This window comes from Vibrio sp. 10N.261.46.E11 (assembly GCF_041472735.1).
Lineage (GTDB): Bacteria > Pseudomonadota > Gammaproteobacteria > Enterobacterales > Vibrionaceae > Vibrio.
On the sequence record NZ_JBFRQW010000009.1, the window covers coordinates 1 to 57,671 of the forward strand.

The window sequence follows — 57,671 nt, forward strand, 5'->3', positions numbered from 1 at the left end:
CCGCGATGAACCTTTTTTTTGTATTCAATAGACTTAAACCTTGCTGCCTGATCGTTGCTGTTTTTGACAGAGGTAAGAATAAAGATAAAGAGAATTCAAGTTAAAGGCTGCACATCTCGCCACTGTGTGATCCCGCAATGATCACTCCGCTTTGGTCTACAATCCAGTTAATGGTGCAGTCACGATAGGGATTTTTGAAAGAATATTGTATTTCACCATTCTCGAGTGAGGTTTGAGTTTCTACCCAAGCAAATGTGCGTGACTGCCAAAATGTGACGGCGTGAGAGTGGGGCGTTAAATACAACGTTTGAGCATCGGCAATATTGGAACCGATGTAACTCTCGATATGTTCGTCAGTACTAACAATCTGGCTAGTACAAGCGGTGATAAAGATCATAGCAATAGGAATATAAATACGCATTAAAAATCCTTTTTACTGAGTATGAGTTGTTCATATATGTAAACATACAATAGCATTATTTAGATTGGTAAATATGTCATTGTGGTTTCTCTATCTTAGCCATGCTTCATGGTAACCTTTTTCTGAAAACGTGACTTACCGACGAACAGGAGTTGACATACTTGAGTTATCTCAGTGAAGAGTATTTTATTGCGTCCTTTTCAAATTGAGCGACTTTAGAGCCTACTGATTTTAGTGCTCGTTGATATGCATCAACATCATGCCCGACAACAGATAACGCCGCGTCATAAGGAGATATTGCTTTTTCCAATTGTTCTATTTTATAACCAAGTTTGTCTAATAGATAAATTACCGATGCGCCGGTATTATAAAAGACGTTAAACCCAAAGTGCCACTTTACCTCTTTTTGACTCTTGAGATTCAAGACGGTTTGTCTTCCCTTGTTAAAGCTCAAGCTATCATTCTTATATACCTCTCTAGCGCGCAGCACCGTTATGTATTCTGCCGAGCCTTCGATACGCTCTTGTAACAGGGCCATGTTCTGAACCAGCGAAGTATTGTCATTGAGCATTTGTCTATGTCGAATGGCGACATACTGCTTTAATAGCTCATGTGCTTCTACTTGAGTTAACTTCTTAGGAAGTCCATCGAACAATGCGGTGAGAATTAGTTCATCTTTAATAATGCTTTTAGTGGTTGGGTAATTGTCTACATCTTGTCGCCAGTTGCTTTTATTTACCCAAGAGTTTTGGTAGATATGAAACACTTCATGAGGCGCAAATAAAAGATCATTGGTAAATGGGTGTTGATTCTTAGCAACTGCATCGGTGTATTTTTGTGCGTAGTACTTGTGACCATCAATCAGTAAGTCGAAGGTATATAGGTTATTTGAACCGTTGTTTATCTTAGTTACGGCACCATACATTTCCTTTTTGTACTCATAGATGTTCATACCACCAGATTCTACTGAACTAATCTTGGTCGCACCTTTTAGGATTGACTGAGGATTAATGATGAATGCAGTTATAGGCTCATCCTTAGCATTGACTCGAATGAGGTAGTGGGGTCTCTTTGCGTAATTATATCCATCCCAGTAAGCCAATTTCATGTACTCTCCGACCTGCTTGACCATCGCTTTGTCAGCCACATTATCAACGCTAGCAACGGTCGTCGATGTCGTGGTTTTAGGTGAACTCGAGCTCGAACTTGAATTACAAGCAGACAGTAGAAGAATGCTTACCACTAACAATAAACTTTTCATGATGACCCTTTCTCTAAGTAGATATTGATTAATACATTAACGCTATTCTCAGGTTCGTTCTGTAATAACTTGTAACTCGGTTACTTACATTGGGAGAACGTAAATAATGTAAATTGAATGCCAATACGAATGATTATCAACTAAATTGTCGCGATAAAATCTATAGGTACTGGTTTGTATGTCGTTAAAAAGTAGGGCGGTTCAATCATGGGCTCGTCGACTTCATGTTTATATTTCTATGGCGCTGCTGTTTGTTGTTCTTTTCTTTTCAGTGACAGGCATTACCCTTAATCGCCCTGAGCTATTTGAATCAAGCCAACCCAATATCCAACACTCTACGCTAACGCTTCCCACTAGTTTGTTTACGATTCAAGACGGTCGACTGAAAGCCGACGAGTCTGCTTTTGAGACATTTTTGTTTGAAGAAGCGAACCTATCAGGTGTTCCTTCGGGATTAGACATCTACGCAGAGATTGAAGACGGTGAGTTGCTCATCGGTGAAGTGTCTATGGACTTCAAAGGACCTGGCTACAACGCTTCTGTGTTTGTCGATGTGACTTCTGAAATGGTGGAAGTCGAAACCACTAATTACGGCGTTATTGCATTGTTGAACGACCTGCATAAAGGGCGTAATAGCGGTGAAGTATGGAAATGGTTTATCGATATTACAGCGCTGTTGATGGTCTTTTTTGTACTGACTGGCGTGTGCTTACTGCTACCTAAGAAAAAGACACTCAATACTTCCATCAAATGGACGGTGTTTGGGTCTGCAATCTCACTTGTTATCTATTTTGTCGCCGTGCCTTAAACGCTTATTTCGATTGATGGATCGGATTGAAGAGCGAACTTAAGGTTAAACGGATTTAAAAGGTTGTTAAACATGAAAAAAATGAATTGGAGTAAGGCGCTTTTGGCTTTGTCTCTTTTGCCTAGCCTCGGAATGGCACAAGCGATTCCTGATACGGCGAAATTGGACGTGAATTTAGAGCTGCCCAAGATTGATACCTCTATGTATGCGCGTCCTTACGTGGCGGTGTGGGTAGAAAACAGTGAACGAAAGTCAGTGAAAACCATTGAGCTTTGGGTCGGTAAAGACGAATGGCTAAAAGACTTACGCAGTTGGTGGAGAAAAGTTGGCCGTTACGATCGTGAGCTGGTTGATGCTGTGACTTCTGCAACACGCCCGGCTGGTCAATATCGTTTCGTTTGGGATGGCAAGAGCGACAGCGGTGAAACCCTTGAACAAGGTGAGTACACGGTGCATGTCGAAGTCGTTCGTGAACATGGTGGCCGTAACTACCTTCGCCAAAAAGTATCACTGACAGATTCAAACGCCTCTTATGAATTAAAAGCAACGGAAGAGACGGGTGTAATCACCTTGAACTACATTGCTAAATAGTTAGCACATCAGGCAACACAAGCTGTGGCGTATAAGCGACAAAATAATCAAAGATTGGAATCGTAGGCGCCATCGAGTGACACGGTTAAAGATTACAAATAATGGAATTGAACATGATGAAACAGACAAAAATAAAGGCTCTTGCTCTTGCTGGTGTAATGGCATTCGGCCTAGCTGCAACGACGACTGCACAAGCTCACCCTCGTTGGGTTTTGCCTTCTCATTTCACCGTTTCTAAAGAAGGTGGTGACTGGTTAACATTTGATGTAACGGCATCTCACGGTACGTTTGTTTTTGATAAGCCAGCAGGCAGTGATAAAGCATTCGTTATCATGCCCGATGGCCGTAACGAACGTCCTAACTTCGTTGTAAAAGGCAAGCGTCGCTCAATGTTTGATTTCTATTTTGAGGAAGAAGGTACACACAAAGTAGCAATCAACAACGAACCAACGTACTGGACACAGTACAAAGCGGGTCGTCGTGACACAGTAAAATGGATTAAAGCGACTAAAGCTGAGCGTGATGCATTACTACCTGAAAAATCACGTGACGTGGTAACTCAAGTTGGTTTCACTCGCGCAGAAAGTTACATCACAGTAGGCAAGCCAACGGATTCAGTTTTCAAAATTGAAGGCAAGCTTCTTGAAATGAAGCCTGTTACACACCCTTCAGACATCGTTGAAGGCGAACCGGTGACATTCCAATTCTTCTACAACGGTGAAATCCAGAAAGGCGTGAAAGCGGAAATCACTCGTGAAGGTACACTTTACCGCAATCACCAAGAGCAGATTGATGTAGTGAGCGATGAAAACGGTGAAATCACGTTTACTCCAGACGTAGCGGGTCGTTACGTAATGAAAGCGAACTACAAAGGTGAGTTGGTTGACAACCCACTGGCAGACAAAGCAAGTACGAATGTGCATCTGACGTTCGAAGCATTGCTTCAATAGTCGGTTTTATCGGGAGAAAGCTCCTGATTATTAGATAAAAAAGACAAGGGCTCATTAGAGCCCTTTAACGGTCAGTATACCACTGAAAATTTGTAACGTGGCGAGGGTACGAACGATGAAAATAACAATAAAAGCAAACACCATAATTGCCCCGTGCTTGGCTCTGGGGCTTGGTTTAGCGGCATTACCTGCGCAAGCACACTTTCCATTGATGAGCTGTTGGTTTGAGGGCGAAACGGTTGCCTGTGAGGCGGGTTACTCTGATGGTAGTAAAGCGATAGATTACGCAGTCGCGATGTACGACTACGAAGATAACTTGATAGCGAAAGAGATGACGGATAAACGCTCTATTGTCGAATTTCCAAACCCCAATTCTGAGTTTTACCTCGTGTTTGATTCAGGTCACGAGTTTCCTGTGGAAGTCGATGTCGTAGAGATCAAAGAAAAATGATGATTCAAAGTGTACGTGCTGACACAGGCGGGAGAGAGGGCAAGTGGGTGGGCCTAATCATTGTGTTCATCCTTTGTTTTGCGACGGTTGCTATCCCATTTAATCAAGCAGAATCACATATCGAAGTGACGCTAGGGCACCAAATCTTAGTGACTGATGTTGAGCAAGAAAACTTGGCGATGTTGTCAGAGCTTCGTTTAGCCCATGAAGAGATTCGCGACCTGCGTATGGACTTAGATGGCGAATGGCCAAGTGTTGTGTCGTTGAAAGAGGAATGGGTCGCACCATTTGTTGAAGACCAAAGTTGGAAGCGCAAAGGTTATCATGCTTGGTTATTAGACGAGCGTGGTTACTACTTTTCGACTCCGAGTGAATATGCGACACCAAGCGAACAAGCTACGCCAACCGATCATGGCTTCGCGGATTCCTTTATTTTGAATGCGAATAGTGTCTCTCCGGAAATCTGGATTTTCTTTGGTGGCGTTGCAAGCCAACCGACTACTTTCGATGAAAAGACACTGGAATCTGCAGGCTGGAAATTGGTGGTGAATGAGTCAGAAGTTGCTGATCAGCATGAAGCTTCTTCACATTAACCCCGGACTCTCGAAAAACAAAATGCTCACTAATAATAAGAGATTTACTATGCGATTCATGACTCTATTGATGTCGTTAATGGCGGTGCTATCGACACCCAATGCATTGGCAAAAGAATACACAGTCGACAGCGATAAGTTGACGATAGGTATTACCCTACAGCCTTACTATAGCTACGTAAAAGCAGTGGTAGGTAACAAAGTGAACATCCTTCCTTTGGTTGATGCTGGCTTTAACCCGCATAACTACTTGCCGCAACCGAATGACTTGAAGCGATTGAGCCAGATGGATGCAATCGTCGTAAACGGTATTGGCCACGATGACTTCGCATTAAAAGTCATTTCAGCTGCGCAACGTGATGATTTAATGGTTATTGAGGCGAACAAAGAAGTACCTCTACTTCCTGCATTAGGTCAGTCTGTTGGCCAAGGCGCGGTGAACCCACATACGTTTGTTGGACTTTCTACAACAATCCAAAAGGTGTACACCATCGCCAGTGAAGTGTCTAAACTCGATCCAGACAACGCAGCTTTTTATCGCAAGAATGCACGTAAATACGCCAAGCAATTTCGCTTTATGAAGCGTGATGCAATGTTGTCATTAGGTGAACTCGATACATCAGGTATGAAAGTGGCGACCACGCACAATGCGTATGGTTATATCCTTCAAGAGTTTGGTGTGGATGTCGCGGCGGTGATTGAGCCGGCACACGGTGTTGAACCAAGTGCGAGCCAACTGCAAGATACTATCGAGAAGATCCGCGCATCAGGCATTGATGTTCTGTTCTACGAGCTAAACATGCCAAACCGCTTTGTTGACACGATTGAAGCAGAAACAGGCGTTCAGCTTTACCGTTTCTCTCACATGACTCACGGTGAATATGAAGACGATAAAGTAGAAGTTGAGATGAAGAAGAACCTAGAAACGTTAATCGAAGCTATGAAATTTGCCGCGTCGAACCAAGCTAAAAGCGAGAAGGCATGATGCAAGGTCCATTGATTTCAATCAACCAACTCAGTCTGCAATACGACAACAACGTCATTCTTGACGATATCTCATTAGAACTTAAAGCAGGTGAGTGCCATGTGATCATGGGGCCAAACGGTGGCGGCAAAACCTCTTTGCTGCGTTCAACTCTTGGTTTGACGCCTTTCTCTGGCCAAATCAATATTCAGTGGCCAGAAAAGCCAAGTATTGGTTATGTTCCTCAAAAGGCGACTTTTGAGTCGAGTTTACCTCTGACGGTAATGGACTTCGTACTTCTTAATCAAACGCGAATCCCATTGTTTTGGCGTCGTAAATCTAAGCAATTGGATCTTGCACTCGCACAATTAGATCGCGTTGGTATGGCGACACGTAGCGACCGCCGTATGGGGCAGCTATCGGGTGGTGAGCAGCAGCGCGTGTTGTTTGCTCAAGCGTTGCTGGATGACCCAAGCTTACTCGTGTTGGATGAACCAACGACAGGGATGGATGAACAAGGCGTTCGCTATCTAGAATCATTAGTTCGTGAGTGCGTTGCAGAAGGCCGCACCATTGTCGCGGTCCATCACGATGTGACAGCGGTGCGTAGACTAGAAGCTAACGTACATGTAGTGAATCGATTCTTAGTCGATAGTGGCCCGCACGAAGAGGTATTACACCCAAGCAAAATCGAGAGCTTGTTTCAGCATTACAGTAGTGGTTCTGCCATGACCAAATCGAAGGAGGTTGCGTAATGGATTGGTTACGACAACTTGCCATTAGTGGTGTTGAAGCGGGCTGGTTATCAGACAGCTTCATGTATGCCTTCATGGTAAACGCTTTGGTTGCAGCGTTACTACTTGGTCCTCTATTAGGTGGTCTTGGCACTTTGGTGATTGCCAAGCGTCTGGCTTTCTTCTCTGAGGCAGTAGGCCACGCAGCATTAACCGGTATCGCTATTGGTGTTTTACTTGGCGAACCACCAGAAAACCCAATCATTGGCCTGTTTAGCTTCTGCATGATCTTCGCGTTGCTTCTTCACTTTGTAAGAAATAGAACTAACGTACCATACGATACCTTAGTAGGTGTGTTTCTAGCGCTAGCACTAGCGGTCGGCGCGGCATTGCTGATGTACGTGGCACGTAAGATCAACATCCACATGCTTGAAAACGTACTGTTTGGGTCGATTCTGACGGTAACAGACCAAGATTTAGCGATTCTCGCAGGCAGTTGCGCGATCATCATTTTGCTCTTGATACCGACGTTCAACCGCATTCTTTTGACTTGTATTAGCCCGGATATTGCTAAGGTTCGTGGCTATAACACCAGCTTCTACGACTACCTGTTTGTCATGATGATCACTCTAGTGACGATTGCAGCCGTGAAAATAGTGGGTGCCGTTTTGGTTGGCGCGTTATTACTGATTCCGGGTGCTACGGCGCGATTGTTGACTAAACGCATGGGGAGCTTTGTTTTGCTTTCTGCGTTGCTGGCAACCATTGCATGTTTAGTCGGAACGGTATTACCGATGGAACTTAAACTGCCTGTGCCGTCAGGCGCTTCAATCATCATCGTTTCTGCAACGTTTTTCCTAGCGGCAACGCTATACCGAATTATAAGAAAGGCATAACCATGACTCCTTTAATGAATCGTATTTCAAGCTCAGTAAAAACAGCGGCTCAAGTGGGTGTACTTGGTAGTGTGTTAATGGCTGGATCTGTAGTGTCACTGAACGCTAACGCAGAAGATATCTTAACGAGCACACCTGTGACTTATGCATTGGCAACAGAGCTAACCAAAGGCACTGACATTACGACTGAATACCTACCACCAAAACGTTACGGTATTGATCGCTTACCTAACTGGTTTGGCACTAAGGGTGAAAGCAAGGTGCTTAAGTCAGGTGAAAAGGCGACCGTTGCATTAACGCTGTCGTCCATCTGGCAAGCTGATCCTACATTTGTATACGCAAGGCAGGGAAACATCCGTTTGGTAGAGGTGGATGCGGCTCAAGCGATTACACCACGCGCGCAAGGTGTCGCTGCGCTGACGTTATCGAGTGGTGATGTGTCTAAATACGCGTGGTTAAACCCAACCAATTTAACGCGCATGGCGGCAATTGTGGCTGACGACTTTAAGCAGTTGTGGCCAGCGCAAGCAGAGACGATTGATCGTAATTTGCAGCGTGTGATGTTGGATGTGCGTGAACTGATTAACAAGCAGCAAGCGGTATTATTGGATAACGACGTAGATTCAGTATTGTTGCTTTCAGAAAGCTTGGAAGATTTTGTTTCTGGTAGTCAGCTGTTTGTTGAAGAACGTATGTTTAAAGCAGAACTGGAATGGACAGAGCAAGATAAAGCGAAGCTCAAAGCGATGTTTTCAGAAGACGACGCGCTATGGTTAGTCACATCGAAAAAGCCAACGACTTTGATTAAGTCGCTGGTGCTTAATGAGCGAATTCTTGTAGTTGATTCGGTAGACCGTTGGGGAAGAGCAGGGATTAATGCAAAAGCGCCGTTCGCACGCTGGGAAATTGAACCTTTTAGAGGTTAATTAAATAGCCGAGTCGCTAGGTTAATACGGTAGGATCAAAAAAGCAGCCCAAATAGAGGCTGCTTTTTTTGTTCTTGTCCATTGGCTCTGGTTAGAGTTTTGGCCAAGAGTGCTGAGCAAGAGTATCGTGAGTGAAAACTTATTCTGCAGCTTTTGTCTCTTCAGTTTGGATACCAGCTTCTTCGGCTTCAAGCGTTGTCTCTACTGAACCCTCAGCTTGCTCTAGAGCGGCTTTCGCTTGTTCTTCAGCTTCCATTTTTGCGCGATCAGCTTTAGAAATATAGCGAGGCTTGTTGCTACCATGCAGTTTAGAATTCGCCTGTTTCTGTCTTTTCTTTAGAATTTGATTGATTTTTTTCTTACGGTTCATTGCTGCATAGCCTTGTATTTAGTTTATGCGGTGGAGGATAATCATTTTAGATCTAGAACTCAACCTGTACGGTCTCTCATGAGGTAATTAATCATGTTCCAACATAACAACATTCTACAAGGCGAACTCGCAACCGAGTACAAAACCGTTATTGCGATGGTACACATCTACTGCAAAGATCACCACGGTGCGGTTCGTCAGAATAACGCGTTATGTGAAGAGTGTGAGCAACTGTTGCGTTATGCAGAGACACGACTTGATAGATGCCCTTATGGCGAAGCAAAGCCGACCTGTAACAAGTGTCCGATTCATTGTTATAAGCCTGACCCTAAAGAGCAGATGCGTTTAGTGATGCGCTATGCAGGACCAAGAATGCTACTTAAGCATCCGATTTTAGCAATACGACATTTGATTCATGAGAAACGTAGAGTGCCAGAGAAGCCACTGCCGAATTTGTCGAATCGCCATATTCGAATGAATAAGAAGTAACTGGCGCTTTAAATCAATTACTGACGAAACGAAAAAAGGTCTGATTTCTCAGACCTTTTTGTGTTTCTAATCTTCTTGTTCAGAAGGCAGCTAGCTTGATGAGGTTAAGCCGCTTGTGGTTCTTCGTAGGTCACCGTTAGGTTATTGATCCAGCGTCGACTCAAGTATCGGTGTGAACAAATTGCCAGTTTCACCACTTCTTCTACCAACATCAGACCATAGATGTATTTGAAATCCCATCCAGCGACAAACGCGCCGTAAACACACACAGGAATACCCACCATCCACATCGCGATGAAATCCATTCGCAAGCAAAAAGCGTTATCACCACCAGCACGAATAATACCGTTAATGATCACCATGTTGAGCATACGAATCACCACTGCAAAACACATGATCATCATTGCTGGCGAAGCAAGCGGGTACAATGCATCTGTAGAAAGGTTTAACCATGATAGAACATGCTCTTTGCCCATAAACAGTAGCATGCCAACGACAGCGCCAAAGCCAACGACGGCTTTAATGAATGTCAGACCCATGCTCATAGCATCATCAAATTCATCACGCCCCAGCGAATGGCCAAGTAATACTGAACACGCTACGGAGATACCAAAGAAGATCGAGTAACACAGCGATTCGAACGGCGCGAGCATCGAGAACACCGCAAGCTCTGTCGTGCCCATGTGACCAAAGATCATTTGATATGCCATTGTGCCCATTGCCCACAACACGGCATTCATCGTTAGCGGCAACGCAATACGACGGTAAGAAAGCCACAGTGATGGACGGTGTGGTGAGCTTGGGGTGGTTAGCAGCCAGTGTTTACGCACACGCATGTAGCTATACATCAAACCCACTTGAATCAATCGCGCTAAGGTTGTCGCCAATGCCGCACCCGCAACGCCCATTGCTGGAATGCCGAAAGCCCCTTTAATTAGAATGAAGTTAAGTGCAATGTTGAGTGCAATGGTAACACCACCTAGCAATAGTGGGGTTACGGTGTCACCTGATGAGCGCATGCTTGCTTCCACCACGACAACAATGTGAGTTAGAAGTAGAACAGGGAACCCATACCATAGGTAAGTCGCTCCAAGCTCAATCACGGTTTGATCGCTAGTTTGCAACATCATTAAAAACTGAGAACCAAGAGTGATGATTGCTGTAACAGGCAGCAGAACTTTTAAACCAAACACCATCGCGATGGATGATACTGTTCGTGCGCTTTTTCGGTCATTCTTTCCCCAGTATTGAGCGACTAATGTACCGTTTGCTGAGGCCAACCCTGCCATAATCATAATAGCAACGAAGTGCCATTTTGATGCAATTCCCACAGCGGCTGCTGCTTCCATACCAAAATCACTGACCATCAAGACGTCAGCAAGGGCAAGAATAGCAACCAGCGCACTTTGCAAAGCAACAGGCAAACCAAGTTTAACGATACGAGGTAATATGCTCTCTGGCTTGTTATTCATAGATGAGTTAGGGTTGATGTTAGTTGTCATAAGCTCTCCGATTTATGGCAGAACTATAGTGATTTGAGCGAAGTAACAACATGTTTAAAAAACAACAAAACCTGTGCAAATCCGTCATTGATACCATGGAGCCTAAATCAACGTGGCAAGATGATGTTTTTCTCGCGGAACAATGCAAAGAACGTTTTTTGACCGTTGAAGATATCCCAGAGATGAAAAGCTTTGGTGTCTACATGGGCGGTATGGCAAAACTATACGATGGTTATTGGGTTGAGCGAGAATCCGTTAATGTTCATACGTTGATTTTCACTATGGAAGGTGGCGGTATTCTAACAACCGCAACATTCGTACAAGCGATTACACCTTATACGCTGGTGGTTCTTCCTGCTGAAACCCCATTTCGTTTTGAACTTGATCCTCAATATAACTATTGGAAAATGGCGTGGATGTTGACCCCCGATACTAAGCAGTGGCAGCACATAGCAAGTTTAGGTCAGGGGATTGTGCCTTTTGGAGAGTGTGAGCAGGTTTGGTCACTAATGAACTTGGTTTACTTTGAGATAGGGGGCCGAGCCAGTTACCGTAAGTTACTCTTGAGTGAAATAGTCCGAACGTTGACGGGGTTTGAACCCAAATCAACAAGCACCACTGCTCGTGTTCAAGCGCTCTATAATGAGATTGAAAGTAGTCTGCATCAACCATGGACAGTATCTGGTATGGCTCAAAGGGTGTTTATCAGCGAAGAGCAGCTTAATCGAGTTACCAAAACGCTCTTCGACTTATCACCACGTAGCAAGTTGATTCAACTAAGAATGGATAAAGCGACCAGCTTGTTAAAATACCAAGATTGGTCGGTATCGATGATTGCCAACCGTTTGGGTTACAAAGATCCTTATAACTTCTCACATCGCTTTAAAAAGCATTTTGGTTTATCTCCAAGTCAATATCGTAAAAGTCACCGCCTGACAGGCTAACTTTAAAACTCGTGAATAAAAAAGGGCGCTTCCTTCTGACTTATCGTCTTTGGTGAAGAGCCCTCAATGTATCGGTTCAATCTTAAGTAAATAGAACCGATTATTACTCGCCTGCAATCTGTAGTGGAGAGCGTTTTAGACTTGCGATCAGCATGTAGATCGTTGTCGCTAGCAGAGACGCGAACAGGTAAGTGAATAATCCTGCTTGTGAATCCATAAAGCTATCCGCGACCAATGGTCCAGCGACTGAACCTATGCTGTAACACAACAACATAACTTGAGTCACTGACACTAGATAGCTTGGGTCTAAGTTACGACAACCTAAGTTAATCGCAATTGGGTAAAGTGCGAATGTTGCCATGCCCAGTACGAATAGGCTCATGCCTAGTACGTAGAAATCATGGTTTATCGTTAGTACACCAATGCTTGCAACCCCTAGTAAGCTGAACAGAGCCATTAATAACACTTGTCCTATGTGGTGAGATAACCATGTCACCATCGGCTGAACAGCCATACCACCCATAATTACTAACGCCATCAAACCACCAATATCTTGGTGTGCGATGTTGCGCTGAGCCAGTTCTACAGGCATCAAGCCATAAATAGAACCAAGTGTTAGCCCCGATACAATACAACCAATTAGTGCGCTGTGGCTCAGTTTGCTGATTTGCTTCAGTGATAAAGACTTAGCATCGTGAATTTGTGGTGCTGTCGCTTGTCCGTACATCAACACAATGATTGCACCAAACAACAAGGTGAACATTGCAATGAAAGGCACGCCGCCTGTAATACCAAGGTATCCAATGCCAAGTTGACCAACGGCAGATCCGCCGTATAGCGAACACATGTAAACCCCTAAACGTTTCGCACGCTGAGATTCATCACCGCTCATTAACCAAGACTCTACAATCACGAAGATACCTGCAACCGCTACACCAGCAACAAAACGAGCCAATAGCCATACCGCTTGATGTGGGATGAGTGGTAACACAAGGATCGTTGCGATAAAAATAGCCAGAGCGATAACAAACGCATCTCTGTGACCAACACGTGCAATCGCACGTTCAATCAATAACGTACCTGCCAAAAGTCCCGCATAGAATGCACTCGCCAACCAACTCGATAGATTACTGTCTAAGCCATACTCAGACAGCATTAATGGTAATGAACTCATTAAGTAGCCTGAAGCGATCGCGTAAAAAGACAATGCAATAACAGGAACAGTTATGCGAGTTGTTGGTTGGATGTTGTCCAATGCAGGAGCCTCTGATAGTGAAAGAAACGATGAATTTTCCGCGACTATGGGGGAGAAACTGAATTGGGTAAAACGAATAAAAATGGTCGTTAAGATAAAAGAAATTTATCGAGATTCTACGGCAAAAGTTATGTTGAAACTTATGATTTGATGAGGTTTAAATCTAGTAGTCAAGCGAAAGGCGAGGTTGTGATTTGATCGACTGTATTGAGTAGTAACCATCATAAATACAGTAGATTAGGGATTCTTATGTTGGTAAGAATCTCTAACCTATAATAGTGTGCTTACTTAGAACAAAGCAAAGCGAAATCAAAGGTCTAATCAATGTTGCTATTTGGTCAGAGCTTGATTAAGCCACTGATCAAATTGACCTTTTGGTAATGCACCGTTAATCGTATCGACACGTTTACCATCTTTAAACACCATCACGGTCGGAATGCTTCTAATTTGGTACATCGCGGCAAGCTGTTGCTGAGCTTCAGTATCAATCTTAACGAATCGAATATCTCCTGAACGCTCTTTAGCAACGTCACTGAACACTGGCGCAAAGCCAACACATGGGTTGCACCATGTTGCCCAGAAATCGACAACCACTGGCTGTGAACTATTCAAAATAGATTGGAAATTCAATGACGTGCCTTCGATTGGCGCGCCATCGAGCAATGCTGTTTTGCATTTACCGCAGGTTGGGCTTTCTGAAATTCTTTCTGAAGGAACTCGGTTTACGCCATTACAAGAAGGGCAACGTGTGTTGAATGTAGACATAACTTTCTCTTTTTATTGTAACCCCGTGTCTAACGCGATTTACGAATCACGCACGGAGCGCTTATACTGTTTAAAACTAGAATACGATACTTAAATAAAAACAAACAATAAACAGGTAAATGATGACAAAATTTTACGCCGAGATTACTGGCTGGGGAAAGTGTCTGCCACCAGCCGTGTTGTCCAATGATGATCTAAGCACTTTCATTGATACGTCTGACGAGTGGATTAGAACTCGAACTGGTATCGAAAACCGTCGTATCAGTCATGTAAATACCTCTGAGTTAGCGACTGTTGCTGCTCAACACGCAATGGCGTGTGCTGGTCTTACTGCCGAAGATATCGACCTCGTGATCATCGCGACGTGCAGCCCAGATTCTCTTATTCCAAATACTGCGTCTAAGGTTCAACAGAACCTAGGCATTAAAAGTGCAGCGGCTTTCGACCTTAACGCAGCGTGTACTGGCTTCATCTATGGCGTTGAAACCGCGACTCGACTGATTCAAGCGGGTAACTACCGCAATGCTATCGTTGTGGGTGCTGAACGTCTTTCATTCTTCATCGACTGGACCAAGCGTGATACTGCGGTTCTTTTCGGTGATGGCGCTGGCGCTGTGGTTTTATCTCGCACTGAAGAGCAAGTTGGTTTACAAGAAGCTCAGATCGGTTGTGATGCCGAAGGCCGTGATATTCTAGCGGTACCAAAATTCGGTACTTCTATGGATCGCTTTGCGGCTGATAACGGTTACTGGGACTTTGATTTCGTTGGTAAAGAGATCTTCAAGCGTGCTGTGAAAGGCATGGGCGCTGCGGCACACACAGTATTAAGCCGTACTGGCATCTCAACCGACAATATCGATGTTGTGATTCCGCACCAAGCTAACATTCGAATCATCCAAACTTTGTGTGATATGGCGGGTATCGATCGCGAGAAAGCGTTTGTTAATATCCAAAATTACGGCAATACATCGGCAGCTACTGTGCCAATTGCACTGTGTGAATCATTAGAGCAAGGCTTCGTTAAACCTAACTCTAACATCTTGCTTGCGGCATTTGGTGCCGGTTTAACTTGGGGGGCTGGTCATATTAAATGGGGTGGCCGTGTTGAACCGCTAGGTCAATCAGATGCTAAACTTCCAGAAGCGGATAAGTCTGCTTTAGAGCTTTTAGAAAGAGCCATTTTACACTGTAAAACGCGTCCTAATTCTGAAAACGAGTAGCAGCATGGCAAAAGTTCGTTTAATGACAGAAGCCCACCTCGATGGGGCGGCTTTAGTTCACCAAACTACTTTTGTTCGACAACAGAACTCTAGAGTTTGGTTGCAATGTAACTTAAATGCCGCACCGCGCTTTCTTAACTTTGTTGTAGAGAGTGAAGGTGAGATCGTGGGTTACATCATCTGGGTTCAGAAAAGCGGCTTTAGACCTGAAGCTGTATTAGAGTTAGAACAACTTGCGGTATTACCAAGCGCACAGGGCAAAGGATTGGGTAAAAAGCTGATTCTAGATTCCCTGCCTCAGGTAAAACAGCATTTGGCGCAGCAAGGCTCGACACTAAAACATGTTTTAGTGACCACCAGAGCGGATAACCTTGCACAGAAGCTGTATCAGTCGACGTTGGGTGCAGAGGTCGAAACCACGATTTCAAACCTGTACTCTGCGGATGAAGTGCTTATGATAGCTCGCAATGTGGGTGAACGAATCTGATCGCTGAGTTCTTAGAACCAATTATAATTAGCGGTACAAACCAATCATCATCGATAAACGTTTAATTAGGGACTAATCTAGTCCCTTTTGTTATTTCTTAGGAAGTGTTTTGAAGAAAGTTTTAGCAATTGGCTACGTTTGGCCAGAACCGAATTCATCGGCGGCTGGCAGCCATATGATGTCTCTATTACGTCTATTTAAGAGACAAGGTTGGTCTGTTGAGTTCGCAACGCCAGCTCAAGAAACCGAGCACATGATTGCTCTCTCTGAAGAGGGCATTACCAGCCAATCCATTCAGCTAAATTGCGATAGCTTTGACCAGTACATCGAAGATCTGAAACCTGATGTCGTGATGTTTGACCGTTTTATGATGGAAGAGCAATTCGGTTGGCGCGTTGAGAAGGTATGCCCGAACGCGTTTAAGCTGTTGGACACTGAAGATTTACAGTTCTTACGTAATGCTCGACACGAGGCTGTTAAGAAAGAGACAGAACTGACTAAAGCGCATTTATACAGTGACTTGGCTAAACGCGAGATTGCCGCGATTCTACGCTGTGATCTTTCGTTGATCATTTCTAGCTATGAGATGGATCTGCTTCAATCTGAGTTCAATATCGACCCCAAATTGCTTCATCACTTGCCATTCATGGTTGATCTCAACACTCTACCTGAAAGCACGAAAAGCTATGAAGAACGTAAGCATTTCATGACGATAGGCAACTTTAGACACGCACCGAACTGGGATGCTGTACTTCAGTTGCAAAAGATTTGGCCGAAGATCCGCAAGCAGTTACCTGAATCTGAGCTTCATATTTATGGATCATATCCGCCACCGAAAGCAACGGCTTTGCATAACCCTAAAACCGGTTTCCATATCAAAGGTTGGGCGAAAGACGCTCAAGAAGTGATGGAGCAAGCTCGTGTGTGTGTTGCACCACTACGATTTGGCGCGGGCATTAAAGGCAAGTTGTTTGATGCGATGAAGTTACAAACTCCGAACGTGACCAGTGAAATCGGCAGCGAAGGCATGTTACCGCGAGGGGAACTGCAATGGCCGGGCGCGGTTGCTGATGATATCGATGAGTTTGTTGAACAAGCTGTCGCGCTCTATAAAGATGAAGAGAAGTGGCTTAAGGCACAAAGCCAATGTCATTCAATCCTTGAAGCGCACTACGAGCAGAATAAACTGGGCGATACATTGATTGAGCGATTGATTGCGTTAGAGTCGGCTCTTGAGTCTCATCGACTGGATAACTTCTTTGGTTCGATGCTTAAACACCATAGCATGGCAAGTACTAAGTACATGTCACAGTGGATTGCTGAGAAGAACAAGATCAAATAGCAGTTCTTTACCAAAGACAGAATAAATCTTAAGCCCTTAGGTTAACGCCTAGGGGCTTTTTTCATGGGGGACGCTTTTTGATTCCAAACTTACAAATCGAAACAGAGCGCTATTATATTAGCATTGACTAATTTATATTTATTAGTAAAATCTAATTTAAAGTTATGGCGAGTTAAGTTTGAGGACAGGAGAGAGCGGTGATCAGTTTAATACCTTGGGATGCATTTTTCGGTGGCATGCTGCTAGGCGTATCGGCAATTATTCTTATGTTAGGCATAGGACGTGTCGCCGGTATCAGCGGAATTGTTTGTCGACTGTTGCCATTAGCTTGTAATAGCAGTGTAAGCACAGTTTCTGATTCAGACTCAGATGCCAACATTGAGAAAACCGAAAAACATTGGCGACTTGCTTTTGTTGTCGGAATGGTTGCGAGCGGTTGGTTATTGATTCCGACGGGTTATCAACTTCCACAATTAGAAGAGATCAACTTCGCAGTGGTTATCATTGCTGGCCTTTTGGTGGGCTTTGGCACCAAGGTAGCTAATGGCTGTACTAGCGGTCATGGCATTGTGGGAATGGCACGTTTGTCTAAACGTTCAATTATTGCGACCTGTGTCTTTATGGGTGTAGCAATCGCAACCGTGCTTATCAAGAACCTTATAGGGTTGGGGGCATAATGAAAAACTCTTCATTTACTATCATTATCGGTTTGCTTGCAGGTATTCTATTTGGCTTTGGAATGATCATTTCAGGTATGGTTGATCCTAAAAAGGTACTCGGCTTCCTAGACATCACAGGTGATTGGGACATCAGCTTGGCATTCGTCATGGGTGGCGCGCTATTGGTGTTTGCTCCGTTTTATCATTTGGTCATTAAAAAGCGCGTCCAAGCCATCAATGGCGAACTTTTAGAGAGCAGGAATAATCCACTAATAGATAGAAAGCTAATCTTAGGTTCAACTGCCTTTGGTTTAGGCTGGGGGATTGCAGGCTTTTGCCCGGGCCCTGCAGTAACCAGCCTTAGTGGCGGCAACCCGACGGTATGGGTGTTTATAGTCAGCATGTTGGTGGGAATGTGGCTGGCGGGTCGTACGAACAAGACCTGTTAGTAGCAAGCTTATCGCTGATTACATTGGCTTTGACGTTATTCGTTATGAGCTGACTAAGCATAGAGGTTGACTCGCTTTTAGCAAAAAAGCCAGTCAGCCTCTTTTAATATCTATTGTTTCTATTATTTTCAGTTATCTACAATCTGCTGTTATCTAAAATCTACTATTTAATAGTCGTTGAAACTGGGCAATGGTCGCTAAGTTTGTAATCAAGCACATCTTGCGTTTCAAAGACCTTCTGTTTAGCAGGAGAGGCATCTAAGGATTTGCTCACTACAATATGGTCAATCACGGAGCGGAATTGGTGTGTGCGGTGGTTATTACGGTTTGAGCGAACCTTACAATCTGCACGGGTCTTCCTTGTCGCCAAACGAGCATCCGTGTTTTCAGTTAAATCCTTCCACATCCAATCTCTTGAGTAGGATAGGTTATGGTTAAAATCACCTAGTATCGCGTAATCCTGGCCTTTACGCTCTCTTTGCTGTATCCACTTATTCAGTTGCTGTGCTTGGTCTTTTAGGCGCGAACAATCGCGGTTAGACTTATACGCTCCGCTGCAACCCGCCTTTAAATGCACAGACAACATATGAATTGGTTTTGAGCCTGTTTCAACGACCACATAACTGGCAAACCTAAGCTTGCTGTTAGCACTTGATTCCAGAGGAAAGTCAGCGTAGTCGGTGAGTGTGATTCCCTTACGAATCGCAAACCCCGTGTATTGATTCACTTCTTTGAATTGGCGGTGACTGTTTTCTGGTAATGAACGGTCAGACATCAATATCTTGTATTGTTCGCCGGTGATACGTTGAATGGCACTCATGCTATCGACTTCTTGGAAAGCAACCACATCTGAGTCTAAAGATCGGAAATATGATTTTAGTTTATCTAGATCCGCTTGATCACGTTGGGCGGAAAACTTATTCACAGCCTCATTGGTTGATAACCATTCGATATTCCAACTGGATATGGTCAAAGGTTCAGCAAATGCGTGGCTACTGAGTAAGCAACCTAACATTATCCAGTTTCGAAGTCGTTTCATGCCAAATATCCCTAATTTTGTCTTCCAATATTGATGAGCCGTTATCCTACAACACTTACCAAAAATTCAACTCTTTTTAGCAGTTTTTTTATTGTTACATTGTTTCTTTTCGACTTGAGAACTAGCGTAATAATATTGAATTGATCTTAGTCAGCGTTCTCTTTTTATTGATCCAAATCAATACTCAAAGTTGGTGGTTCTCGTTAAATACGCCACAATATCTAGTGTTAGTTAAACGATAAATCGCTCTATATAGTGTGTTTGTGGATAAGTCTGTGAATACCTCATGAGTAAGGAGAAGTGGTGAAATCAATCGTAATCAAGCGTGATGGCTCAAGGGCTCCATTCAGTAGAGATCGCATCCAAGCTGCAGTGGAAGCAGCATCAGACAAAGCCGATAAGGAAATTGCTATTTATGCACTGAATGTGGCATTAGCAGTTGAGTTGAAGCTCGAAGACTACGATGAAGTTCATATCTCTGAAATTCAAACCATGGTCGAGAACGAGCTAATGCAGGGACCATACAAGTCTCTGGCTCGTGCTTATATTGAATATCGTCATGACCGCGACATCGCACGTGAAAAGCAAAGTGCTTTAACTCGTGAGATCGAAGGTTTGATCGAAGAAAGCAATGTTGATCTGATCAATGAGAATGCCAACAAAGACGGCAAAGTTATCCCAACTCAGCGTGACTTGCTGGCGGGTATCGTGGCTAAGCATTATGCAAAAACTCACATTTTACCGCGTGATATCGTACAAGCTCACGAGTGTGGTGACATTCACTATCACGATTTAGACTACGCACCGTTCTTCCCAATGTTTAACTGTATGCTTATCGATCTTAAAGGCATGTTAACGCATGGCTTTAAGATGGGTAACGCGGAAATCGACACACCTAAATCGATCTCTACGGCGACAGCGGTAACTGCACAGATCATCGCGCAAGTGGCAAGCCACATATACGGCGGTACAACGATCAACCGTATCGACGAGGTTCTAGAACCTTACGTAATGGCGAGTTACGAGAAGCACCTATTACTAGCGAAAGAGTGGGACATTCACAGCCCAGAAGCTTTTGCTATCTCTCGTACCGAGAAAGAGTGTTACGACGCGTTCCAATCTCTGGAATACGAAGTAAACACGCTGCACACCGCTAATGGTCAAACACCATTCGTCACGTTTGGTTTCGGTCTTGGCGAAAGCTGGGGTTCAAAACTTATCCAGCAATCTATCTTGAAGAACCGCATTGCAGGTTTGGGTAAGAACCGCAAAACAGCGGTATTCCCTAAACTGGTATTTGCAATCAAAGGTGGCTTGAACCACCAGAAGCAAGATCCAAACTACGACATCAAGCAACTGGCACTTGAATGTGCGTCTAAGCGTATGTACCCAGACATTCTTAACTACGACAAAGTGGTAGAAGTGACAGGGTCATTTAAAACGCCTATGGGTTGCCGTAGCTTCTTGAATACTTACGAAGAAAACGGTGAGTTGATTCATGAAGGCCGTAACAACTTAGGTGTTGTTAGCTTGAACTTGCCACGTATTGCAATTAACGCAAAACAAGATATGACTAAGTTCTACGAGCTGCTTGATGAAAAACTCAAGCTAGCTCGTCGTGCTCTAGAAACTCGTATTTCTCGTCTAGAAAACGTGAAAGCGCGTGTGGCGCCAATCCTATACATGGAAGGTGCGTGTGGCGTTCGCTTGAAAGCAGACGACTCTATTGCCGATATCTTCAAGAATGGCCGTGCGTCTGTTTCTCTTGGTTACATTGGCATCCATGAAGCGATGACAGCACTTTACGGCACAGACGTTCACCTGTATGACGATGGCGAAATGCGTGCTAAAGCGCTTGAGCTGGTGGAGTACCTGAAGCGTGAAGTGGAATCTTGGACAAAAGAGACGGGTTACGCGTTCAGCCTATACGGCACACCAAGTGAAAACCTATGTAGCCGTTTCTGCAGCATCGATACCAAAGAGTTTGGTGTGATTGATGGCGTAACAGACCGTGGTTACTACACCAACAGCTTCCACTTAGACGTACAGAAGAAAGTGAACCCATACGACAAGATCGATTTCGAGATGCCTTATCCAGAAATCTCTAGCGGTGGTTTCATCTGTTACGGCGAATTCCCGAACATGCAGAAGAACATCGAAGCGCTAGAAAACGTATGGGACTACAGCTACACACGTGTTCCTTACTACGGCACCAACACGCCAATTGATGAGTGCTACGAATGTGGCTACAACGGTGAGTTCGACTGTACAAGTAAAGGCTTTACGTGTCCTAAGTGTGGTAACCATGACTCAACCAAAGTGTCGGTAACGCGCCGCGTTTGTGGTTACCTTGGTAGCCCAGATGCACGACCATTTAACTTCGGTAAGCAAGAAGAAGTTAAACGCCGCGTGAAGCACCTTTAGTAAGCTCTAAGATCATTAGCTAGCTTATTAAGAAGAGCTACGTTTCAAGAAACAAGATTGGTATCGGCGCTATGTCGATACCAATTCTTTTATTTAAGATCTTACAGCATTTCGCTTCAAACTATTAAGCAATAACGAGTTTTCAAAACTGCCTTATGAACTACCATCAATATCACCCAATCGACGTTGTAAACGGCCCGGGAACACGCTGCACTTTGTTTGTGTCGGGTTGTGTGCACCAGTGTCGCGGGTGTTATAACCAATCGACGCAAAGGTTGGACTCAGGGCACTTGTTCACTCAAGAACTGCAAGACCACATTATCGCTGATCTGAACGATCCGCGAATCAAGCGTCGTGGCTTGTCGCTTTCTGGTGGTGATCCTCTGCATCCTGCAAACGTGTCTGAAGTGCTTAAGCTCGTTCAGCGTGTAAAAGCGGAGTGCGAAGGTAAAGATATCTGGATGTGGACGGGTTACGAGCTCGACGAACTGGATGAAAAGCAGAAGCAAGTGCTTGAATACGTCGATACTTTGATTGATGGTCGCTTTGAACAAGATAAAGCGGATCCAATGTTGGATTGGCGTGGCAGTTCAAACCAAATCATTCATCGATTTACTGACATATAACAGTCGTCGTGGCTTAGCACACTCGTAAAACGAAAAAGGGCGTCATGGTAGCGCAATGCAACCAATCGGCCCTTGGGTGTGAGTTCTTTTCGTTTGGTTTATTCGCTCAAGCTCGCATTCAAGCTGCGACGTGATCCCGCTCTTCTATTAGGTTGTTGATCCATTTCTTAGAGTGAATTCGCTGGCTAGTTAAAGCGATCTTCGCTAGTTCCTCCAGTAACACAATCATCAGCACCCATTCTAAAGACCAGCCCAGTACTAAAGCGGTGAAATAGGCGAGGGGAATACCAATGGCCCACTGGCCAAACAGGTCGATGAAGATACTGTAGTTGATGTCTCCGCCGCTTTTTAACACGCCACCTATGCCAACCATGTTGAACACTCTCAATATCATCCCTGCGGCCATCACCAAAGCGACGTTGACCGCTGTATCTTTGAGTTCCAGATGCGTTAAATAGATTAATTGAACAATGGCTGGCTTGGCGATAAAGCAAAGCATTGCCAATAGTGTCGCAAGCGCACAACTGACAAGTACATATCCCCAAGCGGTATTTTCAACACGTTGATAATTCTTCGCTCCAATCTCGTTGCCTAGAATGATCGAAGCCGCAACAGCAAAGCCCAAGAAGGCAGAAATTAAGATGCTTTCCACTGGCGATAACAGTGAGATGATCGCAAGTTCACCAACCCCAATCTGGCCAACAATGACGTTGTAAATCAGTATCCCACCAGCCCATGCCGTATCGTGAACTAACATAGGAATGGCAACCTTGAAGTACTTCTTCCTGTGTTTGGGTAAGATGGCATCGCGCCAGCTATCGATTGTTGGGAACAAATGAGCATAATATTTTCTTGCCATAACTAGCAGTGCAATCGTCTGGAAAAAACGAGAAACCGTGGTGCCAATCGCTGCGCCAATCACGCCTAGCTCTGGAAAGCCAAACAACCCAAAGATCAGCAGTGCATTGAGAATCGCATTAACGATGATTGCCCAAATACTGATCTTGGTGGGCAATTTGGCTTCACCGACAGATCGCAGCGCGCTTTCTAGCGGCACAACTACAGCGGTACCAATAAGGCTGGCTCCTGTTATCCAAAGGTAATCCGTTGCCAAGCGGACGTAATCAGGGTCTGAGGCCACCACAGACACGACTGATTCAGGAACCAGTGTATAAATCAAAACAAAAGGGATGATAGCAAAGATAGACAACGCCCAAGATTGCGACAAGACACGTCGAATGCCATTGAAATCACCCGCTCCAAAATATTGCGAAGCTAGCACACTGACTGCACCGCTAATTCCGGAAACCATGATTAAGTTAAAGAAGAAGATACGGTTGCCAACGCCAACTGCTGCGGTTGCCGCATCACCAAGCTGATTGACCATGAAAATATCGACCACGCCGAGCAATGAGAACAACATAGTTTGCAGTGAGACAGGTAAACCGATGTATAATAGCTTTTGCCAAAATTCTTTGTCTAAATGACGATATGTCGAGAGCATCGCATTTCCCCTCTAGTGAATATGCGAGAAGTTTATCGGTATTTGTTTTAACTGTATTGTTCAGGTTCATCACAAACTTTTGCCAAACTATCCACTTTGGTAGTTCGGCAACATGAACGAGCTAGCAATGGTATGAGCGAGAAACAAGAAAGGTACGAGATCTCTGAAAAGACCCACCAAGAGTTTGTCGATCAAAGCCATGTATTGGCATTCGAAGAACTGGGTATTGTTCAATGTGGGACAGCATCGTGCCGTGATTTCTTTTCTGTTTATCGAAAGAACCAACAAAAACACATGTTGCTGTATACCGTAAGAGGCAAAGGGTGGCTCGAAAGCGAAGGGTGTCGATACATTCTAGAGCCGGGGTCGTGTATTACTGTGCCTGCAGGCGTTGAGAACGGCTTTGGGATTGAAGAAGAGACATGGCAGATAGCTTGGATCTTTCTGTCGCCTGATAAGCACTGGGAAAATGTCGTCAATGATGAGGTGAGTTATACGCTCTCTCCGGCAGCAGAAGTTGTCTCGTCGTGCATTCATACTCTGTTGAGAAGTATTGCCTTACCCATAGATTTAGGTGGAGCGATTGCCACTCACAGCGTTGCCCAAATAGAGTTCATGATTAATGCGCCGGTTCCGCAGCAGCAATCACGAAATTTTATTCGCTTAAGGCGCGTATTCGACAACGTACAAAAACAGTTGCACAAAGAGTGGAATGTACATGAGCTGGCAAACCTATTCCCGTGTTCAGAGCCGCATTTCCATCGCTTATGCCAGCGCTATTACTCACACAGCCCAATGACTCATATCATGCGCATGAGAATGGAATACGCAGCACGTTTGTTGAAATCGAGTGATTGGTCGATTCAACACATTGGCGAGATCGTGGGTTACCCGAATGCGGCTAACTTTAGTACTCGATTTAAGGCGTGGTCGGGAATGACACCAAGGCAATTCAAACAAAGTGCTTAATAGGGCACATGGGAACATAAGACACATAGAAATAAAGCGCTTTAAATTGTTAAATAGGTCATTAGGTGTATGAAATTTGCACTATTTATCCGTTTGAAATGACCAATCTCTGATTACTTATGGTAACTAAGCGCTTCTATTAAAAAATGTTTCTGATTTGTCTACGATAATGTTAACGTGAAACTCATTACTTGAATTTCAAAGGGTTGTGACTTTCATGTTTTCACATCTACCAAAACCAACTTTAGATCCAATTCTATCTCTTTCTGTTGCTTACCGCGGCGATACTCGTACTGATAAAGTCGACTTAGGCATTGGCGTTTACAAAAACGACCAAGGTGAAACACCGATCATGAAAGCCGTCTCTAAGGCTCAAGATATCGTTGTTGAAACACAGAAAACCAAAGCTTATGTTGGCCTAGCAGGCTGTGAAGAGTTTAACCAAAGCATGGTTGATCTGTTGCTTAAAGGGACTTCTGCAATAGGTCGCGTTGCTGCGATTCAAACACCAGGTGCAAGTGGTGCACTTCGCATGTTGGGTGACTTGATGAAAGTCTCTCAACCAGACACAACGGTTTGGATTTCAAACCCAAGTTACGTTAACCACAAACCGGTGATGGAAGCGGCAGGCTTAAAAGTTCGATACTACAATTACTTCAGTCCTGAAACGAAGCAAGTTGATACTGCAAGAATGTTGGATGACCTTTCAAAAGCAGGTCCATCAGACGTGGTACTTCTTCACGGTTGCTGTCATAACCCAACGGGTGCTGACATTGATTTTGAAGCGTGGCAGGAAATTACTAAGTTATCGCAAAAGAATGGTTTCTTACCGTTTGTTGATATTGCCTACCAAGGGTTTGGTGATGGCCTAGAAGAAGACGCAAAAGGTCTTCAACATATGGCGAACAACGTAGAAGAGATGTTGATTACGACGTCATGTTCGAAAAACTTCGGTTTGTACCGTGAAAGAACGGGTGCCGCGATCGTTATCGGTAACAACAGCGAACACGTAGGCAATGCTAAAGGTAAGCTACTGACGCTGGCTCGTTCAACTTACACAATGCCGCCAGATCATGGCGCTGCGTTGGTTAAAACAATTCTTCAGAATCAAGAACTAACGGCGATTTGGAAACAAGAGTTGAGTGAAATGCAGCAACGTTTGTTAAATCTGCGCCAAAGTTTATGTAATGAATTGCGAAATACTTACAACACGTCACAATTTGACTTCATCGAAAGCCATAAAGGCATGTTTAGTGTACTAGGCTTTAAAGAAACTCAAATGAATCAACTACGTGAAGAATATGGAGTCTATGGTGTTGGTGACGGACGCATCAATATCGCAGGCCTTTCCGAATCTCATATTCCTTATGTGGCTAAAGCGATAGCCAACGTTTCAAAATAGAAGGTGACTGAATGTATAATTGGAAAGCGATTGTAGTTTTAATGCTAAGTGGTGGCCTGTTTGCTTGTTCGACGACGACTCAAGTTCCTGACGAGCCAGAGCAAAAGCCTCAAGTAGAACAACCTGTTGTGGATGACTCTTCTAAGACTGACACTACGGAAGGCGAGAAAGTAACGGAACCTACAGAGAAGCCTGAAGAAGTAAAACCAACGGAACCAGAAGCGAAACCAAAGCCTGAACAAAAACCGACTGCAAAACCAACGAAGACAAGTGATGGCAAACTGATTCTTGGCGAAGAGGAGTGGGTGTTTGTTCCTGGTCTTAAAGAAGCGTTTAAAGCGCGAGTTGATACAGGTGCAACAACATCATCAATCAGTGCCGTTGATATTGTTGATTTCGAACGTGACGGTAAAGATTGGGTTAAGTTCAAAATTGAACATGACGGCATCACAACTGAAGAGATCAGCTTGCCGGTAGAGCGTTGGGTTAAGATCAAGCAGTCGAGCGCGGAAGGTACACAACGACGTGCTGTTGTTGTCGCTTCAATTCAAATCGGCGATCTAAAAGACAAGACTGAGTTTACGCTAGCAGATCGAACGCATCTTTCTTTCCCAATTCTGTTGGGGAGAAGCTTCTTTAGAGATGTTGCCGTTGTCGATGTTGGTCAAAAATACGTTCAGAAAAAAGTAACAAAATAGCGTCAATCGGTATTCATTCGAATTAGAGTCTGATGCTTTTATTGATGAGAAATGGAATCCCTACTAATGGAATTAGCGGGGATTTTTTCTTTTTATGACGTAATAAACGACGAAATACACTTTATTGTGCGTGGTTCTTCACTTGTTCACTGTTTAACCTCGACAATGTGATCCTGATCTCTATATAATCCGCGCTTCGTTTTATGTTTAATCCATACTTTCGTACTTCTTATTTTGGCTAATTGAAATAGCCAAATAATTATCTGTCAGTACACGCTTAGGAATTAGTTCTTTGATATCTACCGCGAACATCACAATGCAATTTGGCGCAGAGCCGCTGTTTGAAAACATCTCTGCTAAATTTGGTAACGGAAACCGTTATGGTTTGATCGGCGCCAATGGTTGCGGAAAATCAACGTTCATGAAAATCCTAAGTGGCGCATTGACGCCAAGCTCGGGCAACGTTTCGATCACTCCTGGAGAAAAACTGGGTGTGCTAAGCCAAGATCAGTTCGCTTTTGAACAGTACAGCGTTATCGATGTAGTAATCATGGGTGACAAAAAACTGTGGGAAGTAAAACAAGAACGTGACCGTATTTACTCTTTGCCAGAAATGAGCGAAGACGATGGTATGAAAGTCGCTGAGCTTGAAAGTGAATTCGCGGAAATGGATGGTTACACAGCAGAAAGCCGCGCTGGTGATATCCTAATCCAAGCGGGTATTGAAGAAGAGTTTCACTTCGGCCTGATGCAACAAGTTGCTCCGGGTTGGAAACTGCGTGTGCTATTGGCACAGGCACTGGTTGCAAACCCAGATATCCTGCTTCTTGATGAACCAACCAACAACTTGGACATTCACACGATTAACTGGCTTGCTGAAGAGCTAAACCAGCGTAAATGTACAATGATCATCATTTCGCACGATAGACACTTCCTTAACTCTGTATGTACGCATATGGCGGATATTGACTACGGCGAGCTACGTGTTTACCCGGGTAACTACGAGTACTTCTTAGAAGCGTCTGGTTTGATTCGTGACCAACTTCTAGCGAGCAATGCTAAGAAAGCGGCAGAGATCAGCGAGCTGCAAGACTTCGTAAACCGTTTTGGTGCGAACGCATCTAAAGCGAAACAAGCAAGTTCTCGCGCTAAGAAGATGGACAAGATCACGCTTGATGAAGTGAAGTCATCAAGCCGTATGAGCCCATCCATTGATTTTGGTGAAGGCAAGAAACTACACCGTCAAGCGCTTGAACTTAAAGAGCTTGGTCACGGCTTCGATGGCGAAACACTGTTTGCTGGTGGTAACTTGCTGCTTGAAGCGGGTACACGTCTTGCCGTTATCGGTGAGAACGGTGTGGGTAAAACAACACTATTGAAATGCCTAGTTCAAGAGCTAGAGCAAAACGAAGGTATCGTTAAATGGTCTGAAAACGCATCAGTAGGCTACTGCCCACAAGATAGCACGTCTGACTTTGATAACGACCTGAGTATCTTCGATTGGATCTCACAATGGCGCACAGTGAAGCACGATGATCTTATGGTACGTGGTATTCTAGGTCGTCTATTGTTTACTGCTGATGATGCGAACAAGAAAGCGCGTAACTGTTCTGGTGGAGAGAAAAACCGTCTGTTATTCGGCAAGCTAATGATGCAAGACATCAACGTGCTTGTGATGGACGAACCAACGAACCACATGGACATGGAAGCAATCCAAGCCCTGAACGACGCATTGAAGGTTTACACGGGGACGCTTATCTTTGTAAGCCATGACCGTGAGTTCGTTTCTTCGCTAGCAACACACATCATTGATGTAAAAGACCAACAATTAGTGAGCTTCCAAGGTACTTATGAAGAGTACTTGGATCATCAGAAAAAGATGCTGATGGTTAGCTTATAACAGTCTTAGTCGGTCTATAACCGTATTGGTTGACCTATAGTTGCATTAGTAATTAGTAATTAGTAATTAGTAATAGGTAAACGGTTAGCAGCTAACCGTTTATTTGCTAACTATAATAAGAAAGTAATGAGAATAAGAAAGCCCCCGAACACAATAGTGGTCGGGGGCTTTTTGTCGTTCTGATGTTGGTTCTAATTTTAAACGCGGTTAAACAACATTGTTTAACCGCGTTCAAGAATTAGAATGAGTTATCCGTACGTTTAGTATTTAAACAATTGAACTTGAGTATTCAACTGTTGCGCAATACCGCGCAACTCTTCAGACAAGTGACGAGAATTATCAGCCTCGGTAGACATATTTTCTGATACGTCATTAACTAACTGAATATTCTTGCTGACTTCGCCGGTTACCGATCTTTGCTCAGATGCTGCGTTCGAGATATGTGAAGCCATCTCCGAGATCTGTTGAATCGATGTCGCGATCTCTTCCAATGCAATCGTTGCGTTATTTGCATCATCGACACTTGATTGCGCTAAGCCTTGGCTACGTTGCATTGATTCAACCGCACTCACACTGTTTTTCTGCAGAGTCTCAATCATTTCGCGAATCTCGTCGGTAGAACTATGAGTACGCTGAGAGAGAACACGGACTTCGTCTGCCACAACCGCAAAGCCGCGACCTTGCTCACCCGCACGTGCCGCTTCAATCGCTGCATTTAAGGCTAGTAGGTTGGTTTGTTCTGCAATATCAGAAATGGTTGAAAGAATTGTGTTGATATCTAACGCATTTTTCTCAACTTCTTGAATGATCCCTGAAGCGTTTTCAACTTGCTGAGCAAGGTTGGTGATCGAATCTTGGTTACGAATGATCACTTGCTTACCTTGTTCACAATTTTCTGTTGAACTGATCGCTGAATCAGCCGTCATTTGCGCGTTGTTTGCTACTTCTTCTGCTGTTGCCGACATTTCATGTACGGCTGTAGCAATCTGAGAAATTTCGTGAAGTTGGACTGATAGACCTTCACTTGTTTGACGAGCGACATTGGTACTAATTTCAGATTGCTGATTAAGCTGGTTTGAAGAGCCCGCAATATCACGCACTATCTCTTGAAGTTTTGCTATGAACGCGTTGACGTGATGCGCTAGGGTGCCAATCTCGTCTTTACTATGAACAGTCATACGCTGTGTTAAGTCGCCGTCACCTTTGGACAATGCTTCCATTGCCGAGCTTAGTGTCGTTAATGGCGACAGTGCTTTCTTGATGATAAACATCGCAACAAATGCGATTACAGCAAGTTGTATTAGACCAAATATTACCGACTGACGAACTAATGAATAGTAAGAAGCAAAAGAGTGGTCTTTATCGATAACAACAGTGAAGTACCAGTCTGTATGAGGAACTTTCTGAGCAGAAAGAAGGGAGTCGGTACCTTTAATCGTTAGCTCTTCAAATTCTGGGTTTTGCGCAAGTGATTTGATTTTCTGAGCAGAAAGGTTGTTTGAAATATTAGAAACAGGCTTTAGCGTTAGGCTACGGTCTCTATGGGCAACAATATTACCTTTACCATCGACAAGAAAAGCGTAAACACCAGGTTGCTCAATACTTACAATATCATTGATGAGGGTGTTTAAGTTCAGGTCTGCACCAATAACGCCAGAGAACCCGTTGGTATTGAATGGGCTTGCAATTGTTACCACTAGGTCATTCGTAGCTACATCAACATAGGGTTCAGTGACGACTGTTTGACCTGCCGCCATAGGCGCTTTGTACCAATCTCGAGTACGTGGGTCGTAGTCTTGCGGTACTGGCAAATCACCACCTAGAAGAAAGCGACCGTCAGAAAGTCCAGCGTAGGCAATTTGGAACTTACCAGCACTCGTACTTTGAGTTAAATAGCTGGTTGGGTCATCGGTAAAAGTAAATGAATTTTTCGCTGCATTTACAACGTTAATTCGGCCTTTAATCCATTTTTCTATACCCGATACCGTTGTATCAGTTAGTGTATTTGAATACTGCTGAATGGAACGATAGGTTTCGTTAAGAAGTTGCTTACCTGTTACATAAGTCTGAATCATAGTCATCGCGAAAATAATGACAACAAACATCAATGTTAATTTGTTCTTGATTGAAATATTGCTAACACCCATTTACGGTACATCACTCTTTTAGAAATTTTCGAGAGAGTAGCAGTACGCCGTATTACCGTAAAGATATTTTATTACTGATTTTTATCAATAAATGAATAGTATAAAAATGAGTTATAAACGGAAGTGACGAGAAAGGGTGGTTTTCGAGGGTTTTAAGCTAAATGTTTAGTTTTTAGGCGCAAAATCAGACATTAAGGCCAATAGGTCACGAGACCATTAGCCTTTAAGTTACCGTTTAAACAATCGAATTTAACATTTGATCACTGATGGATCTTAAGTGTTGAATAGACTTAAAAGCCAAATCGAGCTGACATTAAGAATTGGTGGCCGTAAGTACCGTTATTTCGAAGGTCAATACCTACTGAAAGCTGTTCTGTTGAGTGGAAGCGAGCCCCTACACCGACAATTGAACTCGTGTCGTCGCTGTCGACGAGTTGACCAAGGCGGGCGTTAACTTCAATGTTTGCCAGCAACCAAGCTCTTAAACCAATATTGATTTCAGTTTTAATGTGGTTACCATCATTACGTTCGATGTTGTGCAGTAACATCTGTCCAGTAATATCAGCCAACTGATTAATTGGGCCGTTGAACCCCATACCTACAGCCGCGTCCCAATCCCCTTCAAATTCAGAATCGATTCGAGCAACAAAGTGTGAGTTTTGAGTGAACATTGTTGTGACTTCGCCACCAAATGTACTAGGGCTAATACCTGTGCGTAGCTCAAATGTATTGTAGTTAAAGTTGTTTGCATACGCAGAGAATGAACACAGTGTAACTAACCCCAAAAGAACCGTCTTGTTTGCGCTACCTAGCATGGTGACTCCATATTAATTATATTTTCCGGCATTATAATGCAAAAAAGCCTGCAATATGCAGGCCATTTGTTATAAATCATGTCTTTGAAGTCGACGGTACGGAGTTTGTATCTTACAAAACTTGAATATGATCTACTTCGATCTCTGGCGTTTTACCACCTTCGTATTCGCCAAATATACGAACTTTTGTATCTGCGGTGAGCGGTTGCGCTAGAAGGATATCGTCATCCAGTTCGATTTGAATTTCACTCTGACCATCAGAGAATACGAACGTATCGTTCTTTAGTTGACGAACAATCTTGCCATCTACGATTGCTTCTTGCTCTGCGAACATGCTGGTGTCTGCTAGTAGAGTCGCAACTGAAACGTTTTTCTTAATTTGAAACGTTTCTTTTCGTGAGTGCGCTTATTTTGTTTGTAAGCTTCGTTTCGATGGAGCTATTAAACAACACTGGGGTTGAATCCAGAGTGAGTAACACATTCATTTTCCATTCATTTTATTGAGCATCTACACGACAATGACGTTAAGATGGAGGCAGAGAAATATTGCCCATAGCTATAAATTGAAAATTAAGAAATAAAGGATTTAAGTACAGATGCGATCACCGTTAAACGCCCTTATGGTTCAAGGGACAACGTCAGATGCCGGAAAAAGTGTTTTGGTGGCAGGTTTATGCCGTGTTTTGGCAAGGAAAGGCATCAAAGTGGCACCTTTTAAGCCACAAAATATGGCGCTAAATAGCGCAGTGACAAAAGATGGTGGCGAAATTGGTCGTGCTCAAGCGGTTCAGGCACAAGCTTGTAATATTGAGCCTACCGTTCATATGAATCCTGTATTGTTAAAACCCAATTCAGATACGGGCGCGCAAGTGATTCTACAAGGAAGAGCACTGACGAATATGGAAGCGACCGGATATCACGACTACAAGAAAGTTGCGATGAATTCGGTTATCGATTCGTTTGATCGACTTTCCGATGAATACCAAAGCGTGATGATTGAAGGTGCGGGCAGTCCCGCAGAGATCAATCTTCGAGAAAACGATATCGCGAACATGGGCTTTGCTGAAAAGGCAGACGTCCCAGTGATCATCGTTGCTGATATTGATCGTGGCGGCGTTTTTGCACATCTCTACGGCACGTTAGCTCTATTGTCTGAATCTGAACAAGCGCGCGTAAAAGGCTTTGTGATAAACCGTTTTAGAGGTGATATTGCGCTTTTACAATCGGGTTTAGATTGGTTAGAAGAGAAAACCGGTAAGCCTGTGATCGGGGTATTGCCTTATCTACATGGTTTTAACTTGGAGGCGGAGGATGCGATAACCTCTGCTCAAGAGTCTGATGGAGAAGCTAAACTCAAGATTGTGGTGCCTGTACTAACTCGAATCAGTAACCATACAGACTTTGACGCTCTGCGACTTAATCCGTCGATTGATTTACGCTACGTAGGCAAAGGCGAGCGCCTGAACAACGCTGATTTGATTGTATTGCCGGGAACAAAATCGGTAAGAGCCGATTTGGAATACCTAAAACAGCAAGGTTGGGATAAAGATATTCAACGTCATCTTCGCTTGGGTGGGAAGATGATGGGTATTTGTGGCGGTTATCAGATGCTAGGGAACATCATCCACGATCCAGATGGCGTTGAAGGGAAACCTGGAAGCAGTGAAGGGTTGGGGTATCTTGATACTGAAACGATACTAACACAGCAGAAAACTTTAACTAATGTGTGTGGAACCATGACACTTGATGGGAAAACTGCACAAGTAAAAGGGTATGAAATCCATGTAGGTAGGACTGATGTCAATGAAACGGCCTTACCGGTTCATTTAGAATCTGGCAGTGTTGATGGTGCTGTGAATCAAGATAACTCAATTTTTGGTACTTACTTACATGGCGTATTCGATAACAGTGATGCATTGTCGCTTATTTGCGAGTGGGCAGGCGCCAATGATGTGACAGCGATTGACCATGAACAGCTTAAAGAGTTGGGTATCAATCGAATCGCTGATGCCATCGAAGAGCATTTAAATCTTGACCTGCTTTGGCCTGAATTAACAGCTTAGGCCGCAACTTAGAAGTTAGCTCGAGAATTTAAACGAACAATAGATTAAATGAGAATAATGAAAAAACGAGTCATCCTTTTAACTATTATCTTAGTTTCAGCACTGAGTTCTACTCATCTTTTGGCTGCTGAAAAACTACGAGTTTATGCTGCATCGTCTATGACGAACGCGGTTAACTTGTTAGTTGGAGAGTTTGAGAAAGATCATTCTGTCGATGTTATTCCAGTGTATGCGAGCACGTCGTCTTTGGTGCGCCAAATTGAACGAGGTGCGCCAGCAGACATTTTTATCTCGGCAAACGAAAAATGGATGACGCATTTAGTCGATCGTCAATTGGTTTCTAGTGACAATGTCACAAACTTGTGCGAAAACGGACTCGTGCTAATTTCCCCGAAAGAGACGCCAATATCTTTGGACCTCTCAAACGGTGACCAATGGGTAAAACTTCTAACGAATGAAAGACTTGCAGTTGGCAACACCATGTCGGTTCCTGCGGGTATCTATGCGAAAGAAGCGCTAGAAACGTTAGGTGTATGGGATGATGTGAAGACTCGATTGGCACCAAGTAACAATGTTCGTATGGCATTGGCTTTGGTGGAGCGCAGTGAAGCTAAGCTTGGCATTGTCTACAAAACAGATGCGTTGCTTTCTAAAGAAGTAAATTTGGTCTCTACGTTCCCAGCCGATCTACATACACCAATACGTTACCCTGTAGCAAAATTGAGTGATAAAGTCGTCGCAGAACAGTTCTATACTTTCCTAAAGAGCGAAAAAGCGAAGAACACCTTGAACAGTTTTGGATTTGAAGTGCGCTAAATGATGTATTTATCGGAATACGAATACCAAGCGTTAATGCTGAGCTTGAAAGTCGCTGGGTTTGCCATCTTGTGGCTTATTCCTATCGGTATCGGCTTAGCATGGTTGCTTGCTAAGAAACAATTTTTGGGCAAAAGCATTGTAGAAAGTATTGTTCATTTGCCTTTGGTGCTTCCCCCCGTGGTTATTGGTTATTTACTACTAGTGATGATGGGCAGACAAGGCGTTATTGGCTCTTGGCTTAATGACGTGTTTGGTATTGTATTCAGTTTTAGCTGGAAGGGCGCGGCACTCGCGTGTGTTGTTGTCGCGCTGCCATTGATGGTTCGCTCTATTCGCCTGAGCCTAGAAACCGTAGACAGTAAACTGGAAGAGGCCGCAGCCACATTGGGCGCTTCACCTCTTCGTGTGTTTTTCACCATCACTTTGCCTCTGATGCTCCCAGGGATCATTACTGGCACCATGCTTTCATTTGCTAGAAGCTTGGGTGAATTTGGTGCGACCATCAGCTTCGTTTCTAATATCCCTGGAGAAACTCAAACCATTCCTTTAGCCATGTATACCTTTATTGAAACCCCTGGAGCGGAAATGGAAGCGGCTCGTTTGTGTGTCATTTCTATTGTCATCGCACTGAGTTCACTGATGCTTTCTGAATGGCTCAACAAAAAGTCAGCAAAACGTTTGGGGGGCAACGCATGAGTCGCATGAGCGCTTTGGTACTCCAATATCAGCAACAGCTTGGTGAAACGTTTTTTGATATTGACTTGGAATTGCCGAGTACTGGTATTACGGCAATTTTCGGTCGTTCTGGTGCAGGTAAAACCTCACTTATCAATGCCATTAGTGGTCTCAAACAACCAGATAATGGCTTGATCAGCGTATCTGGAACCACTCTGTTTGATAGTCGCAATGGCATTAATTTGCCAACCCATAAACGCAACGTTGGTTATGTGTTCCAAGAATCGCGATTGTTCCCGCACATGAAGGTAGCTGCGAATTTAAAGTACGGCATGAAATGCGTCGATAACGTGCACTTTGATCAAATAGTCTCGCTGCTATCGTTGGGCTCGCTGCTTGATCGTTATCCAGCCCGCTTGTCTGGGGGGGAGAAGCAACGTGTTGCGATTGGCCGCGCACTGTTGTCTAAGCCCAGCATTCTATTGATGGATGAGCCATTGGCGTCTCTGGACTTACCTCGTAAGCGTGAAGTAATGCCGTTTCTGGAAAACTTATCTGAAACCGTTCAAATACCGATTATCTATGTCACCCATAGCCTCAATGAAATATTACGCTTGGCAAATCACCTTGTGATCATTGATCAAGGTAAAGTTATTTCATCGGGGATGACGGAAGAGGTATGGGCATCGAGAGCCATGCAACCGTGGCAATCTTTTTCAGAGCAAAGTTCGTTGTTTGAAGCGACATTAGCGGAACATAATGATGATTATGCGTTGTCACGTCTAACGTTAGGTAAATCAACGTCACTTTGGGTTCAAAAGGTGTCGAGCGAGCTTGGCACTACGGTAAGGCTGCAAGTGAGGGCAAATGATGTCTCCATCACGCTACAGCAGCCGCAAGGCACTTCGATACGTAATATCCTTCCTGTCACTATTAAAAGGGTAGAGACGCACCAACAAGGCTCGAATAAGCAAAGCGTTGCTGTCGAGTTAGAACTTGAGGCCGGATGCTACCTATGGGCAACCATTACATTGTGGGCGCTGGATGAGCTGAACTTAGAAATTGGACAACGTGTCTACGCACAAATTAAAGGCGTGAGTGTTGCGCAAAGAGATATCGCGATAACGCACTAAGCTTATGCACTAAGTTTATGGATCAAGCTCATGCGATAAGATATTCAGATCTAGCGGTAATACATTAAGATCTAGTGGTAACACGTTAAGATCCCACGACGTACTTGGTTTTTGGTTTCATTTTAGAAAGGGTAAAACTCGATCTTGATTCTGTGACTCGATCTTGATTCCATAAATGACTACATGCGTCATTTTTATACGGTATAACTGCCAGTTTTGCGTCATACTGTATGAGTGTTTGTGCATATTTCGTACAATGAGAAAAGTTAGAACGATAAGAGCCACAATGAGAATCCCTGCACTAACAAGAAACCAGACGTTACGTTCGAATAATAGAAGAAGCGAGCAGAAAAAGAACGTATAGAAAAAGCAACAGGTACAAAAAAGCCGCTTGTTGAAGCAACATACGGCTTAATCATTAAGTTTTCGTTAAGCACTCAACCTAAATTTAGGTGAGATGAATGGCTTATCGGATGAAAACTTCTTTAAAATCACGCTTCAAGATCGCATCACGACGCGCTTTCTTGATTTGCTTAGCCATGTCTTTTACACAGTTATGTAAAATTTGGTCTAGCAGTTGAGCTCGGTACTCTTCTTTTTCTTCGTCAGTCATGCCTTCTGGAAGTTTAAGAGTAGGGAACTCTTCCATCATGTTTACGCCTGCAAAAGCTTGGCTAACAGAGATTAGAGCGTGGAATTGCTCGAAGTTGTCCAAAACATTTTGTGCGCTTGCTGGAAGGCTGCTCCAAGTTTCACGCACTGCTTCTTCAGACACCTCATGAATAGAAATAACCATGTTGTGCATCTCTTTAGGCACTTCATCAAATTCGATAACTTGGCGAAGCTCTGGTGAGATAGTGGTTAAATCGATTTCTTGTACTTCGTTGTTTGTAGCGTCTGACATAGTATTTCTCTTTAAAAAGAAACAATGCTAAAAAGATCTGTAAAAAAGTCAATATAATATAGAGATTAGGGCATGATTTAAGCCCAAATTTGAGCTACTTTGAATATTCAACACTAGATAAAGGTGATGTGATGATAGAAAAGGGATCTTCGATGCGCATATTGCTGGTTGATGATGTTCAACTAGACAGGATGCAACTTGCTATTCGACTCAAGCAACTGGGTCATATCGTGGAAGCTGTCGGTAGCGGAAAAGAAGCCCTGAACGTCTATTCTGATTTTGATCCTGAACTTGTATTACTAGATATAAGCATGCCAGACATGGACGGTTTTGAGGTCGCTAACGAGGTTCGTCTACAATTCCCAGAGTGGGTGCCTATCATCTTCTTGAGTGGTCATGAAGAGCCAGAAATGATCGCCAAAGCGATTGATGCTGGTGGTGATGATTACCTTATCAAGCCGGTCAATAAAGTGGTTCTCAATTCTAAGTTGATTGCTATGCAGCGTATTGCGCACATGAGACGAGAGTTAAAACAGAGTACCGCCAAACTCGAAGAACTGAATATACTCCTGCAACAACAAGCCAACGAAGACGGCCTAACCAAATTGTACAACCGTCGATATATGGATACTAAGCTTGAAGAGAGCATTGCGTGGCACGGACGACGTAATATATCCATGACCGTTATACTACTCGATGTTGACTTCTTTAAGCCTTACAACGATAACTATGGCCACATTCAAGGGGATAAGTGCCTACAAGGGCTTGCCAATACTTTGAAAGAGCTCTTTGTTCGAGCTGGAGAGTTTGTTGGACGTTACGGCGGCGAAGAGTTCGTCATCATTCTGAGTGATACCGACAGCTCCGCGGCTAATTTACAGGCCAATCGTGTAAAAGAAGCACTGCATCAAATGAACTACGTCCACGACTACTCAGCAGTATCTGACAGGGTGACAGCGTCACAAGGCGTGTTGTCATTCGTGCCTGAGGGGGGTGAGGCTATCGCTTCTATTTACGAAAAGGTTGACCAAGCACTGTACCAGGCCAAGCAAAGTGGAAGAAATACCTACATACAACGCGATATTATGGAGCTTGAGCAATAGTTGACGAGCTTCGGTAGTAACCTGAATTATACTTCTAGTAGCTTATAAGCTAGGAAGTGACTTAAGTGATAAAAGAAATGCAGCATTCCAAGTCATTCGTCATGACTAACTCAAACAAAGGTCTTGTATTAACTCTGTTTGTTTCCGTGTCTCCAACTGCTGTTAACGCAGCTTCGCTCTCTGAACTGGTCAGGAAAGACATTGAACAAACCTTCGCAACGAGTGTTTTGCTCAATGATACGGATGTGTTTACCTTTGGCATAAATAATTTTGATCCCAACAAAGTCTTTAGTTTGGACAATGAAGATATTGGCTCTAATGACTCAGTAAGTCGCCGACAAAATATCGCGTCCCTCAGCCTTCCTTATACCTTTGAAGTGCCAAGTTATATTGAAGACAACCATCAAGAAGTAACACTTCGTTTATCTGCGTTGCGGATAGAGAAGGATGTTCAATATGCCAGTTCAACGATAAGCGACTTTCAAAAAGAGTCTGTTGTTTCTGGTTACGTTGAGTATGCGAACGTATCCCAGTTGAACGAATACTGGAGTTTTAGTTCTGCAATTGGTAACCATATTTCCTATTATCGAAACGATTTTGAATATCGTTCTTCGTTGCTTGCACCAATTCAAGGTCAACTGGATGGTCTTTATCTGAACACGGATGCTTGGGCATACATAATAGAGCCTAAGATAAAGTTGATGTTTGAAGATAAGAATGACTGGGGTAAATATAAACTCAGTACCAGTTGGCATTACTTTAATGGTATAGGTTGGGGAGAAGCCAATAACGGTAATATTGGTCACCCAGAAGGTTGGTATATCGCAAATGAAGCCAAGATTTTCTATGACTTAGTGCGTTGGGATAAGAACATTACATCCATGTATTCGAGTCTAAGAAGAATCGATATTGGTGGTGATACCATAGTGTCTATGGGTACCAATGCTTACTACGAAGGTAGTGTAGGTTGGTTGCTTAACCCCAATCTGTTTAATGACTGGGTCGACAATATAGGAATAGGGTTTACTATCAATTACGGAAGTAGTTTGAAAGGAGGGAGCCTAGTCATCTTCTTTAACCAAGACTAGTCTAAGCACCAACGCTTTCGATGTTCACACCGTTAAATTACGATGTTCAGAGCTTTACATTCCAAGACTTTCAACGTCTTTAACTATCGACACACAGCTTGTTTCGGCCAGTTTCTTTTGCTTTGTACAGGGCATTATCGGCAAGTTTCAATACTTCTACGGGTTGTTTAGTGGTTCTACTATCAGACAGCCCAATACTCACCGTTACGTTTACGACTTCAGTTGTTTTATTAATCTGACCACGCTTTTTAATGCCGACTTCATGGTCGTCAGGGCGATCGTTGCTATTTCGAATCGTCATATCGTAGTTTTGTACTTCGGAAATGAGAGCCTGCAGGTGTTCTTTAACCTGTTCCGAGTATTTGCCTTTAAAAATAATCGTAAACTCTTCACCACCATAGCGATAAGCTTTTGCACCACCGGTTGTTTCACTCAATATACGTGCTACCAACTTCAACACATCGTCGCCAATGTCATGTCCGTAGGTATCGTTAAATTTCTTGAAGTGGTCGATATCAACCATCGCCATTGAGTATTTACGCCCCAAGTGCTTCATATCTACTTCTAGTGCGTGTCTACCTGGAATGTTAGTCAAGCGGTCATTAAAGGCCATATCATGACTAGCTGAGACTACATAGATAATGAACAACGTGCCAGACAGCGAGAACATCGTACTAGAGATGTATTGCACATCAAAAAATATGAACGTACAAGAAGACAGTAAAATTGCACTGTATACGACAACATCAATCGCGCGGTTGTATACCAGAACCAACATTGAAGTCAGGCCAAGTAAGCAAAGGCTATATAACGCCAAAACAAAAGGCAGCCGCGAGAACCCGCTAACGATAAACAGAAGCCCCTCGCTCCATGACTCAAACCCACCAGATTGGAAGTGAGAAACAATTAATTGCGCCCATACCGTAAACAGAACGAGAACCAAAGCATATAGGAACATGGATTTTGAGTTAACGCCGTTATCTGGGAAGGCATACACCAGTAAGCAGGTTACAGGAACTAAAGCGGTTAACAGGGACAGTTCTAATAGAGTGGTGCCCGTGTTGAGTGGCGTTTGTAAGCGAACTTGGATGATGAGGTATGCGACGAGCATGGTTAGAGACACCATGGCCATACGACCTTGCTTAAATGTGTGGCACAACAAAACCGCAACGCTCAATAAAATATATGGGAGGTTGCTAGCAAACCCTAAGTTTGACTCCGTCACGAGAATGACGTTGTTCATACCTGCAAGTAATATTGCCAATAAAAATAAGGGAAAGCAAAATCGAAACATGCTCGACGTGACGAAAGAAGATGTCATTTATGTGGTGAGCCTAACTATAATGATGATCTTATAATTTAATTTTATACGTAGGATACGGTTAAACAAACAATTGCCAAGCTTTTTCATTAAATTATAGCAAAAACATGATCATAGCTCGATAATTGTACAACGATTTTATATGTATTTGAGTTGCTATTAATCATATAACGAGCTACACAGTATATATGATAAATGAAACAGTTGTTATTGCTACTTAACTAGATTTAGATAGTTTGTTCTTAAGAGGTCGATGAGCACCTAATTAGCAATGGACAGATGTTGTAACGACTAGCTGCAGAAGCGGTTAGCTACAGCGGCGATTAGTCACAACAATGATTAGCTGCAGCAACGATTGAAATAGAAACAACCGCTAAACATGGAGGTGTACTATGCAAATAAGTGTCGATGTTCATAACTATATGGAAACTTTGGTGGGAAATGTATTAGCCACAGAGGAGTATGTTTCTGGCTATACCAACGAGCAGCTAGCCGATCTTGCGTGTTTGGCTTTAGGTCAGCTTAAGCCAATCTATATTCGCTTCGATGTCGATTTTCTCTCGGCATTACCAGAGGATAAATTGGTACTGTATAAACGAAATAGTGAGATCGCGGTCAAAAATGCAGAAAGTATGATCATTGACGACAGAAGACGTGAGCGAGACGACAATGTGCCCGTAATCTTTAGTCAACATAATTTTGATGATGACGTAGAATTGCAATGGTATGAAAAGCCATTGTTGAGCGACAAACAGTCATGATAGTTTACGGTTAATGCGGTCATTTAAGGAGTAAAAACGTGGGATTCTTTTCTAGATTATTTAGTGGCAAAGAAAAAACCGAACAAAAAGTAGAAATTGAGCCAGTTGAATATAAAGGTTTCAATATCTATCAAGATGCCATTGCAGAATCTGGTCAATACCGTGTAGCTGGGCGAATCGAGAAAGAATTTGATGGTGAAATCAAAACCCATCGTTTTATTCGTTCAGATGTTGTTTCAAACAAACAAGATGCCGATGAACTGATGCTTAAAAAATCGCAGATGTTCATCGACCAAATGGGCGATAGCATTTTTAGCTAACCAAATAGGGTTAGAATTGATGTTGGTCATAATTTAGAGAGCTTTCAGTGTATATGCTGAAAGCTCTTTTTAGTTTTAGGAACAAAGAACAGCTAGTAGGTTGTTATTTAAAGGAATATTTGCAAGTGGTTTGACCTCTTGGCTCAAAAGAGGCGTCATTTCTTCAAATGAAGTGCTCCAATTCCATCCAAATCGTTATAAGTAATAACTTTTTCTGTTCTTTGAATAAAACACTTGAAGTATTAGTTGTCGTTAGATACAAACGAATAAGTCATTCGTGCCAATAGTCAAGGAATAGCTATGCAAATTGGTGTACCAAGAGAAACACTCGCAGGTGAAACGCGAGTTGCTGCTTCGCCGAAATCGGTAGAACAGCTTCTAAAATTAGGATTTGAAGTTTGTGTTGAATCACAAGCAGGTGCGTTAGCAAGTTTTGAAGATGCAGCTTATGAACAAGCTGGAGCAAAAGTTGTCACCGCAGATGAAGCTTGGAAATCCGATATTATTTTTAAAGTTAACGCTCCGATCGTTGACGAAAGTAAAAATGAAATTGATCTTCTTAAAGATGGCGCAACATTGGTCAGCTTTATTTGGCCAGCTCAGAACCCAGAATTAATGGAACAATTGTCCACTCGTAACATCAACGTGATGGCGATGGATTCCGTACCTCGTATTTCAAGAGCTCAAGCACTAGATGCATTGAGTTCTATGGCTAACATCGCGGGTTATCGTGCTGTGGTTGAAGCGGCGCATGAATTTGGTCGATTCTTCACGGGTCAAATTACGGCGGCAGGCAAAGTTCCACCAGCGAAGGTACTGGTTGCTGGGGCGGGTGTTGCTGGCTTAGCGGCAATTGGCGCTGCAGGCAGCTTAGGTGCGATAGTTCGTTCGTTCGATGTTCGTCCTGAAGTAAAAGAGCAAGTCGAGTCTATGGGCGCTGAATTCTTGGAAGTGGATTTCAAGGAAGATACCAGCGCAGGCGACGGCTACGCAAAAGAGATGTCTGAAGAATTCAATAAGAAAGCTGAAGAACTTTATGCAGCTCAAGCAAAAGATGTCGATATCATCATTACAACGGCACTGATCCCAGGTCGCCCAGCACCTAAGCTGATTACCAAAGAGATGGTAGACAGTATGAGTGCAGGTAGTGTGATTGTGGATCTTGCTGCTGCAAATGGCGGTAACTGTGAATACACCGTTGCGGATCAAGTCATTACAACGGCTAACGGCGTGAAGGTGGTCGGTTACACAGATATGGTTGGTCGACTACCGACTCAATCATCTCAACTGTATGCAACGAACCTAGTTAACCTGCTGAAACTGCTTTGCAAAGAGAAAGATGGCAACATCAATATCGACTTTGAAGATGTCGTTCTGCGTGGTGTTACTGTGGTTAAAGAGGGTGAGGTCACTTGGCCTGCACCACCAATTCAAGTTTCAGCTCAACCACAACAAGCTAAGCCAAAAGCGGCGAAACCCGAGCCTAAAGTTGAAGAACCTGTTTCTCCAATTAAGAAAGTGACGGGTATGGTGGTTGCTGTTGGTGCATTCGCTTGGGTAGCGTCGGTTGCTCCGGCTGCGTTCTTATCTCACTTTACCGTTTTTGTTCTCGCTTGCGTGGTAGGTTATTACGTCGTTTGGAATGTAAGCCATTCTCTGCATACGCCTTTGATGTCGGTAACTAACGCGATCTCAGGGATCATTGTATTAGGCGCACTATTACAAATAGGACAAGGAAGTGGCGTTGTCACGTTCTTATCATTTATTGCCGTATTAATTGCAAGTATCAATATCTTTGGTGGCTTTACCGTAACCAAACGTATGCTTGAAATGTTCCGTAAAGACTAAGGAGTGACAGATGTCTGAAGGATTAGTACAAGCAGCTTATATTGTGGCTGCTGTATTCTTTATTATGAGCTTGGCTGGGTTGTCGAAACAGGAATCTGCGCGCGTAGGTAACTATTACGGTATCACGGGTATGGCAATCGCGTTGATCGCGACGATCTTTGGCCCACATTCTGCAGGTATTGTATGGATCATCATTGCTATGGTGATCGGTGGTGGTATTGGTATCCACTACGCAAGAAAAGTCGAAATGACTGAAATGCCTGAGCTGGTGGCAATTCTGCACAGCTTCGTAGGTATGGCAGCGGTACTTGTGGGTTACAACAGCTATATCGATCCACCTGCTGCTGTGTCACTTAACCCTGCTGATATTCATGCAGAGCACGTTATCCACCTAGTGGAAGTGTTCCTTGGCGTGTTTATCGGTGCGGTGACGTTCACGGGTTCTATTGTTGCGTTTGGTAAGCTTCGCGGCGTTATCTCTTCGTCTGCATTGAACATTCCTCATAAGCATAAGTGGAACCTTGCGGCGATCGTAGTTTCTACACTACTGATGATCATGTTCGTCAAAGCGGACGGCAGTATGTTCGCGCTAATGGTGATGACTCTTATCGCATTCGCATTCGGTTACCACCTAGTGGCATCGATTGGTGGCGCAGATATGCCAGTGGTTGTCTCTATGCTGAACTCGTATTCTGGTTGGGCAGCAGCAGCAGCAGGTTTCATGCTTGCGAACGATCTGCTTATCGTAACAGGTGCATTGGTTGGTTCGTCAGGTGCGATTCTTTCTTACATCATGTGTAAGGCGATGAATCGCTCTTTCATCAGCGTTATTGCTGGTGGATTCGGTCAAGACGTGGTTGCGTCTGATGGCGATGAAGAACAGGGTGAGCACCGAGAAACATCAGCTGAAGATGTGGCTGACATGTTGAAAAACTCGAAGTCAGTCATCATCACTCCTGGATACGGCATGGCAGTAGCTCAAGCTCAGTACCCAGTGCACGAAATCACTGAGAAGCTAAGAGCGCAGGGCATCAATGTTCGATTTGGTATCCACCCAGTTGCTGGTAGGTTACCGGGTCACATGAACGTGCTGCTTGCTGAAGCAAAAGTACCTTACGATATCGTTCTTGAAATGGACGAACTAAACGATGACTTCAACGAGACCGATACTGTTTTGGTTATCGGTGCAAACGACACCGTCAACCCTGCAGCACTTGAAGATCCAAACAGCCCAATCGCTGGCATGCCAGTACTTGAAGTTTGGAATGCTCAGAATGTTATCGTATTCAAACGTTCGATGAACACAGGTTACGCAGGTGTGCAAAACCCACTGTTCTTCAAAGAGAACACGGAGATGCTATTCGGTGATGCGAAACAGAGCTGCCTAGGCATTTTAGAACATCTATAGGAAACACTTTTTAGTATTTTCTAAGCCTAAGCCTAAGCATTAAGTCATAACTAAACAAGGAGCTCATTAGAGCTCCTTTTTTTGATCATCTGAAAGTGACTGTGCCCTAAAGCGATAAGTAATAAGCAATAAGCACAGTCCGATAGACGGACGTAAAACTCATTTGAATGAAGTTATAACGACTCAAACGATTAGTGAGTACAGCTGTGCAACATAGCCCTAATATGATCGAAATTGTCGCTATAACTCGTCATCCGCACGGTTTTTCATGCGGTTATAAATTTATCTTTGATAACGAATGGTATATATTTGATTGATCTATATGAATTTGCGTTGGTTTGTGATCATCAAAAGAACATTTACTCTGCTTATCGCTACATTATCAGTTTCAGTGAACGCGTTTGCTGACTCTTTACCTGAGCGTATCGATAACTTCACTAAACTTTTTGATCATGAAATGGCAATTGAATCTTATGATATTCGACTGCTTCAGGCTGATTACCCGACTCGCTTGATCATGCCGTCTTCTATGCTGCCGCAAACTGCTGAATACCCACTAAAAGACATCCAACGCTTATACCGGTTATCAAAAACATGCAGCGGAAAGTTGCCCTTAAGCCCTCTAATAACCGAGCCTTTGGTCTTTACTCGTGCAATGTGTAAAGGAACTAAACTTTCTGATCGTTGGTTTACTCGAAGTGGTTTGATTCATCCTGGTGGCGGTTCATATGCCGCACGCTACGTCGAGTTATACCCAGAGAAATTTGACTCGTTGAAGCGCTACATGCACATTCAAGAGCGACCGAACACCGAACACGATGAACTACTGTCTCGTCTACAGAAGATGGACAACGAAGCCATAACAGCTTTGCTAGCGGGTGCGAGTATGTTTGTTGAGCTTGATGAAATGTGGGTCAAGCGCGGTGATAGATATTACCTGTATAAAGAATCAGTTTGGAACGAAAACGCTACGCTCGCGGGCTTATCCTTTAGTTTGTCCTCAGAAGGCAACAGCTGTTTCGTCCAGCGCGGCAATGTGTGTTGGGAAATAGAAGATCATTCAGAGCTTCTGCAGATCGCCATGTTTATTTTGGTGATTGCCAATATCCTACTCGTGTTGGGGTGGGCGGTTTACCGTTGGAACAGTAAAAAACAAGAGATGAAGAGCCGCATGCTGGTTCTTCAAATTCTAACGCATGAATTAAGAACGCCGATTGCGAGTTTGTCATTGACGGTTGAAGGGTTTAGGCGAGAGTTCGAACACTTGCCAGAATCGGTATATGATGAATTTCGTCGATTGTGTGAAGATACACGCCGTTTAAGGCAGTTGGCAGAAGCAAGTAAAGACTATTTGCAATCAGACAACCAACCGCTTGCAACAGAGTGGGTGCCAAGTGTTGAAGAGTGGCTTGAATACAAAGTTGAAGAAGACTTTGCACCGGGCATTGAACTGCGCGTAAACAAAGATATTGCTGCAAAAGTAAACGTATATTGGTTAGGAACGTGTATCGATAACCTGATCAGAAATGCCGTGAAATACGGCGTTGCCCCGGTGATACTAGAACTGAATACTTCTGACAAGAAGCTGACATTCAAAGTTATAGATAATGGAGACTTGTCTCGCAAAGATTGGGGGCAACTAAGAAAGCCATTCGTAAGTAAGAGTGGACTCGGTTTAGGTCTGACGATAGTAGAATCTATGGTCGGAAAAATGGGCGGTCACATGACGCTTATCGGCCCCCCAACAACATTTATTTTGGAGATACCTTGTGAAACAGACATTGCTTCTCGTTGAAGACGATAAAAATTTAGCTGACGGTTTATTAGTTAGCCTTGAGCAAGCTGGATATGAATGTTTACATGCCGAGCTGATCTCTGAAGTTGAAGGCTATTGGGAACAAGCGGATCTTGTGATTCTAGACCGTCAACTTCCTGATGGCGACTCAGTAGATTCACTTCCAGGTTGGAAGAAAAAGAAAGACATCCCAGTAATATTACTTACGGCGCTCGTTACAGTAAAAGATAAAGTAGCCGGCTTAGACTCAGGTGCGAACGATTACCTAACGAAACCATTTGCAGAAGCTGAACTGTTTGCTCGAATCCGTGCACAGCTACGCCTACCTGATGCTGAAGATCAAGATGCATCAAAAGTGATGGCTCAAAACCTTGTAATTGACAAAGCAACACGTGAAGTGTTTTTTAACGAACTGGAAGTCACGTTAACGCGTACGGAATTTGATTTACTATTATTCTTGGCAAGTAATCTTGGTCGAGTGTTTACTCGTGATGAGCTACTAGACCACGTTTGGGGTTACAACCACTTCCCAACAACTCGTACTGTAGATACGCACGTTCTGCAACTAAGACAGAAGTTGCCAGGTTTAGAAATTGAAACCTTACGTGGCGTTGGCTACAAGATGAAAGCGTAATGAAAAAAGCCTTACTTCCACTACTCATTTTATCAAGTGTCATCAATACTGCACATGCAGCCGATTGGTTTAAGGACAGTGATGCGCTGACACAAGTGCACAAGCACCTGCTAGATAATGATTTAGCATTGATGTTTGATTCATTGGTGGAAGTTTGGCAAATCAATGCTTCGCAATCTCGCGAAGATCATCTCAATCAACTGTTCGATCAAGCATTGAACAAGGATTGTGGTAAAACGCTTACAAAAAAAACGTTACCGGATTGGATCAGCTCGGTCGTCGTGAAAAGACACATTATTCAAAGCCCAGGCAGGGAAACATTCCGCGTGGCTATTGATGTTGAATCGGAAAGCAACATCCAAGACATCACCTTTGAGAAGTGGGTCGACAAGGTCGTTTCGTCTGACAGTGAGTTCACCAAAGGCAACCCGGTAATCAATAACACTTCAGTGAGCGTATACAGCAAACGTTATAGCTTAGCGTCTCAACTTGATTCCGGACTTTATCGCCTGACTGTAAAAGGAAATAGCGGTAACTCCTGGAGCACTTGGGTCATTCTTGGTGAAGTGGTTATGCGTCAACAAGTTCGTTGGGCATCTAAAGACTCTTGGTTGATCGATAAAAAAGCACTGCTGAACCCATACTGCCCATTACCAAAGCTAGACGTAGGTTTGTACGATTATGTCGATGAACGATATAAGCAGGTGTGGGGTAAAAGTTATGAATCCGATTATCCGACTAATTTAACGGGTGAAGAACTGCCCAATGATCGTTATGTTTTAGCTGTATCAATGGTACATTCGCGCTGGCAAGGTGACATAGCGATAGAGCAAGCACAAACTATCAGTAAAACTTATGATATTTCTAGCGAAGAGTAGCTAAAGTAATTTAGAATTGAGCCGTTAACAATGTAAGGGATCTAACAAAGATAAACGGCATGAAAAATACAACTAAACTACTCGCAGCATCAATTGCATTCGCCAGTCTTCCTCTTTCAGCAGCAAACTACGCCATTGAAGCGCGTGGTGATGCGATGGGTGGTGTTGGTGTTGTTTCAGCAAACTTCCTAACAGCTCCATTCTATAACCCAGCACTTGTTGCTATTTATCGTCGTAACGATGATATGGGTATGATCACACCAAGTTTTGGTGGTAGTTATAATGACCCCCAAGACATGAAATCAAATATTGATTACGCTCTGGCAGCAACAACGACCGAAGATTTAGACGCAGCTCTTAAAAAACTCGATGGTAACCAAGCAAATATTGAACTTGGTGGTGTTGTCGCATTCGCTATCCCAAATCAATTTATAGCGGCAAACCTTTTCGGTAAAGCCTATACAGAATCGTTCGCTACACCAAATGTTTACGGTGAAACAGCAGCGACAGATGCCGATAAACTTGAGTTGTCGACGGTAGAAGCCGTTGCTATTGGTGTTACCGAAGTTGGTTTGACTCTGGGTAAATACCAGACTTTTATGGGGCAGCATATTTCATTTGGTATTACGCCTAAACTTCAGCGTATTTATACATATAATTATGTAGGTTCGGTGAAGAGTTACGACCTGTCTGATGCAAAAGATGATGGCCAAGGTGACACTTCATTTAATATGGACGCGGGTGTGCTTTGGTTCACTGGTCCATTTAGAATAGGTGTTTCTGCAGTTAATTTGGTGTCTAGAGATATCGTTACCAAAGATAACTCTCAAACGCTAAAAAGTACTACTACAAGTGCCACTCATAAAGTTGGTGGTCAATACACTTACAAACTAGAGCCAGTATATACCGTAGGTGCTGGTATCGTAGCGGACTACTTCACGCTTAGTGTCGACTATGACTTAAATGAAACCGAAAAGTTTACTTCGTTCAAAGATAATGAACAGATGATTCGCGTTGGTACAGAAGTTGATGTTCTGCGTCAGCTACAGCTAAGGGCAGGGTACTACAAGAATTTGGCATACTCTGGTTCAGAAGGTACAGTCACTGCAGGTATTGGTTTGTCGCCACTCAATTTGTTCCAGTTAGATTTAAGTGCTAACTACACAAATGAAAATGCAATGGGTGCATCAATCAATTTCCTTGCTAGTTACTAACAGTCCTTATATAGTTCTGCTCCTAAATAAAGGAGCAGACTATGCTAAACGACTTACCAACCCTTTCTCACGAAGAACAGCAGAAAGCTGTTGAGCGAATTCAAGAAATGATGACCCAGGGCATCAGCACAGCACAAGCTATCAAAATCGTTGCTGAGCAAATTCGTGAAGAAATGAGTAATAAAGAAGAGTAGGGCATTAGCCCTTCTTTTTTAACACCCTAGCGCACTATAACTAAATATATTGCCCTCTAGTATATTATCTCGTACATACCAACTCTTTATTTACCCTAAACCCCGATCTATTCAAAACCATTAAATACCGTTTATTCAGTAAGTTACGTTGGAGTAATCCACTTATCAGGCTTTTCTTGGCTTCTGATTGTAATTAAATTACAGTAAGCTCTAAAAGCAATACAACTATCATTTTGAGTGTCAGTATTTATGTCACCGTGTCTAAGTGGTTAAATCTATGGCGTTTTTTAAGGCTAGTGACGTTGTGACTTCCATTTTTAGTGGATAAGAGTACGTGATTGGAAGCGTGACGGGAGCAGAATAATAAGGATTTCCTCGAAGAGCAGCGCGAGATAAGTTACTACGGTAATGTTCAAAATCGATACCGCGAGTGACTTACGACTGCTTAGAGAAAGCTTTTACTAGCCAGATAAACAAGTAGTTAGGAAGCTTAGAAACGATACATATAACCTGAGAATGCGATTAATGGCGTTACTACAGAATGTGTTGTTACCGATGGTGAGCGTGCCTATAGGCGTAAACGATTAGAATCCTAATGAGGCAGCAAAGCTTTTGGCTTGTTTAGTCAGCGTTGAAAATCTAACGGTTGCTTAAATGGAGAGTAGATATCGATAGGGTATTAATGGCGTCTTGATTGAGTATTGGCAGAGAGTTGAATATGTAACTGCAGTCTAGTCAAGGGAGCTTTAGTACAACTTTGCGACTTGGTTTCGTCCGTTGTCTTTCGCTTGGTAGAGTGCCTTGTCTGCACGTTTAATTGCAGAACGTATCGATTCATGTTGCTTAAGCTGTGTTACTCCAGTGGAAGTCGTTACTTTAAGCGCTTTAGGCCAAACGCTTTGGTCGATTGCTAGGTATAGATTATCGATAGCTTCGTTACACTGTAGCGCAGTTTGCTCCAGGCAAACTAAAAGGAACTCCTCACCACCCCAGCGATAAAGTAAATATTGCTCACCAAGACTTTCGTTAGCCGTTGCGACAAACTGAATAAGTACTTTGTCACCCACTTCATGGCCATGTTGATCATTGATTTGCTTAAAATGGTCTAAATCAAACAAAGCGATGTGAATGGTTTTTCCTTGCTGTGCTAACCATTCAAAATCATAGAAAGCATCTAAAGCTTCAGTTCTGTTCCTACAACCGGTCAACGGGTCGGTTGTAGCCTTTATCTTTAGCTCTTCAATTTCTTGAGTCAACAAACGTTGTTGCTGTGCGGCATCTGTTCTTGTTCTTCTGGCTAGATATAACGCACAAGATATATAGTAAATCGCATACAGCACCCATAAACTAATTAAGAGTTTTCCTAGTACAAACTTGTCGATCGTCTTGCCGTGAAAAACGATGCTTTGTACTGTTAGTTTATGGTGCCCATCAAGTGTGCTAGCTCCAAGGCCTAACTCAACCGACACTGCGTTGGTAACGTCTACGGCGCTATTAGTAATAGGGTGGTTGTAATAGTCGATCCACCATAAAGGGACATTGAAATAATCTAAGTCGATGTGTTTTCTATCGGGTAACGAGAAATCTAAACGATTGAACTTATTCGACATAGCGTCACCTTGAACGCTGTAATTCTCGTCGTAATTTCGAATGTAAAAGCGAAACCTTGGCTGTTCTTGGCCTTCGTAATCCATATTGATGGTCACTGAGTCATACACAGAGAGATCCAGACCTTTACCTTCCGTAGAGATAACGAACTCAATCTCACAGAATGGCGAGCTATAGGTACGCTTAAAGTCACACTGTAACTCAATGGTGTCTTCTGACTTATACAGCACCCCTTTGGTGCCACCATTATGTTCTTGGTCAGTGTTAACGAGTGTAGGGAATCTATCTGGAGTGATAACGTAGTTTTGATCCATGATCATATGGTAAGAAATAAACGACAGTAGAGTGGCAGCGAGGAAAAAAACCGAAAGGAATATATTGATTTGCCTGAATACTTTGTCGTTCAAAGTGTTAATCATCCATAAATGTAACTTTGTGGTTATGCGTGATGTCACCGCAAGCAGAGATTCTATCGAGTATTCACGTTCGCACTCAATAGTTGAAATTGAATTGAAGATTATACAGAAAAGTTAATGATTAAACTGATTTTTAGAACGAATTCTGTACGCATGGCGTTGGTTTTGAATGCTATTCGCTCGATAAGTGTGGTTTTTGCAGGGGGAATAATCTAACTGTATATTTATACAGTTAGATTTAAAGTAGGGGGGGTAATTGTGTTGCAGTGTCACTTTTGGGGTTCCAATTTTATCGCAACACTTTGTTGTCTATGAGAGCGTTACTTGTGTTTATTCGTATCTTTGAAGCCCGTAGTAAGCGGGCTTTTTTGTATTTAATTAAACTTATGTTTACTGGGAACCCACAGTGCGGGTTTACTACGGCCTCCACCACGAAATGGCATTAGGTTATCTTTCGCGGCTCGCTCAACGCGGCCTTTGGCTTGGGAGCTGTTGGCACAGATGAGTTCTATGGCCAGCTCTTTCAGCACGCGCCCGTATTGAGTTTGGCCAACTTGTTTGTGTTTCTCCTGATTCACTCTAAATATGGAGTGTTTGTCGCTGTAAAATGCGATGGGTTTACCGTGCGCGTCGAGGTATTCACGCGTCGCCAACATGTAGTCAAACGCGGATTCCGTCTCGCTGAATCTTAGGTTCATCAAGCGGCCAGTCGCATCGTCAATGAACACCAATAGGCAACATTTGTCGCTTCGGCCTTCAAACCAGTCATGATGGGAGCCGTCAATTTGGATAAGTTCACCCAAGCAATCACGACGGTAACGTGGCTGATAGACTCGAGGTTTTCGTTGTGCATGTGGAAGCCACAGTCCGTCGGCGATCATCCATTGACGGAGTGTTTCTTTAGAGACGGATAGATTGTGTCGTTCAGTCAGTTTTTCCAGAGCGAACGTTGGTGAGAAGTCAGAGTAATGCTCACGGATAAGTTTCAGTATTTCAATTCTGAAATGTTCTGAGTAGCGTCGATTACTTGGGCGTCCACGCGCTGCGTGTGTAAGACTTTGAGCGCCAAGAGAGACAAGTTTGTTTACCAAACGTCGGATATGACGCGCAGACAGATTCAAAATGATAGCAGCGTCAACTTGGCGTAGTCGTTTTTCACTCATAGTAATAAGCATCCGGATAACTCCTAAGCAGACCAATATAGGTAAGCTTAGGAGGACATTTTAAAATGGCTCAAACCGGACATTACTAAATTGCTCTAACACCTTTGGTGCGTATTATGTACGTTATGTTAAATTGGTTTCGGTGTTTATAAGGCAGGTATCTTTATGTGATGCCCTGCCTTTATTTCGTATCTGTACTCTCTGAATTCTACTGTGTATTTAACCATAGTGGCTATTTACCATAAAATACCTAATAACCAGTGATAATAATCTTCGATTTTACCCCTGGCATTAGTTAGAGCTTAACCGCCAGCAAATTTAACTTTATAGCCTTTCTTTTCAAGATGCGCTTTGAGCTTGTCACGAGCGTCGCCTTGAATCTCGATGTTGCCATCTTTTACTGAACCACCGCAGCCACACACTTTTTTCAGTTCCGCTGCCATGAGTTTTAATGGTGCGTCATCTAGGTCTAAGCCTGTTACGATAGAAACGCCTTTGCCTTTACGGCCTTTGGTTTCTTTTTGGATTCGAACAATACCATCACCTTTAGGGCGCTGGACTTTCTCTTCTTCAGGTTTAATACGACCTGTTTCAGTTGAATATACTAGGCTCATAATTTTACTTCTTTTGCTGTGCTGCTTTTTGTTTTGCGAGTAAGAAAGCCTCTATATGACGCTGGATTGCAATCTTGCCACCTTTAATTAGGCGCCCGTTGAACATGCAATACCAAGCGTTAGGCTCACCGCTATCATTTTTAATTTGGTAACCATGGAAGTTTTCAGTTAAGCCGCCACCAGACGCTCTCGACTTGTTTAGCGCTGTGAATTCTTTCGGGTCAATAAGGGTCGCAGTATCAATCCACCAATCAATACTCTTTTTCACAGCAGGTAAATTGCCTTGAATAATGTTGTTTTTTAGCTTGGCACGCCAAACGGTGTTGTTTGCATCCGCTGATTGTAGAGGAACGCCTCGGTAAACTGAATTTGCCATATCCATTGATCATCGTTTTGTTTTCATTACGTTAATCATAAGTATACTTCTAATGATATCAAGCATAATATGGCAAAAACACCTGTTGAGGTACGGTAATTTGAGAAAAAAAGTCCCTATTTTATCGGACTCTGTGATAATTAATTCATTTGTTGAAAAATTAAACAGCCACGCGACAATTGAAATTATAGATGAGTTAACAGGATATCAGTACTCTCGAAACTCCTTGTTGGGTATCTACAGTGATTGGAATCGCTACCATGCATTCTGTACTAAAAATCGTATTAACACTCTTCCAGCATCCATCACTGCTGTTCGGCGTTTTCTTGAGACTGAATCCAGTGAAAGAAAATTCGCGTCTTTGAAACGTTACACTGCAACACTTAGCTTGTTGCATACTGTGTTGAGCTTTGCTAACCCAATCAAGCATAGGCAAGTTCGTTTTACCCTGCTCCACTTGCAATCTCGAATGTCTGGCGACGCTAAACAAACTAACGCTATGACATCAGCACACCTCAGTGAGTTGAACGCGTTACTTTCGAATGAAAAAGCGACTTTGAAAGAGATTAGAGATATCGCCATTTATAATGTGATGTTTGAGTGTGCCTTGAAACGCTCAGAGCTCAAGGCGTTATCGACTAGTGATATTGAGTACATTGGCGACGATTATCATATAACAGTCAAAGATTCGACGTATAAACTGTCATTAGTAGCCAGATTTACACTTGAGCGTTGGCTTTCGTTTACCGGGAATCAAGATGATTTACCGGTGTTTCGTGCGATAGATAAGCATGAGAATATCAGTCAACACCCTTTGGATGACTCTTCGATATACAGAATATTGAGAAGAGCTAGTGATTTACTCCAACTGGCAGATAATCACCATTTTTCAGGAAATTCGATTCGTGTCGGTGCCGCGCAAGAGTTGTCGAGACAAGGTCATAAGGTAAAAGATATTCAGGATTTTGGTCGCTGGCTCAGCCCTGCAATGCCAGCGCAATATGTCGGTTGTTTGGGTACAGCTGAGAGTGAGAAAGTGAAGTTTAAAGCGTTAACCCCATGGGAATAAACGGATTAGTCGGCTATAAAACCATAGCGCTTTGGCGATTGGTTCAAAACGCTATTGTGTTGATTCGATAACCTTAGCTTTAGAAAATCAATTTGAACTATGCGAGGCTTGTTCTCACGCAGTTTTCTAAGAACTGGCTGAATTTGTGGCCATCATGCTCAACCATTTTGGGGAACATGGAAATTGGCGTCATACCTGGGAAGGTATTCACTTCATTCAGGTAGATCTCATTGTCTTGTGTTAAGAAGAAATCGATACGAGACAAGTGACGTAGCTTCATCTGCGTGAATACCTTACGGGCGCTGTCTGCAATCAATTCACGCTGTTCATCGGTTAAGTTAGTTGCTTCAACTTCAGTGATTGAGTGGCTGTCTGCACTGTACTTCTCTTCGTAAGAGTAAAATGCGCCATTAGGTGCAATCACCTCGCCTGGTTTGCTTATCTGTAGCTCGCCATCGATTTCATAAGCGGCAACTTCTAGTTCTCTTGGCACCACGGATTTCTCAATAAGCACTTGATCAGAGAAGGTAAATGCTTTGTTGATTGCTTCACTTAATTCTTCTACTTGATTGACTTGGTAACAGCCAACAGAAGATCCCTGACGAGCCGCTTTCACGAACACTTTACCCCAAGTTTCAAAAGCTTGAGTTGCTTGTGAGTGAGCTTGTTCCGTGTTGTCTGATAAGAACAGGTACGGTGTATTTGGGATACCCAGAGCGTCGTACCAAAGTTTTGATGTAATTTTATTGAAGCTGTTGTTGCTTGCTTCAGAACCACAACCTAGGTACGGAATCTTAGCCATTTCAAACAGTGATTGAATGTCACCTGTTTCACCTGGGAAACCATGAATACAAGGAACAATGAAATCGACTTTAGATTCTAAGTTGTCGCCACGTAAGGTTTGATCGTTAATATCAAGATAAACCAGCTCACCCGAATCAAGACACCAGCCTTCGTTTTTAATTTCAACTCTCACAACGTTAAAATCTGCAACGCTATTAAGTTGTTCAAAAAGGTAATTGGCTGAAACGATTGACACTTCATGCTCTGAAGATCCACCGCCGCAAAGTAGAAGGATGTTTGTGGTGTTCATGGGTAAATTCGGTCCTTGAAACTAGGAATACTGACTTCAATGATAAACAAAAGTCGAAATAGGTACAGTGTTTTGAATGCTAAAATTGTCATCTAAGGAGTGAGCGATTAACTATTAAACAAAACTAACCGTCATAAAACAAAAGAAGGAGCATTTGCTCCTTCTTTATGATTTAAAACTTAGTTTAACTTGTTAAGCGTTGGGTATTCAGAGTTCTTGATATCATCAATGCTCTTAACGAATGGCTTTAAGTTTTGAAAACTGCTCGGCAAAGATGAAATCGCCTTTTTAGCGTCTAAGCGTGTCGCGTAGTCACCGTAAAGTACAGTGAACCACTTCGTGCCGTTAACCATTTTGTAGTTTTCCCAAATTGGCTGGGAAGTGGTTGGTAGCATTTTTACAAAAGAATCGACTTTGGCTTGGCTGCCAACCGCAACAACTTGAACTGTGTAACCAAAGCGTTGGTTCATGTCTTGTTGCTTCTTGGTTGGAGCTGTAATTGTTGCAACCGGCTTAGCTCTAGTCGTGTGAGTGATTTTTTGTTCTACAGGTGTGGTTCTGACAACGTTGGCCACGTTCTCTTCAACAACGGCAGTCTGCTCAGATTGAGATACAACTGGAGCTTCAACTTTAGCCGTTTTGAACTCTTCTTGATAGCTATCTGACGTTACATTGGTAACGTAGTTGTCAGATACACATGCAGCCAAGAGCAGTGGCAAAGTCACAATTGCAAGTTTTTTCATGGAAAGCTCTATATCCTTAATAATAATTACTATAAATCATGCCGATACGTCGGTTTAGAATCAAGTTAACTTTGAGATTATACACCATTAGTGGGTGACCTATTTCACAAACTTTATGCAGTGTCTGCTTATTCATCTTAATTCGGTGAATTTGCCATCAACCCGTGAATGAAAAGTAAGTTACGATGAACTTACGTGCATTGCTAGGATATGTCTATGAATCATCTTGATCCCCTACTTAAACCCCGTTCAATCGCTGTTGTTGGTGCATCTCAACGCGAAACGCGTGCAGGATATATCGTCATGAACAATCTGTTGCACGGGGATTTTAAAGGTGCGGTGATGCCGGTAACACCAAAATACGATTCTGTCGCGGGCGTCCTCTCTTACAAAAACATCTTGTCGCTACCTATCGTTCCTGACCTTGCTATTTTGTGCACTAATGCGATACGCAATGTGGCTATTTTTGAAGAGTTGGCCGAGAAAGGCATCGCTTCCGTTATTGTGCTCTCCTCAGACATGCAACAGCGAAGTGATAGCGGTGAAACGTTTGATGAGAGATGTATTGCAATCGCCAAAGCAAACAATATTCGGGTACTTGGTTCCAATAGCTTGGGAGTTATTGTCCCGTGGTTAAATTTGAATGCCTCTTTTTCTCCGGTGACGGCGCTGCCAGGTAAAATCGCCTTTGTTTCTCAATCCGCTGCAGTGTGTACAACGATTCTAGATTGGGCGAACGATAAAGAGATCGGCTTCTCGGCGTTTATCTCGATAGGTAATGGCAGTGACATAGAATTCTCGGAGCTGTTGGATTATCTGAGTACCGACTC

General features: G+C 43.3%; 56 protein-coding genes and 2 pseudogenes (1 of these 58 running past the window's edge). 39 read left to right on the forward strand and 19 right to left on the reverse strand.

Going from position 1 to position 57,671, the window contains the following annotated elements:
• Positions 1 to 100 precede the first annotated feature (100 nt).
• Entirely contained in the window at positions 101 to 421 is a 321-nt protein-coding gene (locus AB4407_RS03350; protein WP_372118608.1) for a hypothetical protein, read from the reverse strand.
• Between the two features lie 166 nt (positions 422 to 587).
• Positions 588 to 1,682, reverse strand: coding sequence for a hypothetical protein (locus AB4407_RS03355; RefSeq protein WP_372118609.1), 1,095 nt, complete (start codon positions 1,680 to 1,682; stop codon positions 588 to 590).
• A gap of 178 nt (positions 1,683 to 1,860) precedes the next feature.
• Here AB4407_RS03355 and AB4407_RS03360 point away from each other — a divergent pair, with 178 nt between their 5' ends.
• The 9 genes from AB4407_RS03360 (at position 1,861) to AB4407_RS03400 (ending at position 8,595) form a co-directional block, all read left to right on the forward strand.
• Complete coding sequence (locus AB4407_RS03360) at positions 1,861 to 2,490, forward strand: PepSY-associated TM helix domain-containing protein (protein WP_372118611.1); 630 nt, start codon at positions 1,861 to 1,863, stop codon at positions 2,488 to 2,490.
• Positions 2,491 to 2,562: 72 nt separating this feature from the next.
• Positions 2,563 to 3,081: a DUF2271 domain-containing protein gene (locus AB4407_RS03365; RefSeq protein WP_372118614.1), complete on the forward strand. Its 519-nt coding sequence runs from the start codon at positions 2,563 to 2,565 to the stop codon at positions 3,079 to 3,081.
• Between the two features lie 113 nt (positions 3,082 to 3,194).
• Positions 3,195 to 4,031, forward strand: a complete 837-nt coding sequence (locus AB4407_RS03370) for a DUF4198 domain-containing protein (protein WP_372118616.1) — start codon at positions 3,195 to 3,197, stop codon at positions 4,029 to 4,031.
• 115 nt (positions 4,032 to 4,146) lie between these two features.
• Positions 4,147 to 4,482, forward strand: coding sequence for a hypothetical protein (locus tag AB4407_RS03375; RefSeq protein WP_372118619.1), 336 nt, complete (start codon positions 4,147 to 4,149; stop codon positions 4,480 to 4,482).
• The gene (locus AB4407_RS03380) at positions 4,479 to 5,075 is read left to right on the forward strand and encodes a DUF6162 family protein (RefSeq protein WP_372118621.1); all 597 of its coding nucleotides are present in this window, start codon (positions 4,479 to 4,481) and stop codon (positions 5,073 to 5,075) included. Before AB4407_RS03375 ends, AB4407_RS03380 begins: the two co-directional genes overlap by 4 nt.
• Before the next feature lie 49 nt (positions 5,076 to 5,124).
• A complete protein-coding gene (locus AB4407_RS03385) occupies positions 5,125 to 6,060 on the forward strand; it encodes a metal ABC transporter solute-binding protein, Zn/Mn family (RefSeq protein WP_372118624.1) in 936 nt (311 codons plus the stop codon).
• Complete coding sequence (locus AB4407_RS03390; RefSeq protein ID WP_372118843.1) at positions 6,060 to 6,794, forward strand: metal ABC transporter ATP-binding protein; 735 nt, start codon at positions 6,060 to 6,062, stop codon at positions 6,792 to 6,794. The genes AB4407_RS03385 and AB4407_RS03390 overlap by 1 nt, the downstream gene beginning before the upstream one ends.
• The gene (locus AB4407_RS03395; RefSeq protein ID WP_108202490.1) at positions 6,794 to 7,669 is read left to right on the forward strand and encodes a metal ABC transporter permease; all 876 of its coding nucleotides are present in this window, start codon (positions 6,794 to 6,796) and stop codon (positions 7,667 to 7,669) included. Before AB4407_RS03390 ends, AB4407_RS03395 begins: the two co-directional genes overlap by 1 nt.
• Positions 7,670 to 7,671: 2 nt before the next feature.
• Positions 7,672 to 8,595 (forward strand): ABC transporter substrate-binding protein, encoded by a 924-nt coding sequence (locus AB4407_RS03400; protein ID WP_372118627.1) that lies wholly within the window; start codon positions 7,672 to 7,674, stop codon positions 8,593 to 8,595.
• A gap of 139 nt (positions 8,596 to 8,734) precedes the next feature.
• Here the strand turns inward: AB4407_RS03400 and AB4407_RS03405 are convergent, their stop codons facing one another.
• Positions 8,735 to 8,965: a DUF2986 domain-containing protein gene (locus tag AB4407_RS03405; RefSeq protein WP_372118630.1), complete on the reverse strand. Its 231-nt coding sequence runs from the start codon at positions 8,963 to 8,965 to the stop codon at positions 8,735 to 8,737.
• Between the two features lie 93 nt (positions 8,966 to 9,058).
• Between AB4407_RS03405 and AB4407_RS03410 the strand changes: the two genes are divergently transcribed.
• Positions 9,059 to 9,454 (forward strand): nitrous oxide-stimulated promoter family protein, encoded by a 396-nt coding sequence (locus tag AB4407_RS03410; protein WP_372118633.1) that lies wholly within the window; start codon positions 9,059 to 9,061, stop codon positions 9,452 to 9,454.
• Positions 9,455 to 9,558: 104 nt separating this feature from the next.
• Here the strand turns inward: AB4407_RS03410 and AB4407_RS03415 are convergent, their stop codons facing one another.
• Positions 9,559 to 10,956 carry an MATE family efflux transporter gene (locus AB4407_RS03415; RefSeq protein WP_372118635.1) on the reverse strand — a complete coding sequence of 466 codons (1,398 nt, stop codon included), beginning with the start codon at positions 10,954 to 10,956 and terminating at the stop codon, positions 9,559 to 9,561.
• A gap of 50 nt (positions 10,957 to 11,006) precedes the next feature.
• Here AB4407_RS03415 and AB4407_RS03420 point away from each other — a divergent pair, with 50 nt between their 5' ends.
• Positions 11,007 to 11,900, forward strand: coding sequence for a helix-turn-helix domain-containing protein (locus AB4407_RS03420; protein WP_372118638.1), 894 nt, complete (start codon positions 11,007 to 11,009; stop codon positions 11,898 to 11,900).
• 103 nt (positions 11,901 to 12,003) lie between these two features.
• Here the strand turns inward: AB4407_RS03420 and AB4407_RS03425 are convergent, their stop codons facing one another.
• Complete coding sequence (locus AB4407_RS03425) at positions 12,004 to 13,155, reverse strand: MFS transporter (RefSeq protein ID WP_372118640.1); 1,152 nt, start codon at positions 13,153 to 13,155, stop codon at positions 12,004 to 12,006.
• Positions 13,156 to 13,485: 330 nt separating this feature from the next.
• Positions 13,486 to 13,920 carry a thioredoxin TrxC gene (trxC, locus tag AB4407_RS03430; RefSeq protein ID WP_017097619.1) on the reverse strand — a complete coding sequence of 145 codons (435 nt, stop codon included), beginning with the start codon at positions 13,918 to 13,920 and terminating at the stop codon, positions 13,486 to 13,488.
• 122 nt (positions 13,921 to 14,042) lie between these two features.
• Here trxC and AB4407_RS03435 point away from each other — a divergent pair, with 122 nt between their 5' ends.
• The 5 genes from AB4407_RS03435 to AB4407_RS03455 all read left to right on the forward strand — a co-directional run bounded on the left by AB4407_RS03435 (position 14,043) and on the right by AB4407_RS03455 (position 18,077).
• Positions 14,043 to 15,140, forward strand: coding sequence for a ketoacyl-ACP synthase III (locus AB4407_RS03435; RefSeq protein WP_372118846.1), 1,098 nt, complete (start codon positions 14,043 to 14,045; stop codon positions 15,138 to 15,140).
• A 22-nt stretch (positions 15,141 to 15,162) separates the two neighbouring features.
• Positions 15,163 to 15,627 (forward strand): GNAT family N-acetyltransferase, encoded by a 465-nt coding sequence (locus AB4407_RS03440; RefSeq protein WP_372118849.1) that lies wholly within the window; start codon positions 15,163 to 15,165, stop codon positions 15,625 to 15,627.
• A 109-nt stretch (positions 15,628 to 15,736) separates the two neighbouring features.
• Positions 15,737 to 16,969, forward strand: a complete 1,233-nt coding sequence (locus AB4407_RS03445) for a glycosyltransferase (protein WP_372118643.1) — start codon at positions 15,737 to 15,739, stop codon at positions 16,967 to 16,969.
• Between the two features lie 197 nt (positions 16,970 to 17,166).
• Positions 17,167 to 17,646 carry a YeeE/YedE family protein gene (locus tag AB4407_RS03450; RefSeq protein ID WP_372118646.1) on the forward strand — a complete coding sequence of 160 codons (480 nt, stop codon included), beginning with the start codon at positions 17,167 to 17,169 and terminating at the stop codon, positions 17,644 to 17,646.
• On the forward strand, positions 17,646 to 18,077 hold the full coding sequence (locus tag AB4407_RS03455; RefSeq protein ID WP_372118649.1) for a DUF6691 family protein: 432 nt from the start codon (positions 17,646 to 17,648) through the stop codon (positions 18,075 to 18,077). Before AB4407_RS03450 ends, AB4407_RS03455 begins: the two co-directional genes overlap by 1 nt.
• 163 nt (positions 18,078 to 18,240) lie before the next feature.
• Here the strand turns inward: AB4407_RS03455 and AB4407_RS03460 are convergent, their stop codons facing one another.
• Positions 18,241 to 19,116 carry an endonuclease/exonuclease/phosphatase family protein gene (locus AB4407_RS03460; RefSeq protein WP_372118651.1) on the reverse strand — a complete coding sequence of 292 codons (876 nt, stop codon included), beginning with the start codon at positions 19,114 to 19,116 and terminating at the stop codon, positions 18,241 to 18,243.
• Positions 19,117 to 19,419: 303 nt separating this feature from the next.
• Here AB4407_RS03460 and nrdD point away from each other — a divergent pair, with 303 nt between their 5' ends.
• Entirely contained in the window at positions 19,420 to 21,540 is a 2,121-nt protein-coding gene (nrdD, locus tag AB4407_RS03465; RefSeq protein ID WP_372118654.1) for an anaerobic ribonucleoside-triphosphate reductase, read from the forward strand.
• 155 nt (positions 21,541 to 21,695) lie between these two features.
• On the forward strand, positions 21,696 to 22,166 hold the full coding sequence (nrdG, locus tag AB4407_RS03470) for an anaerobic ribonucleoside-triphosphate reductase-activating protein (protein ID WP_012600613.1): 471 nt from the start codon (positions 21,696 to 21,698) through the stop codon (positions 22,164 to 22,166).
• 118 nt (positions 22,167 to 22,284) lie between these two features.
• Here nrdG and AB4407_RS03475 read toward each other — a convergent pair whose 3' ends face one another.
• Positions 22,285 to 23,670 (reverse strand): MATE family efflux transporter, encoded by a 1,386-nt coding sequence (locus AB4407_RS03475; protein ID WP_372118656.1) that lies wholly within the window; start codon positions 23,668 to 23,670, stop codon positions 22,285 to 22,287.
• Between the two features lie 132 nt (positions 23,671 to 23,802).
• Between AB4407_RS03475 and AB4407_RS03480 the strand changes: the two genes are divergently transcribed.
• The 4 genes from AB4407_RS03480 to AB4407_RS03495 all read left to right on the forward strand — a co-directional run bounded on the left by AB4407_RS03480 (position 23,803) and on the right by AB4407_RS03495 (position 28,639).
• Positions 23,803 to 24,639: an AraC family transcriptional regulator gene (locus AB4407_RS03480; protein ID WP_372118659.1), complete on the forward strand. Its 837-nt coding sequence runs from the start codon at positions 23,803 to 23,805 to the stop codon at positions 24,637 to 24,639.
• A gap of 217 nt (positions 24,640 to 24,856) precedes the next feature.
• Positions 24,857 to 26,041, forward strand: coding sequence for an amino acid aminotransferase (locus AB4407_RS03485; protein WP_372118660.1), 1,185 nt, complete (start codon positions 24,857 to 24,859; stop codon positions 26,039 to 26,041).
• Between the two features lie 11 nt (positions 26,042 to 26,052).
• Positions 26,053 to 26,739, forward strand: a complete 687-nt coding sequence (locus AB4407_RS03490; RefSeq protein ID WP_372118663.1) for a RimK/LysX family protein — start codon at positions 26,053 to 26,055, stop codon at positions 26,737 to 26,739.
• Positions 26,740 to 27,031: 292 nt separating this feature from the next.
• Positions 27,032 to 28,639 carry an ABC-F family ATPase gene (locus AB4407_RS03495; protein WP_372118666.1) on the forward strand — a complete coding sequence of 536 codons (1,608 nt, stop codon included), beginning with the start codon at positions 27,032 to 27,034 and terminating at the stop codon, positions 28,637 to 28,639.
• Positions 28,640 to 28,899: 260 nt separating this feature from the next.
• On the opposite strand, the gene AB4407_RS03500 is transcribed toward AB4407_RS03495, so the two are convergent.
• From AB4407_RS03500 to AB4407_RS03510, 3 genes and pseudogenes are all read right to left on the reverse strand, one after another.
• Positions 28,900 to 30,786, reverse strand: coding sequence for a methyl-accepting chemotaxis protein (locus AB4407_RS03500; RefSeq protein WP_372118669.1), 1,887 nt, complete (start codon positions 30,784 to 30,786; stop codon positions 28,900 to 28,902).
• 290 nt (positions 30,787 to 31,076) lie between these two features.
• Positions 31,077 to 31,601, reverse strand: coding sequence for a hypothetical protein (locus AB4407_RS03505; protein ID WP_009845348.1), 525 nt, complete (start codon positions 31,599 to 31,601; stop codon positions 31,077 to 31,079).
• A gap of 112 nt (positions 31,602 to 31,713) precedes the next feature.
• Positions 31,714 to 31,974: pseudogene (locus AB4407_RS03510) on the reverse strand (YgiW/YdeI family stress tolerance OB fold protein); the annotation flags it as partial.
• A gap of 223 nt (positions 31,975 to 32,197) precedes the next feature.
• On the opposite strand from AB4407_RS03510, the gene AB4407_RS03515 reads away from it, so the two are divergent.
• The 4 genes from AB4407_RS03515 to modC are packed head-to-tail and all read left to right on the forward strand — an operon-like array spanning position 32,198 to position 36,291.
• Positions 32,198 to 33,664 (forward strand): cobyric acid synthase, encoded by a 1,467-nt coding sequence (locus AB4407_RS03515; RefSeq protein ID WP_372118672.1) that lies wholly within the window; start codon positions 32,198 to 32,200, stop codon positions 33,662 to 33,664.
• 57 nt (positions 33,665 to 33,721) lie between these two features.
• Entirely contained in the window at positions 33,722 to 34,480 is a 759-nt protein-coding gene (gene modA / locus AB4407_RS03520; RefSeq protein WP_372118674.1) for a molybdate ABC transporter substrate-binding protein, read from the forward strand.
• Entirely contained in the window at positions 34,481 to 35,179 is a 699-nt protein-coding gene (gene modB / locus AB4407_RS03525) for a molybdate ABC transporter permease subunit (protein WP_372118676.1), read from the forward strand.
• A 5-nt stretch (positions 35,180 to 35,184) separates the two neighbouring features.
• Positions 35,185 to 36,291 carry a molybdenum ABC transporter ATP-binding protein ModC gene (modC, locus tag AB4407_RS03530; protein WP_372118852.1) on the forward strand — a complete coding sequence of 369 codons (1,107 nt, stop codon included), beginning with the start codon at positions 35,185 to 35,187 and terminating at the stop codon, positions 36,289 to 36,291.
• Between the two features lie 466 nt (positions 36,292 to 36,757).
• On the opposite strand, the gene AB4407_RS03535 is transcribed toward modC, so the two are convergent.
• The gene (locus AB4407_RS03535; RefSeq protein ID WP_372118678.1) at positions 36,758 to 37,195 is read right to left on the reverse strand and encodes a DUF3069 domain-containing protein; all 438 of its coding nucleotides are present in this window, start codon (positions 37,193 to 37,195) and stop codon (positions 36,758 to 36,760) included.
• Between the two features lie 152 nt (positions 37,196 to 37,347).
• On the opposite strand from AB4407_RS03535, the gene AB4407_RS03540 reads away from it, so the two are divergent.
• Positions 37,348 to 38,298 carry a diguanylate cyclase gene (locus AB4407_RS03540; RefSeq protein WP_372118681.1) on the forward strand — a complete coding sequence of 317 codons (951 nt, stop codon included), beginning with the start codon at positions 37,348 to 37,350 and terminating at the stop codon, positions 38,296 to 38,298.
• A gap of 77 nt (positions 38,299 to 38,375) precedes the next feature.
• The gene (locus AB4407_RS03545; protein WP_372118855.1) at positions 38,376 to 39,386 is read left to right on the forward strand and encodes a Solitary outer membrane autotransporter beta-barrel domain; all 1,011 of its coding nucleotides are present in this window, start codon (positions 38,376 to 38,378) and stop codon (positions 39,384 to 39,386) included.
• 79 nt (positions 39,387 to 39,465) lie between these two features.
• Here AB4407_RS03545 and AB4407_RS03550 read toward each other — a convergent pair whose 3' ends face one another.
• Positions 39,466 to 40,707: a GGDEF domain-containing protein gene (locus AB4407_RS03550; RefSeq protein WP_372118684.1), complete on the reverse strand. Its 1,242-nt coding sequence runs from the start codon at positions 40,705 to 40,707 to the stop codon at positions 39,466 to 39,468.
• A 392-nt stretch (positions 40,708 to 41,099) separates the two neighbouring features.
• On the opposite strand from AB4407_RS03550, the gene AB4407_RS03555 reads away from it, so the two are divergent.
• The 9 genes from AB4407_RS03555 to AB4407_RS03595 all read left to right on the forward strand — a co-directional run bounded on the left by AB4407_RS03555 (position 41,100) and on the right by AB4407_RS03595 (position 49,759).
• Complete coding sequence (locus AB4407_RS03555; protein ID WP_372118687.1) at positions 41,100 to 41,468, forward strand: late competence development ComFB family protein; 369 nt, start codon at positions 41,100 to 41,102, stop codon at positions 41,466 to 41,468.
• A gap of 38 nt (positions 41,469 to 41,506) precedes the next feature.
• A complete protein-coding gene (locus AB4407_RS03560; protein ID WP_012600627.1) occupies positions 41,507 to 41,788 on the forward strand; it encodes an HlyU family transcriptional regulator in 282 nt (93 codons plus the stop codon).
• A gap of 300 nt (positions 41,789 to 42,088) precedes the next feature.
• Positions 42,089 to 43,636, forward strand: coding sequence for a Re/Si-specific NAD(P)(+) transhydrogenase subunit alpha (pntA, locus tag AB4407_RS03565; protein WP_372118690.1), 1,548 nt, complete (start codon positions 42,089 to 42,091; stop codon positions 43,634 to 43,636).
• A 10-nt stretch (positions 43,637 to 43,646) separates the two neighbouring features.
• Positions 43,647 to 45,044, forward strand: coding sequence for a Re/Si-specific NAD(P)(+) transhydrogenase subunit beta (gene pntB, locus AB4407_RS03570; protein WP_372118693.1), 1,398 nt, complete (start codon positions 43,647 to 43,649; stop codon positions 45,042 to 45,044).
• 322 nt (positions 45,045 to 45,366) lie between these two features.
• Positions 45,367 to 46,839: a sensor histidine kinase VxrA gene (vxrA, locus tag AB4407_RS03575; RefSeq protein ID WP_372118858.1), complete on the forward strand. Its 1,473-nt coding sequence runs from the start codon at positions 45,367 to 45,369 to the stop codon at positions 46,837 to 46,839.
• Positions 46,814 to 47,473: a response regulator transcription factor VxrB gene (gene vxrB / locus AB4407_RS03580; RefSeq protein ID WP_009845363.1), complete on the forward strand. Its 660-nt coding sequence runs from the start codon at positions 46,814 to 46,816 to the stop codon at positions 47,471 to 47,473. Before vxrA ends, vxrB begins: the two co-directional genes overlap by 26 nt.
• Positions 47,473 to 48,351, forward strand: coding sequence for a DUF2861 family protein (locus AB4407_RS03585; protein ID WP_012600630.1), 879 nt, complete (start codon positions 47,473 to 47,475; stop codon positions 48,349 to 48,351). The genes vxrB and AB4407_RS03585 overlap by 1 nt, the downstream gene beginning before the upstream one ends.
• A 59-nt stretch (positions 48,352 to 48,410) precedes the next feature.
• On the forward strand, positions 48,411 to 49,565 hold the full coding sequence (locus tag AB4407_RS03590; protein WP_372118696.1) for a conjugal transfer protein TraF: 1,155 nt from the start codon (positions 48,411 to 48,413) through the stop codon (positions 49,563 to 49,565).
• 41 nt (positions 49,566 to 49,606) lie between these two features.
• Entirely contained in the window at positions 49,607 to 49,759 is a 153-nt protein-coding gene (locus AB4407_RS03595) for a YoaH family protein (RefSeq protein WP_004731009.1), read from the forward strand.
• 746 nt (positions 49,760 to 50,505) lie between these two features.
• Here the strand turns inward: AB4407_RS03595 and AB4407_RS03600 are convergent.
• From AB4407_RS03600 to AB4407_RS03615, 4 genes and pseudogenes are all read right to left on the reverse strand, one after another.
• On the reverse strand, positions 50,506 to 51,786 hold the full coding sequence (locus AB4407_RS03600) for a GGDEF domain-containing protein (protein ID WP_372118698.1): 1,281 nt from the start codon (positions 51,784 to 51,786) through the stop codon (positions 50,506 to 50,508).
• Between the two features lie 455 nt (positions 51,787 to 52,241).
• Positions 52,242 to 52,958 (reverse strand): annotated as a pseudogene (locus tag AB4407_RS03605) (ISNCY family transposase); the annotation flags it as partial.
• Positions 52,959 to 53,248: 290 nt separating this feature from the next.
• On the reverse strand, positions 53,249 to 53,560 hold the full coding sequence (gene yciH, locus AB4407_RS03610) for a stress response translation initiation inhibitor YciH (RefSeq protein ID WP_009845368.1): 312 nt from the start codon (positions 53,558 to 53,560) through the stop codon (positions 53,249 to 53,251).
• A gap of 4 nt (positions 53,561 to 53,564) precedes the next feature.
• Positions 53,565 to 53,936, reverse strand: coding sequence for a DUF3319 domain-containing protein (locus AB4407_RS03615; RefSeq protein WP_372118700.1), 372 nt, complete (start codon positions 53,934 to 53,936; stop codon positions 53,565 to 53,567).
• 100 nt (positions 53,937 to 54,036) lie between these two features.
• On the opposite strand from AB4407_RS03615, the gene AB4407_RS03620 reads away from it, so the two are divergent.
• Complete coding sequence (locus tag AB4407_RS03620; protein ID WP_372118703.1) at positions 54,037 to 55,005, forward strand: tyrosine-type recombinase/integrase; 969 nt, start codon at positions 54,037 to 54,039, stop codon at positions 55,003 to 55,005.
• 97 nt (positions 55,006 to 55,102) lie between these two features.
• On the opposite strand, the gene AB4407_RS03625 is transcribed toward AB4407_RS03620, so the two are convergent.
• Together AB4407_RS03625 and AB4407_RS03630 are read right to left on the reverse strand one after the other, a co-directional pair.
• A complete protein-coding gene (locus tag AB4407_RS03625; RefSeq protein ID WP_372118704.1) occupies positions 55,103 to 56,098 on the reverse strand; it encodes a D-alanine--D-alanine ligase in 996 nt (331 codons plus the stop codon).
• A 179-nt stretch (positions 56,099 to 56,277) separates the two neighbouring features.
• On the reverse strand, positions 56,278 to 56,841 hold the full coding sequence (locus AB4407_RS03630; RefSeq protein WP_102250454.1) for an SPOR domain-containing protein: 564 nt from the start codon (positions 56,839 to 56,841) through the stop codon (positions 56,278 to 56,280).
• Between the two features lie 216 nt (positions 56,842 to 57,057).
• Between AB4407_RS03630 and AB4407_RS03635 the strand changes: the two genes are divergently transcribed.
• Positions 57,058 to 57,671: the 5' portion of a GNAT family N-acetyltransferase gene (locus tag AB4407_RS03635; protein ID WP_372118707.1), read on the forward strand. 2,068 nt of this gene lie beyond the right edge of the window; 614 of the gene's 2,682 nt are visible here — the first part of the coding sequence; the start codon lies at positions 57,058 to 57,060; the stop codon falls past the right edge of the window.

What these genes read in the sequence shown, in the direction of transcription:
- AB4407_RS03415 (WP_372118635.1), bottom strand. Translation starts at nt 10,956, where the DNA reads ATGACAACTAACATCAACCCTAACTCATCTATGAATAACAAGCCAGAG.
- AB4407_RS03515 (WP_372118672.1), top strand. Translation starts at nt 32,198, where the DNA reads ATGCGATCACCGTTAAACGCCCTTATGGTTCAAGGGACAACGTCAGAT.
- AB4407_RS03625 (WP_372118704.1), bottom strand. Translation starts at nt 56,098, where the DNA reads ATGAACACCACAAACATCCTTCTACTTTGCGGCGGTGGATCTTCAGAG.
- AB4407_RS03490 (WP_372118663.1), top strand. Translation starts at nt 26,053, where the DNA reads ATGTATAATTGGAAAGCGATTGTAGTTTTAATGCTAAGTGGTGGCCTG.
- AB4407_RS03385 (WP_372118624.1), top strand. Translation starts at nt 5,125, where the DNA reads ATGCGATTCATGACTCTATTGATGTCGTTAATGGCGGTGCTATCGACA.
- AB4407_RS03600 (WP_372118698.1), bottom strand. Translation starts at nt 51,786, where the DNA reads ATGATTAACACTTTGAACGACAAAGTATTCAGGCAAATCAATATATTC.
- AB4407_RS03355 (WP_372118609.1), bottom strand. Translation starts at nt 1,682, where the DNA reads ATGAAAAGTTTATTGTTAGTGGTAAGCATTCTTCTACTGTCTGCTTGT.
- AB4407_RS03460 (WP_372118651.1), bottom strand. Translation starts at nt 19,116, where the DNA reads ATGAAACGACTTCGAAACTGGATAATGTTAGGTTGCTTACTCAGTAGC.
- AB4407_RS03630 (WP_102250454.1), bottom strand. Translation starts at nt 56,841, where the DNA reads ATGAAAAAACTTGCAATTGTGACTTTGCCACTGCTCTTGGCTGCATGT.
- AB4407_RS03505 (WP_009845348.1), bottom strand. Translation starts at nt 31,601, where the DNA reads ATGCTAGGTAGCGCAAACAAGACGGTTCTTTTGGGGTTAGTTACACTG.
- AB4407_RS03555 (WP_372118687.1), top strand. Translation starts at nt 41,100, where the DNA reads ATGCAAATAAGTGTCGATGTTCATAACTATATGGAAACTTTGGTGGGA.
- AB4407_RS03585 (WP_012600630.1), top strand. Translation starts at nt 47,473, where the DNA reads ATGAAAAAAGCCTTACTTCCACTACTCATTTTATCAAGTGTCATCAAT.
- AB4407_RS03365 (WP_372118614.1), top strand. Translation starts at nt 2,563, where the DNA reads ATGAAAAAAATGAATTGGAGTAAGGCGCTTTTGGCTTTGTCTCTTTTG.
- AB4407_RS03540 (WP_372118681.1), top strand. Translation starts at nt 37,348, where the DNA reads ATGCGCATATTGCTGGTTGATGATGTTCAACTAGACAGGATGCAACTT.
- AB4407_RS03390 (WP_372118843.1), top strand. Translation starts at nt 6,060, where the DNA reads ATGCAAGGTCCATTGATTTCAATCAACCAACTCAGTCTGCAATACGAC.
- AB4407_RS03485 (WP_372118660.1), top strand. Translation starts at nt 24,857, where the DNA reads ATGTTTTCACATCTACCAAAACCAACTTTAGATCCAATTCTATCTCTT.
- pntB (WP_372118693.1), top strand. Translation starts at nt 43,647, where the DNA reads ATGTCTGAAGGATTAGTACAAGCAGCTTATATTGTGGCTGCTGTATTC.
- AB4407_RS03350 (WP_372118608.1), bottom strand. Translation starts at nt 421, where the DNA reads ATGCGTATTTATATTCCTATTGCTATGATCTTTATCACCGCTTGTACT.
- AB4407_RS03595 (WP_004731009.1), top strand. Translation starts at nt 49,607, where the DNA reads ATGCTAAACGACTTACCAACCCTTTCTCACGAAGAACAGCAGAAAGCT.
- AB4407_RS03455 (WP_372118649.1), top strand. Translation starts at nt 17,646, where the DNA reads ATGAAAAACTCTTCATTTACTATCATTATCGGTTTGCTTGCAGGTATT.
- AB4407_RS03420 (WP_372118638.1), top strand. Translation starts at nt 11,007, where the DNA reads ATGTTTAAAAAACAACAAAACCTGTGCAAATCCGTCATTGATACCATG.
- AB4407_RS03550 (WP_372118684.1), bottom strand. Translation starts at nt 40,707, where the DNA reads ATGACATCTTCTTTCGTCACGTCGAGCATGTTTCGATTTTGCTTTCCC.
- AB4407_RS03380 (WP_372118621.1), top strand. Translation starts at nt 4,479, where the DNA reads ATGATGATTCAAAGTGTACGTGCTGACACAGGCGGGAGAGAGGGCAAG.
- AB4407_RS03360 (WP_372118611.1), top strand. Translation starts at nt 1,861, where the DNA reads ATGTCGTTAAAAAGTAGGGCGGTTCAATCATGGGCTCGTCGACTTCAT.
- AB4407_RS03535 (WP_372118678.1), bottom strand. Translation starts at nt 37,195, where the DNA reads ATGTCAGACGCTACAAACAACGAAGTACAAGAAATCGATTTAACCACT.
- modA (WP_372118674.1), top strand. Translation starts at nt 33,722, where the DNA reads ATGAAAAAACGAGTCATCCTTTTAACTATTATCTTAGTTTCAGCACTG.
- nrdG (WP_012600613.1), top strand. Translation starts at nt 21,696, where the DNA reads ATGAACTACCATCAATATCACCCAATCGACGTTGTAAACGGCCCGGGA.
- AB4407_RS03545 (WP_372118855.1), top strand. Translation starts at nt 38,376, where the DNA reads ATGCAGCATTCCAAGTCATTCGTCATGACTAACTCAAACAAAGGTCTT.
- AB4407_RS03590 (WP_372118696.1), top strand. Translation starts at nt 48,411, where the DNA reads ATGAAAAATACAACTAAACTACTCGCAGCATCAATTGCATTCGCCAGT.
- AB4407_RS03375 (WP_372118619.1), top strand. Translation starts at nt 4,147, where the DNA reads ATGAAAATAACAATAAAAGCAAACACCATAATTGCCCCGTGCTTGGCT.
- yciH (WP_009845368.1), bottom strand. Translation starts at nt 53,560, where the DNA reads ATGAGCCTAGTATATTCAACTGAAACAGGTCGTATTAAACCTGAAGAA.
- AB4407_RS03480 (WP_372118659.1), top strand. Translation starts at nt 23,803, where the DNA reads ATGAGCGAGAAACAAGAAAGGTACGAGATCTCTGAAAAGACCCACCAA.
- AB4407_RS03400 (WP_372118627.1), top strand. Translation starts at nt 7,672, where the DNA reads ATGACTCCTTTAATGAATCGTATTTCAAGCTCAGTAAAAACAGCGGCT.
- pntA (WP_372118690.1), top strand. Translation starts at nt 42,089, where the DNA reads ATGCAAATTGGTGTACCAAGAGAAACACTCGCAGGTGAAACGCGAGTT.
- modB (WP_372118676.1), top strand. Translation starts at nt 34,481, where the DNA reads ATGATGTATTTATCGGAATACGAATACCAAGCGTTAATGCTGAGCTTG.
- trxC (WP_017097619.1), bottom strand. Translation starts at nt 13,920, where the DNA reads ATGTCTACATTCAACACACGTTGCCCTTCTTGTAATGGCGTAAACCGA.
- AB4407_RS03410 (WP_372118633.1), top strand. Translation starts at nt 9,059, where the DNA reads ATGTTCCAACATAACAACATTCTACAAGGCGAACTCGCAACCGAGTAC.
- AB4407_RS03395 (WP_108202490.1), top strand. Translation starts at nt 6,794, where the DNA reads ATGGATTGGTTACGACAACTTGCCATTAGTGGTGTTGAAGCGGGCTGG.
- modC (WP_372118852.1), top strand. Translation starts at nt 35,185, where the DNA reads ATGAGCGCTTTGGTACTCCAATATCAGCAACAGCTTGGTGAAACGTTT.
- AB4407_RS03615 (WP_372118700.1), bottom strand. Translation starts at nt 53,936, where the DNA reads ATGGCAAATTCAGTTTACCGAGGCGTTCCTCTACAATCAGCGGATGCA.
- AB4407_RS03370 (WP_372118616.1), top strand. Translation starts at nt 3,195, where the DNA reads ATGATGAAACAGACAAAAATAAAGGCTCTTGCTCTTGCTGGTGTAATG.
- AB4407_RS03440 (WP_372118849.1), top strand. Translation starts at nt 15,163, where the DNA reads ATGACAGAAGCCCACCTCGATGGGGCGGCTTTAGTTCACCAAACTACT.
- AB4407_RS03475 (WP_372118656.1), bottom strand. Translation starts at nt 23,670, where the DNA reads ATGCTCTCGACATATCGTCATTTAGACAAAGAATTTTGGCAAAAGCTA.
- AB4407_RS03435 (WP_372118846.1), top strand. Translation starts at nt 14,043, where the DNA reads ATGACAAAATTTTACGCCGAGATTACTGGCTGGGGAAAGTGTCTGCCA.
- AB4407_RS03405 (WP_372118630.1), bottom strand. Translation starts at nt 8,965, where the DNA reads ATGAACCGTAAGAAAAAAATCAATCAAATTCTAAAGAAAAGACAGAAA.
- AB4407_RS03500 (WP_372118669.1), bottom strand. Translation starts at nt 30,786, where the DNA reads ATGGGTGTTAGCAATATTTCAATCAAGAACAAATTAACATTGATGTTT.
- vxrA (WP_372118858.1), top strand. Translation starts at nt 45,367, where the DNA reads ATGAATTTGCGTTGGTTTGTGATCATCAAAAGAACATTTACTCTGCTT.